This window comes from Streptomyces hokutonensis (assembly GCF_000376565.1).
Classification (GTDB): Bacteria; Actinomycetota; Actinomycetes; order Streptomycetales; family Streptomycetaceae; genus Streptomyces; species Streptomyces hokutonensis.
Genome location: NZ_BARG01000038.1, coordinates 1 through 55525, shown reverse-complemented (window position 1 = coordinate 55525; position 55525 = coordinate 1). Strand labels below are relative to the sequence as shown.

Genomic DNA, 55525 nt, shown 5'->3' with positions numbered 1-55525 from the left:
CAGTTGCTCCAGCGACTGCTCTCCGGGCATGACGGCCCGCAGCACATCGGCCGCGCCGACGAAGGACCGTGAGCCGGTGCTGATCAGTGTCTACGTCCCCCTTCTGATCACCATCGTGATCGCGCTGTTCGCGCCGCGCGCCGCCCCTCTGCTGGCCCCGCGCACGGCCGCCTGGTCGCTGGCCTCCGCCGCACTCGTGGCGTCGCTCGGCTGGCTCGGCTCCCTGGGACTGCTCGCGTTCGCGGGCCTTGTGCAGATCCCCGAGGTCGCCCAGGAAGGGCAGTGGTCGGTCGCCGCCGTACGCGCCTCCGATCCCGTCTACCTCACGGTCGCCGGAGTTGCCGCGCTCGCCCTCCTCTCGTCGGTCGCGGGTCTCGCCGTCGCCGCCACACGTCAGGTGCGGCATCTGCGCTGGGCCCGCCGTGAGTGCCAACAGCTGCCCGGCGAAACGGAGTTGGCCGTCCTCGACATGGCGACACCGGAGGCCTTCGCGCTGCCGGGGAAGCCGGGGCGGATCGTGGTGTCGCGCGGCATGCTGCGCTGCCTGGGCGACCGCGAGCGCGAGGCACTGCTCGCGCACGAGCGGGCCCACCTGCGCGGCCGGCACCATCTCTTCCAGACCCTCTGGCGCCTGTCCGCCGCCGTGAATCCGCTGCTACGTCCGCTGTCCGCGGCCGGTGGCTTCGTGCTGGAGCGCTGGGCCGACGAGGAGGCCGCGGTGCGGGTCGGCGATCGTGCGGTCGTCGCCCGTGCCGTGGGCCGGGCGGCGCTGGCCACCTCGGCGAACCGCTCCCGCCCGGCGCTCGCCGCGACCGGCGGGGCGGTGCCGCAGCGGGTACGGGCGCTGCTGGCGCCTCCTCCCCCGCGCCGGGCTCTGCCGTTCGTCGCGGGCGCGGCGCTGCTCGTGGTGTGCTGCGGGAGCCTGGCCGATGCGGCGACCGACAGCGAGCAGATGATCGAGACCGCACAGCACGCGGCATGCGTGACGGCACAAGCCGCGACCGCTCCGGCGGTCCCGCTACACCACGGCCCCTGCTGCGAGCACGAGCACCTTGACGGGCCGGTGCGACACCACTGACCGGCGGGCACCCCCACCCACCGGCCGGCCCAACCCGGCCGACCTCCAGGCCCAGTTCGCGCCCCACCTCTTCGGCTCCGGCTCCGGCTCCGGCTCCGGCTCCGGCTCCGGCTCCGACACCAGCGGTACGGCCTGGCTGCCCGAGCACGCGGCCACCCTGATCGAGACCCGGCGCGGCGCCGTCCGCCAGTGAAACCGACGCCCACCGCCGGCCGCAGCGGCGGCGGCCGCGCCGCCGTACCGCCGCCGCCCTCCCACGACCCCGTCGTGCCCGTCCCGGTCGGCGCCCCCGACACCGGTTTCACACACCCACCCCACCCCCGGCCGCCCCTCAACAGCGCCGATCACAGCATCCGTCCGGAATGCACCCGTGTTATCGTCGCCCTAACCATCGCCAGGAATCCTGTCGATCGATCCCGGGCGATCGGACCGCACTCCCCCGTCGCGCGCACTCCATGAATGGAGCGGTATGTCTGTTCTGGCCCGGCCGACGGTGGCCGCCTTCGCCGCCAAGTCCCTGCAGTGTCTCTCCCTGATGGCCGACCGCCGCCCGAGCGGGCGCGGTTCCGCCGCCGCCTCGCATCAGCGGTTCCCGCAATTCCCGCGCAACACACGGGAGTTGACGATCCCGGCCTCGGTCGCCCCGGCGCGCGCCACGGTGTATCTGCCGGCCGGCGAGGGCCCTCCTCCGCCGGTGCACGTGAACTTCCACGGCGGTGGCTACGTCGTGCCGCTCACCGAACTCGACGACCCGCTGTGCCGTTTCCTCGCGGCGGAGGCAGGTGTCGTGGTGGTCAACGTCGACTACGTCGTCGCGCCGCAGCACCCGTTCCCCGCGCCGCCCCGGCAGGCCTTCGAGGTGGTCCGGTGGATCGCGGAGCACGGCGCCGAACAGGGCTGGGACGGCGACCGGCTCACCGTCGGCGGGCAGAGCGCCGGGGGCGGACTCGCGGCGGCGGTGGCCCGGCAGTCGCTGGAGGAGGGCGGTCCCTCGATCGCGCTCCAGGTGCTGCACTATCCCCCGCTGGACCTCGCGACCAGCGCCAAGGACAAGCGGGCCGCCGTCGCCAAGCCGGTGCTGCGCCCCTGGATGGCCGAGGTCTTCGACACGTCGTACGTCCCGGATCCCAAGGTGCGCGCCGACCGGCTGGTGTCGCCCGCCCACCCCTCGGACACCGCGGACCTCAAGGGCATCGCCCCGGCACTGGTCGTCACGGCGGAGTACGACCTGCTCAGGGCCGAAGGCGTGCGCTACGCCGACCGGTTGCGCACGGCGGGCGCCCTGGTGGAGCACGTCGACGTCGCCGGAGCCGACCACGGCTACGACGGCACGGACGACGAACGGGCGCTGGAGACCTACGCGCTGATCGCCCGTCAGGTACGGCAGGCAGTGGGAACCAGCTGAGCCACCCTCAAAAGCAACGCACTTCGCCGACCGTCCCTCTCCAGGACGGTCGGCGAAGTACCGCCGGGTCACGCCGAAGGCACCGGCTCCGGCGGCGTGAGGCCGAACTTCCCTGCGGCCTCGGTCAGTTCACGCCACACCTTGGGCGCGACGGGAATGCCCTTCGCACCGCGTCCCTCGGCGACCGCCGCACTGCGCTCACCGGGGTAGAAGACGCCCTCGGCGCCGTCCGCGGGCGGCAGTTGCTTGAGGGTGGCCAGCGTCGCGTCGACCGCCTCGGTGAAGGCGGCCGGGTCTCCGAAGGCCGCCGGGTCCAGGGCGATGAGCAGCGCGTTCTGGCGGTGCTTGCGCCCTTGCGGGTCGTCCGAGTGGAAGGCGGCGAAGATCGGCGCGCCGACCAGCACGCTGGTCAGCAGCTCGAAGGCGAGGGACATCCCGGAGCCCTTGGCGCCGCCCAACGGCAGTGGCATGACGGCCAGTTCGGGGTCGGTGGTCGGGGTCCCGTCGGCCGTGGCCGCCGCGCCCTCGGGCAGCGGGGTGCCGCTCGCCTTCGCCTGGCGGATCTTGCCCAGGGCGATGGTGGCGGTCGCCATGTCGAGCAGCAGCGGGGCATGCGCCTTTGCCGGTACGGCGATGGCAAGCGGGCTGGTCGCCACGGCCGCGCCCTTGACACCGGTGTAGCCCATGTTGGGCATGCCCGAGACGTAGCCGATGCCGACGAGACCCTGCTCGGCGATCTTCGACACGTAGTAGCCGATGGCGCCGGTGTGCACGGTCCGGCGGACTCCGACGGCGGCAACTCCACTGATCCGGGCCCGAGTTACGGCCTCGTCGGCGGCCGCACTGAGGGCGACCGGACCGGGGGCGCGGTCGGCGTCCAGTACGGCTGCGGCCGGGGCGGTGGACTCGACCTTGATGTCGGCGTCGGCGTTGGCCACGCCCTTGGCCAGCAGCTCCAGGTAGGCGGGGACGCGGGCGATGCCGTGCGAGTCGACGCCACGGAGCGCGGCCCACACGAACACGTCGGCGGTGGTGCGCGCCTGCTCGGCGCTCAGGCCGCCCTTCTCAAGGAGCGCGGCGGAGAAGGTGCGCAGGTCGTCTGCGGCGACAAGTACCTTGCCCGGCTTGGGCGTTGCGGTGTCGGACATGGTGGCGGGTGCCTTCCTGGTTCAGCGGGTGACGAGTACGTCGACGACGGCGGTGGTGCCCTCCGCCACGGCCTTGAGCGCACGCTCCAGCGCGGGCGCGAGCGCCTCGGGCGCGTCGACCGTCTCGGTGTGCATCCCGAAGGGCTCGGCGAACGCGGCGAGCCGGGGCAGCCGGTGCAGGTCGGTGCCGAGCCACTCGCCGGTGTCGGCGGCGGCGCCCTCGGGGTAGAACCTGCGGTGGTTCAGGTTCATCGACTTGTAGACGCGGTTGTTGAACACCACGATCAGCAGCGGGAGTTCGTAGGCGTTCGAGGCGTCGTACGACTGGATGACCGGGTTGTAGGTGAAGGCGCCGTCGCCGATGGTGAGGACCACCGGGCGTTCCTTCGCGGCGAGTTTGACGCCGAGCGCGACCGCGATGCCCTGGCCGAGGCCGCCCTGGACGTAGAAGTACGAGTCGGGGTCGGCGGTCTGGACATGGCGCTTGACGACGCGGCTGTGGGTGATGGTCTCGTCGACGACGATCCCGTCCCGGCCCTCCAGCAGCTTGCGCAGCGTGGCGGCGACGAGCACCGGGTCGATGCCCTCGGCGCCCTCGGCCTTCGTCTCGGCCTGGGTGATCGCCGCCTGCTCGGCCGCGAAGCGGGCCTCCTGCGCGGCCCTGCGTTCCGCCACTGCCGTCTCGTCCAGGTCCTTCGCCCGCTTGGCCAGCTGGCGCAGGGTGTTGGCGACGTTGCCTTCCAAGTACTTGTCGGCGAAGAGGACTTGGTAGACGACGTGCGGGCGCTGCGGTACTTCGTCGATGACGACGACGGTCGCCTTGGAGGGGCGGCGCGACGGCGGGTAGAAGGGGGCGCGGCAGTTGACCAGGAGGATCAGGTCCGCCGTGTCCATCCACGGGCCGATGTCGCTGCCGGCGTGCAGCGGGTGGGTGCGCGGGAAGTTGCCGCAGACCGCCGAGTCGGGCTCGACGACGGGGATGTTCCACGCCTCGGCGAAGGCGACGAGCGCCTCGAAGCCGCCCGCCTCGCGCCCCGCCGTCTCCGTGACGATGACCGGATTCGAGGCCTCACGGATCAACTGGGCGACCGGGTCGACCTCTTCGGGCGAGCTGTGCGTGGAACCCGGCACCACGATCGGCTTGGCCTCACGCCCGTCCCACTCCTCCAGGAGGATCTCCAGCGGGACGTTGAGGTACGCCGGTCCCGCCGGAGCGCGCCAGGCCAGTTCCGCCGCCCGCGTCACCATCGTAGGAAGGGTGTGGACGCTCGCGGCCTCGTTGGACCACTTGGTGAAGGGCTGGGCGATCTGGTGCGGGCCGCCGACGATGGACAGGTTGCGGTACCACTGGCCGCCCGGGTCCTGGCCGGGGCCGTCGCCGTACGTGGTGGACTCCGAGGAGCTGACCACCATCGGGACGCCCGCGAGCAGCGCCCCGTGCACGGCCATCGAGCCCTGGAGCAGACCGGGGGCCGCGTGCAGGAGTACGCCCTGCGGCCGGCGCCTGATGAGTCCGTAGCCGGTGGCCATGCCGACGGCGACGGTCTCGTGGGTCAGGTCCAGGTACTGCGGGCAGGGCAGTCCGTCGCGGTGACGGCGGGCCAGGGACTCCCAGACGGGAGCCCACTCGGAACCCGACGAACAGAAGATGTAGTCGGCGCCGACGGCGTTGAAGGCGGTAACGAGAGCATCGCCGCCGTCGGCGCCCGGGGAGTTGGTGGTGTCGGTCATCTCTCGCGCTTCCTCAGCCCTCGATCGGCCAGTTCAGGACCTCGGAGATACCGCGGCCCATGATCCATTCAAGCTCCTCGGGCGTGAAGTCCCAGTGCTTGGTGAACTGCTCGATCGTGTCGGTGTAGGTGATGCCGTGCCCGAGCAGCCGGGTGATGTCGGTGCCGTAGAAGCAGCGCTGCGGGCCCATCTTGTCGACCATCTCGCGCACGTACTTCTGGATGTTGTTGTTCGGGAAGGGCTGCGTGGAGTAGCCGGGGAGCGCCGAGACCTTCACATAGATGTTCGGGTGGGCGGCCAGGTCGGCGGTCTCCGAGACCCAGTAGCCGATCGCGTCGTCGACACAGCGGGCCATGATGCCCATGTGGTCGATGATGATCTTCAGCTCGGGGTGCTTGGCGGCGATCTCGCCCAACTCCCGCTTCCAGATGGGCGCGTGGACCATCGTCGGGATGCGCAGCTCCTCGGCGATCGGCCAGTACCAGTCGTTGGTGCCGTCGATCATCCAGTTGCGGTCCTGCGGCCGGTGGAAGGTGAGGCGGGTGCCCTTCACATGCGGGTTCTGCGCGAAGTCCTTCAGCATCGCCTTGCCCTCTTCGGGCTTGTTCTGCGGGATGCGCGCCATGATCCCGAAGCGGTCGGGGTGCGCCTCGCAGGCCTCCAGGGCGTAGTCGATACGGTCGCCCTCCCAGGACGGCGGCAGGATCAGGGCCCGGTTGACGCCGGCCTCGTCCATCAGCTCCAGGGCCTCCTCGTAGGAGAAGGGGTCCTCACGGTGTCCGTTGAGACGGATGCGCTCCCGCGCTCCCGGGACCCAGGGGCGGTCCGGGCTCTCTTCCTTCCAGATGTGGATCTGCGTGTCGACAACGAACATGTCCGGAACTCTTTCTCTCGAAGGTCTTTACGGAAGGAACGCTAGGCGGGCGAGGGGGCCTTGCCGAGCGCTGGGAGTGCAAGCAGTAGTTGCGCGAAACACCGCTGTACGCAGGGCATTCTCAGTTTGCGGACGAGGCGCCGAACACGGCCTCGACGATGTGTTCGGCGATCGCCATGGAGGCGGTGGCGGCCGGCGAGGGCGCGTTGCGCACGGCGGTGATCCGGCCCACCTGATGGATGCGGAAGTCGTCCACGAGCGTGCCGTCGGGATCCAGTGCCTGGGCCCGGACACCTGCCCCGCCCCGTACGACGTCGGCGACGCCGACACCGGGGACGTAGAGCTTCGCGTCCTTCATGAAGGCCGACGCGGACAGCGAACCGCGGTACTCCTTGATGCCGGTCCGCCAGTGCTGGGCGGCCATCCGCCAGGAGCCGGGATAGGCGGCGAGTCCGGCGAGGTCCTTGAGGGAGATCCGGCCGAGCTTGTAGCCCTCCCTGGCCAGGGCGAGGACGGCGTTCGGACCGACCTCGACGCTGCCGTCGACACGCGGGGTGAAGTGCACGCCGAGGAAGGGGTAACGGGGATCCGGCACCGGGTAGATAAGCCCGCGCACCAGATGGGTCCGGTCCGGCCTGAGGAGCATGTACTCGCCCCGGAACGGGATGATCTTCGGTGCCTTCTTGTCCTGCGCCAGCTTGGCCACCGCGTCGGAGTGCAGCCCCGCGCAGAGGATCAGCCGGTCGACCCGGACCCGCTCCTGCCCGGACGCGACCTCGATTCCGCCCGGCACATTGGTGATCGAGGTGACCGGGAAGCCGAGCTTCACCTCGCCGCCGGAGGCCTCGATGTCCTTGGCGAACTCGCGGGCGATCGCCGGGTAGTCGGTGATGGCGGTGCGCGGGGAGTGCAGGGCGGCGATACCGCCGACATGCGGCTCCAGCTCCTTGATCTCCTCCCGGGAGATCTTGCGGAGTTCGGGCACGTGGTTGTTCCTGGCCCGCTCGTACAGGTTCTCCATCCGGCCCAGCTCGTCCGGCCGTACGGCCACGACGAGCTTGCCGATCTCCTCGTACGGCAGCCCGCGGTCCTGGCAGTACTCGCGCAGGATCGATACGCCCCGGACGCACAGGTCGGCCTTGAGACTGCCCGGCGCGTAGTAGATGCCGGCGTGCACGACACCGGAGTTGTGGCCGGTCTGGTGGACGGCGACCTCGGGTTCCTTCTCCATCACCACGACCCGGGTGCCGGGGCGGCGCAGGGCGATCTCACGGGCGGTGGCCAGGCCCACGATGCCCGCGCCGACGATGCCGATCGTCTCGTCAGCCATCGGCATCCTCCTCTCTCTGTGCTGCTCGCCCGCTCATGCGCCGATGTGGACGGCGACGGTCTTGACCCGGGTGGAGAAGCGCAGGACCTCGTCGCCCTGCTCCTTGTAGCCCGTGCCTGATTCGTGAAAGCCGCCGAAGGGCAGGTGCACGTCCCAGCCGGGGGTGGTCGCGTTGACGGCGATCTGCCCGCATTCGGCGTCGTCGGCGAAGCGGTACGCGGAGGCGAGGTCGCGGGTGAACACCGCTGCGGCCAGGCCGAATTGGGAGTCGTTGACCGCATCGACGGCCTGTGCGAAGTCGTCCACGGCGCGGACGGCGAGGACCGGTCCGAAGACCTCCTCGCGCCAGATCGCCGTCTCGGCGGTGACATCGGCGAGCACGGTCGGCTGGACGAAGCAGCCGTGCGCGTGGTCGCCCTCGGTGTCGGCGTCGCCGCCGGTGAGGACGGTGGCGCCCTGCTCGACGGCGCCCTTGAGGTGGGCGAGGACACTGTCGCGCTGCTTGGGGCTGGAGAGCGGGCACAGGGTGGTCGCCGGGTCGCTGCCCGGGCCGACCTTGAGCGCCTCGACCTCGGCGACCAGCAGCCGGGTGAACTCGTGGTACACCGGACGCTCGACGATGACACGGCTCGTGGCGGTGCAGCGCTGTCCGGCCTGGCCGAAGGAGGCCGCTACGACAGTCTTCGCGGCGAACGGCAGGTCGGCGTCCGCCAGGACCACCGAGGCGTTCTTGCCGCCGAGTTCGCCCTGGAAGCGGACGTTGCGGTCGGCGAGGCGGCGGCGGATGCGGTTGCCGACCTCGTTCGAGCCGGTGAAGGTGATGCCGACGATGCGCGGGTCGTCGAGGAGCGCCTCCTCGATCTCGGCCGTACGGCCCGTGACCACGTTCAGCACGCCTGCGGGCAACCCGGCGTCGTGCAGGGCGCGGGCGAAGTGCAGGCCCGACAACGGTGTCTCGGTGGCCGGCTTGAACACGGCCGCGTTGCCGGCGGCGAGCAGCGGGGCGAGCTTGCGGGCCGGGGTGATCAGCGGGTCGTTCCAGGGGCTGATCACGAGGATCACGCCGATCGGCTCGCGCTGGGTGTGCACGCGGGTGTTGGGCCGGGCGTCGTGCAGGAGGGTGCCGTAGCCCTGGCGGGCCAGGCCGGCGTAGTAGTCGAGGAAGTCGGCCGCCTTGAGGGTCTCGCCGCGGGCCTCGGCGCCGGTCTTGCCGTTCTCGGCGGTGACGTCGGCGGCGATCTCGTCGACCCGCTCGCGGATCAGCCTGGCCGCGTCCGTGAAGATCCTGGCCCGCTCGAAGGGGCTGGTGCGCTTCCAGACGGCGAAACCGCGCTCGGCGTGGTCGTAGGCGCGGGTGACGTCCTTGGCGGCGAGGGCGGGGATGCGCGCGAGGGGGGTGCGGACATCGGCGGGGTTGTGCACCTCGATCCACTCGCCGGTCGCCACCCACTCTCCACCGGAGAGGGTTTCCAGGCTTCGCATGAAGATCACTTCCTTCGTCCGCCGCGGTGCGGGTCCGCGGTCTGCACAGTCAGCGGCCACAGTGGGCCGAATGCGACAACACACCATGTGAGGGCGGTGCCACCAGCCCCGCACAGGCAGGCATTGCTTGCGCCGCGCGCAGGTCGGCGGAGGGTTGATCCGTGCTGGAATCGGCAGGCCGGACGGCATGTGCCACGCCGCCGGGAGCCGAGAATCCGCTGAGGATTCGATCGAGGATTCGTTGAGGAGACACACGACATGGCCTACGCAGTCATCGCCCGCTACTTCTGCGAACCCGCCGACGAGGACGCTGTGCGGGCCGCGTTGCTGAAGGTGCGCGAGCAGACCCGTGCCGAGCCGGGGAACCTGGCGTACGAGGTGCACGCCGAGGCGGAGGTGCCGGGGAGTTTCGTGCTGTACGAGCAGTACGCCGACCGGGCCGGTTTCGACGCGCACAAGGCGGCCGAGCACTTCGACGAGCTGATCGTGCGGACGATCTGGCCGCTGCTGACCGATCGCAGGGTGACGTTCGCCGAGGTGCTCTGACCGGGCCCTGCCGGGAAGCGCGGTGTCGCGCTTCCCGGCTCACGCGTCAGAACTCGTTGCCCCAGACGTATCGGGCGATCGTCTCCACCAGCTCGATCTTCCGGCGCTGCTCCTCGGCGGTCAGCAGCGGCCGGCCCGCCACGTCGGCGAAGCCACGGGACGGCGCTACGGCCCCGTCCTCCAGGTCCTTGAACTCGCCCACCGCGTCGAGCCTCGCCATCACCATGTCGATGTCCTCCAGCGCGGGCACGGTCGCGTCGACGACACCCAGGCAGAAGTCACAGTCCTCGGGCAGGGCCTTGACCAGGGCGAGTTCGGCCGGGGTGCCCTGGTCGAAGGGCAGGATCCAGCGATCGGCGCCGATCCCGCCGTAGAGCCGCTCGGTGCGGGACGGGTCGAGCGTGGCGGGGGCTACCGGGCCGGGGGCCACCGCGATGCGTACGCCCTCGGGGCGCTCGTCCAGGCGTACCGCCAAGGCGTCCACCGCGAGAGCGTCCTCGAAGGAGAGCGCGCCGGGGGCGGCCGGGTCGGTGGCCAACTGGCCGAGCAGCAGCGGGTTGTTGAGCTGGATCAGGCGTACGCCCTTGGCGACCAGTGCCTCGATCTCGGCGAGGACGATCTCGGCCAGGGCCTCCCCCAACTCCCTTGCGGAGGACGGGCCGTGACCGGGTTCGAAGGTGGTGGCTGCGAGATACGCGGGCGAGGGCAACGAGGCCTTCGGGGCTATCACCGTCAGTTCGGTGAGGTGGGCCGCCCAGTCCGCGAGCAGGGGGCCGTTGGCCTTCGGCAGGGATTCCGCGACCCAGCGGACCAGGCCGTCGGCGTCGGTCTCGTCCGTGCGCCGGAAACCTGATACTCCGTCAAGGACCGCGCTGCGGAAGTCCTCTCGCGGGAAGTCGCCGTCGGTGACGACGGTGGAGCGCAGCTTGCGCTGGAGGACGACTGCCTCCTTGACCGCCTGGAGTTCCGCCTCCTTCAGCGCCTCGGGGTCACCGGCCGCGCGGGCCGCGGTCAGTTCGGCCGGGCGGACCAGGCTGCCGTGGTGATCGATGCGGTAGTTGAACGTATCCGCCATGGGTCATGCGTCCTTTCCGGACGAGGGCGAGGACGGGGCGGGCGTGCCCGCGACCCCCCAGGCGGCGAACTCCAGTTCGTAGCCGAGCGAGGCGAGGACCTCCTCGGCGATCTGCTGGTCCTCGTCCGCGGTGCCGCCCGCGATGCCGAGACCGCCGATGATCTCGCCGTCCTTCTTGATGGTGAGGCTGCCTTCGGTGGCCATGATCGGCATGGCGGCGCCGGGGAGTTGGGAGAGCTGGGAGAAGAAGACCGGCTGGCTCTCCTGCCACTTCTTCAGCATCTTGCCGGGCCGCTGCATGATGGCCGCCGTGTACGCCTTGGCGCGGGCGATGTCCGGGGTGAGCGGGCGGGCGCCGTCCGGGCGGCGGATGGCGATGGGGAAGCCGCCGGCGTCCACGACGGCGACGCTCACCGCCTTCCCGAGGGCCTGGGCGCGTTTGTGGGCGGCGTCGATGATCTCCTCGGCGGCGTCCAGGGTGAGGCTGCTCATGCTGCTTCCTTCGGTGCGGTGAGAGTGCGGCGCAGGTGGGCGACGGCGGCGTTGTACTCGGCGGGCGTCTCCCAGTACATGGAGTGCGGGGCGTCCGGGACGATCTCCAGGTGCGAGCCGGCCAGCAGTTCGTGGGCGCGGGTCACGGTCTTCACGCTGAGCACCGCGTCCTTCTCGCCCGCGAGGAAGGCGACCTTCACGCCCGAGGCCTGAATGTCGTCCAGGGACGGGCCGTTGGTGTCGAGGTTGCGCAGGTCCTGCATCCTGGCCACGTTGAACGTGCCCATCTGCTGGAACAGGAAGGTGAGGTCGGCCCGCTCCTCCTGGAAGCGCTTGGTCAACAGGCGGTCGATGACCGGGAGTTTGACGGCCTCGGCGCGGTCGGCGGCGGCGAGTTCCTTGAGCTCGGGGTGGCTGATGCCGCCCAACGAGTGGCCGAGCACGACGGAGCCGACCCGCTCGGGCCGCAGCAGTCCGGCGCGCAGCGCGGCGACGGAGCCGATGGACTGGCCGACCAGCATGGCGCCGGTCAGGTCCTCCTGGTCGAGGACGGCGACGACGTCACCGGGGAAGTCCTGGCCGTCGAACTCGGGCCTGGACGAGTTCGGAGGGGTGGGTGCGTCGGACTTGCCGAAGCCGCGCAGATCCACGGTGACGACCGTGAACTCCTCGCGCAGCGCGGCCACTTGCTGCCACCAGGCGGCGTGGTGGCCGCCGCTGCCGTGCACGAACAGGATCGCCGGACCGCTGCCGTGGCGCTCGTAGTAGATGGAGGTGCCGTCGGAGTCGGCGATGGGCATGGGGGTGAACTCCTGTACGCGCGGGGTCAGTTGGGGCGGCGGCCGTGGAAGACGAGCTCGATCATGGTGTGGTCGGGGTCGTGGATGTAGCAGAACTTCGACTGGTTCTCGGGCCGTTCGATCGGCCGGGTGTGCCTAATGCCCAGGTCCTTGAGGTGGGCGAGGAAGTCGTCCCAGTCGTCGACCTCGACGGCGAAGTGATAGGGCGCCATGCGCTCCATCTCCTCGACCGGGGTGAAGTGCAGGTCGAAGTTGCCCCGGGTCATCAGCACCACGCGGGTGTTGGACTTGGGCATGATCCGCTTCATCCCGAAGACCTTCGTGTACCACTCGGCGGTCCGGTCGGGGTCGGTGGTGGGGAAGTTGACGTGGTGGATGTAGCGGGGTGCGCTGCTCATGACGGATTCCCTTCACTGTGTACGGGGTTGGACAGGACGCCGATACCGCTGATCTCGATGTCCACGGTGTCCCCTGGTTCGAGTTGGCAGGTGGCTTCGGCGCCCATCCACAGCACGTCCCCCGGGTGCATGGTGATGTGCTTGGTGAGCTCGACGATGTGGTCGAACGGGTCGAAGACCATGTCGCCGGTGGCGAACGAGGCCCGAACCTCCCCGTTCACACGGAGAGTCGTGGTCTGCGCGAGCGCGTCGACGTCGGTCTCGATCCAGGGCCCCATCGGCTTGAACGTGTCGCTGTTCTTGCTGCGCCAGAACGAGCGGTCCTGGTGCTGCCAGGTGCGGGCGCTGACGTCGTTGCCGATGGTCCAGCCGAACACCGACTTGCGGGCCTCGTCGTAGGTCGCGTGGCGCAGGGTGCGGCCGATGACGGCGACGAGTTCGGGCTCGGCCTCGAAGCGGCCCTCGACCCCGGCCGGCTTGACGATGGGTGAACGGTGGCCGGTGAGCGCGTTGTTGGCGCGGTAGCCGACCTCGGGTCGGTCCGGGGTCTCGGCGCCGGCGTGCGCGATGTGGCGCGGGTAGTTCATGCCGACCGCGTAGAACACGGGCGGGACGACGACCGGCAGCCACTGGGCGCCGGCGACCGGCACCGTGCCGATGACGGACGGATCGCCTTCCAGAGGGGACTCGGACAGCAGCTCGATGTCCCTCTCCCCCACACGGCCCCAGACCGCCCGGCCGCCGACCGCAACTCGGGTGTACCTCATGGCGGTTCAGCCCGCCAGCAGGTGGGAGACGCGCTTGGTGATCAGGTAGGCGTCGAGGGCCTCGGGGCCGCCCTCCCTGCCGTAGCCGCTCTCCTTGACGCCGCCGGAGGGTGCCTCGGCGACGGAGCCGCCGCAGTGGTTGATGGAGAGGATGCCGGCCTCCAGCGCGTCCGAGAGCTTCTCGGCGGTGGCGGCGGACTCGGTGAAGCCGTAGGCGGCGAGGCCGTAGGGAAGGGAGTTGGCGAGCGCCAGGGTCTCGTCCAGGTCCGTGAACGGGACGATCGGCGCGAGCGGGCCGAAGGGCTCCTCGTGCATCAGCTTCGCGTCCGCCGGTACGTCGGTGAGGACGGTCGGGGCGTAGAAGTAGCCGTCGCGCGCTAGACGTTGACCACCGGTGAGTACCTTTGCGCCTCGCTCCACGGCGTCGGCGACCAGGTTCTCCATGGCTTGCAACCGGCGCTCATTGGCGAGCGGCCCCATGGTGGTGTCGGCGTCGAGACCGTCGCCTACGGTGACCGATTGGGCCGCCTTCACGAACTCGGCGGTGAACGCGTCGACGATGCTCTCGTGGACGAAGAAGCGGCTCGGCGAGGTGCACACCTGGCCGGCGTTGAAGAACTTCGCCTGGGCCGCCTTGCGGGCGGACTTCACCGGGTCGGCGTCGGCGCAGACGATGACCGGGGCGTGGCCGCCGAGTTCCATCAGGGTGGGCTTCATGACTTCGCCCGCCTGGGCCGCGAGGAGCTTGCCGACCGGGACCGAGCCGGTGAAGGCGACCAGGCGGACCTGCGGCGAGGGGATCAAGTGGGCGGAGACCTCGGCCGGTTCACCGAAGACGAGGTTGAGGACACCGGCCGGGAGTCCGGCGTCGGCGTAGCAGGCGACGAGGGCGGCAGCCGTGCCAGGGGTCTCCTCGGACGCCTTGATGATCATCGAACAGCCGGCGGAGAGGGCGGAGGACAGCTTGCGGTTGGGGCCGCCGACGGGGAAGTTCCACGGCACGAACGCGGCCACGGGTCCGACGGGTTCGCGGCGGACGGTAAGGACGGTGCCGGGTGCGGACGGGATGATCCGGCCGTAGGCGCGGCGGGCGTCCTCGATGTGCCAGCGCAGGGTGTCGGCGGTGCGCAGGGCCTCGGTGGTGCCCTCGCGGAGCGGCTTGCCCTGTTCCTGGGCCATGATCCGGCCGATCTCGGGGGCGCGTTCGGTGATCAGGTCGGCGGCGGCGTGCAGGATCGCGGAGCGCTTGGCTATCGGGGTGTTGCGCCAGGTGCGGAAGCCCTCGGTGGCCGCGTCGAGGGCGCGGTCGAGGTCGGCGGTGGTGGCGAGGGGTACGTCGCCGATCACCTTCTCGGTGGCCGGGTTCACGATCGGGGCGGTCCGTCCGGTGCCGCCCTGGCACCACTCGCCCGCGATGTACATGCGGACGGCGGGGTAGCCGTGGTCGGAGGTCATGAGTGGGTGCCCTCTCAGGCTGGGGGGAGAGTCAGTTGGCGGGGGCGTCCTGGTCGCGGTTGGAGCGCAGTGCCCAGATGTGGTGCGGCGGGGTGGTCTCGTGGACGCGGGTCTCGTAGGTGTCGTCGACGCGGTCCATGTCGGCCGCGTACTCGACGCGGCCTCCGCAGGGGGCGTGGACGAACCGGAAGACGTTCGAGCCGACCGTGTGGCGGCCGAGCTTGCGGGCCTCCCGCCAGCCGCGCTCGATCATGTAGTTGCCGCCCTCGATGACGTCGTCGAAGCCGGGGACCTCGTAGGCGATGTGGTTGACGCCCGCGCGGTCGGGGCGGTGGCACAGCAGCATGGTGTGCTGGTCGTCGTCGCCCGGTGCCTGCATGAAGACGCCCATCGGTTCGACGATGTCGGTGGGCCGGAAGCCGAGCCGCTCGGTGTAGAACGCGACGGCCTCCTCGCGGCCTTCCTTGACGATGTTCAGCGCGACATGGCACATGCGCAGCGGGAAGGCCCGGGTGAGCGGTTCCAGCGCGGTGTTCCAGCGGTCGACGCTGCCCGTCGCGTTGGCGGGGCGCGGGGTGACGTCCACGTTCTTGGGGCGGGCCAGCGTGAGTCCGGCGCCGAAGCCGCTCTCGTCCACGGTGTGGAAGACCCCGTCGGCGCTCTCGTGGATCTTGCGGTCCCGGCCGACGGCGGCGACCAGCCGGGCCAGTTCCTCCGGGGTGTCGACGCCCCAGACGACCTCGCGGATCGTCGGCCCGGCCTCCACCGGCGGCGGGAGCAGGGGGCCGGGCACGGTGTCCAGGTGGAGGGTCTGCCCGGCGAGCGTCTCGAAGACCGCGTGCTCCTCGGTGCGCTCCAGCAGGAACAGCCCGAAGTCGCCGAAGAAACGGACACATTCGTCTACGTCGTCGATGCCGTAGGTGACCGATTCGATTCTCTGGATTCCCATGGATGCCTCGTTTCGCGGGTCGCCCGGTGAGCCTAGATTTCAGGGCGTGAAGGCCTCAATGGTCCGAGCTCGACTCAATTCGCAATCGTTTCTTGCAGTTACGCGCGGATGGCCGGAATCGGATTCTGTGAGAACCATTCGGCGAGGAAGTCCAGGAAGACGCTGACCTTGCGCGGGGTGGCCTGGCCGGGGCCGTAGATCGCGAAGAGCGGGCGGTCGGGTACGGCGAGCTCGGGCAGCAGGACCTTGAGGGCGCCGGAGAGGAGGTCGTCGTAGGCGGGGCGCTGCGGGAGCAGGGCGATGCCGCGGCCGTGGACGGCGGCCTTCTGGAGCGCGAGGTAGGAGTTGGAGGAGAACGCCACGTTGCGGATCTTGTGCAGGGTGCTGGTGTGTCCGTGGCCGATGCGCCAGACCGGGTCGTTGACGTGGACGAGGCACTCGTGGTGGGCGAGGCCGTTGGGCTCGGTGAGCGGGCCGCCGCGCTCCAGGTACTTCTCGGAGGCGCAGAGCACGAAGGGCAGGGAGGCGATCTTCTTCAGCCGGACGCTGGAGTCGCGTAGGTCCCGGGTGTGGAAGGCGACGTCGAAGCCGCTGTCCAGGAAGTCGTACGTGCGGTCCGACATGCCGCCCAGTTCGAAGCGGACGTGGATCTTGGGGTGGGCGGCGGAGAACGCGGCGATCGCGTCTCCGAGGTCCAGGCTGCCTATCCACTTGGGGCAGATGATGCTCAGGGTGCCTTCGGCGCGGTCGTGGAGGTGCGAGATGACGGCGTCCTCGGCCTCGATCTCGTCGAGGATGCGGGAGGCGAACTCGGCGTACCGGAGCCCTGGTTCCGTGAGGCTCACCGAACGGGCGGTGCGGTTGACGAGGCGTACACCCACCTGGCGCTCCAGCTCGGCGACGTGGCGCGAGACGAGGGAGCCCGACGAGCCGAGTTTCTTGGCGGCGCCGCTGAAGCTGCCGGTCTGGGCGACGGTGACGAAGCTGTGCATGAGGAGCAGTCGGTCCATGATTCCTCCGGAGGCCCACGTGTGCCAGGGGTGGGCCCCGGCGGCGGTGCCGGTCGTGCGTAGGGGTCCGGCAGGATCCGGAATGCCCTTATAGCGGCTCTATCAGGACATTCCAGCGATGTGTCGGACGGGCGGCTCGGGACAGGCAGGGACAGGCGTCGCTGCCCGCGCGGCTGTGTTACTCGGGGCAGTACTGGGGTGCCTTGTTCAGGTTGTCCTTGGTGACCAACAAAAGAGGAATGTTGGCAATCTTGTCAACCTTCTTCTTGGCCAGGAGTCCGACGGCGTTCTTGACCGCGGTCTGCCCGATCGACATGGCCGAGTTCGCGACGGTGGCGGAGAGCCGTCCGTCCTTGACGGCGGCCAGGCCCTCGTCGGTGCCATTGGCGGTCACGATCTTCACGTCCTTCTTGCCGGCCGCGTCGAACGCCTTGCGGGCGGCCAAGGCCATGTCCTCCGAGGCGACGAACGCGTACTGCAGGTCGGGATGTGCCTGGATCATGTTCTCGGCCACGTCCTGCGCCTTCACCGGATTGAACATGCCCGGCTGGTTCGCGACCACCTTGGCGGTGCTCGGCAGCGCCTTCGTGAAGCCGCCCACCATCAGGTCGGAGGCCGCGCCGGGCGCCCCCGCGATCACGCCGACCTGGACGTTCTTGCCGCCCGCGTCCTGCGCGATCCAGCCGGCGTCCAGGGCGCCGAGCTTCCCCAGGTCGACGACGGCCGCGCCGAGGATGTCGTTCACGTCGCTGGTGGCCACGGACGTCAGGTAGATCGGTATGTTCGCGGCCTTCGCCTTGGCGATGTCGCCCTTGAGCGCGTCGACGTTGACCGTCTGCACGATCAGCGCGCTCACGTTGCGCGAGGTCATGTCCTCGATGTTGGAAAGCTCGGTGGTGGAATTCTGGTGCGAGTTGGCGGTGAAGATCCTGGCGTTCTCCGTCTTCGCCGTCTGCTCGACCGCTTTCTGGAGACAGCTGTGGAACTCGGTGTCGCCGCCGTTGACGAATCCGAGGGTGACATCGCCGGAACTCCCGCTGTCGTCACTGCTGCCGCAGCCGCTCAGTACGAGGGTGCCGCCGGCGAACGCGGCGAGCACGGTTCTGCGGGAACGGACCGAAATTCTCATGGTGAACCGCCTTGTGTCTATGGATGCGGTGAGTGGGGCCGGTCAATGACGTGCGGAACGTGCCTTGTGCATCTCGTTGGCGATGGCCGCGACGAGCAGCACTCCGCCGACGGAGACCGACTGGTAGTTGCTGGAGACCTGGAGCAGGTTCAGCGCGTTGGCGACCACACCGAGGAGCACCACCCCGAGCGCGGTGCCCACGACGGTGCCGTAGCCGCCGGCCAGGGCGGTGCCGCCGATGACGACCGCGGCGACGGCCTGGAGCTGGAGGGAGAGTCCACCCGTGCCCGGGCTGCTGCCGCTGAGCCGGGAGAGCAGCATCAGGCCGGCCAGTCCGGACAGGGCGCCGGTGAGGGCGTAGAGGGAGAGTTTGCGGGCGGTGACGTTGATGCCGCTCAGGCGGGCGACGTGCTCGTTGCCGCCGATGGCGAAGGCGTCGCGGCCGAACACGGTGAACCGCATGACCAGGGCGGTCGCCAGCAACACGAGGATCGCGACAACCAGCAGGTACGGCACCCCGAGGATCTTGTTGTTGCCGAGGGCGAACATCTTGGTGCCGATGGAGACGCTGACGCTGTCGAGCACGAGCAGCGCGACACCGTCCAGGAGGGTCGCCGTCGCCAGGGTCGCGACGAACGGGGCGACGTTCGTGAACGTCACCACCGCCCCGTTGACCAGACCGATCAGCGTGGCCAGCACCAGGCAGGCGACGACGGCGAACGCCGTGGAATGGCCGTGCGCCAGCAGCTGCGCCCCGACCGCGGTCGTCACGGCGACGTTGCTGCCCATGGAGAAGTCCATGCCGCCCGCCGTCATCAGCAGCGTGAGTCCGGCCGCGATCACGGCGACGACGCTTACCTGGCGCAGGATGTTGATGACGTTCGTGTCGGTGGCGAACGAGTCGGTGCGCAGCGAGGTGGCCACGATCACGACGATCAGGACGGCGATCAGACCGGTGTGCGGGGCGCCGCGCAGCGCGGACAACGAGAGCTTGGGGCGCGCCTTCCTGGACGGGTCGTCGACGCCCGGGGCGTCGGCAAGTGTCTTGACGCTCACTGCGGTTGACCTCCGAGGGCGGTGGCGACGAGTTCGTCGTGGGTGATGGCGTCGATGTCGTGCTCGGCGACGGTCCGGCCTGCACTGACGACGACGACCCGGTCGGCGAGGCGCATGACCTCCTCGGCGGAGGAGGAGGCGAGCAGTACGGCGACTCCGCGCGAGGCGAGGTCGTCGAGGAGGGCGTGGATGTCGGCCATGGCCGCGATGTCGACCCCGTTGGTGGGGTCCTCCAGGAAGCAGGCGACCGGCTCTGTCTGGAGCCACTTGGCGAGGAGCACCTTCTGCTGGTTGCCCCCGGACAGCGCGCCCACCGGCGGGTTGCCGGCGAGGGCGACCACGCCGTAGTTGCGGCGCAACGGGGCGGCGCGGCGGGCGAGTTGGGCACGGCGGTGGGTGCGGCGGCGGGCGAAGCGGTCGCCGGCCAGCATCAGGTTCTCGTCCAGGGAGAGTTCGGGGACGAGGCCCAGGGCCCGGCGGTCACCGGTGACGCAGCGCAGGCCGCTGGCGAGCGAGGCGTGAACTCGGCCGAACGGCACCGGAGTTCCGTCCACGGCGAGGTCGCCCGTGTCGGGGCGGCGGCGCCCGGAGAGCAGGTCGAAGAGGCGTGACTGCGCGTCCCCGGCCGGGCCGAGCACGGCGACGATCTCGCCCTTGCGGACGTCGACGGTGAAGTCCCGCACGGCCCGGCCGTCGGTGAGGCCGTGCACGGTGAGCCCGTACTCGTCCTTGGGCGCGGGCCGTTGGGATCGCCGGGACACGACGTCCCTGCCGACCATGCTCCGTACGAGTGCGGCGGCGTCGAACTCGGCGGCGGGCGCGCTGCGTACGACCGCCCCGTCCCGCAGCACCGTCACACGGTCAGCGACGGCCAGCACCTCGTCGATGTAGTGCGAGATGTAGACGACGGCCACGCCCTCGTCGCGCAGGGTGCGTACCAACTCCCTTATCTGGTGGGCCGCTTCGGCGCTCAGGCAGGCGGTCGGTTCGTCGAGGACGAGGATGCGGCCACCGCGACGGACCTCGCGGGCCACCTCGACCATGGTCTGTTCGGCGACGGTGAGCGAGCCCGCGGTGCGGGTCACGTCGATGTCGATGCCGAGGGCCTCAAGTGCAGTGCGGGCCTCGGAGTTGACGGCCTTCCAGCGCACGGCACCGGCCCGGGTCGGCAAGTCGCCCAGCATGACGTTCTCGGCGACGGTGAGCCCCATCGCCAGTTCGCGGCGCTGGGGCACCGAGGCGATGCCGAGTCGGCGCGCCTTGCGGACCGTAAGCCCGTGCTGCGCCTGCCCGTTGACCTCGACGGTGCCGCCGTCGGGCTGGTGGATCCCCGAAAGGACCTGTACCAGCGTCGACTTGCCGGCTCCGTTCATACCCATCAGCGCGTGGACCTCGCCGGGGTACAGGTCGAGGTCCACGCCCTTCAGCGCGGCCGCCCCGCCGAAGCTCTTGGTGACGCCCCGGACGCGAAGTACCGCGCCTCCCCCCGGGGTTGTCACGGGCGTGGCTCGGTGCCGTCGGAGCCGTCCGGGGCGACACGGCCGTAGCCGCGGATGTCCGGGAACGGGGGTTCCTTGTCGGCCTGGAGGTCCACCTGGAAGGTGTTGAGGCACATGCCGAGCATGGTGAAGTTGCCGAGCGCGCCGATGGTGTCGACCAGGCCCTTGGAGCCGAAGTGCTCCAGCGCGGCGGCGAAGGTCGCGTCGGTGACGAAGTGGTCGTCGAGGATCTCGCGGCAGAACTGGTAGAAGACCTGGTCCGCCTCGTTGTCGAAGACGGCCTCGCGCTTCTCGGCGATCGCCTTGACGGCGGCCTCCGGGATACCGGCCTCGATCGCCTGGTGCACATGGGCGTTCCAGGAGTACTGCGCGTCCCAGTTGCGGGCGGCCATCAGCAGGGTGAGTTCGCTGAGGTGCTTGGGGAGGCTGCTGTCGAAGCGGGCGAACGCACCGAGGGATTCGGCCCGTTCGCACATCTCCGGGCTGTGCAGCCAGACCCGGAAGGGGCCGCGGACGGAACCGCGCCGGCCGGCGATGCGGGCGGCCAGTTCCTGCTGGCGCGGGTCCATTTCCTCTTCGGTGAGAACGGGGAGCCTCATGGGCCGATACCTGCCTTTTCTTTCCGGCGCGTTACGTGCACGGTTCGTGAAGCCGTGCGATGCGTGCCGACGCTACAGCCGGGTCCGGAAAGCTCACCCCTCTGGAAATGCAAGGTAAAGCTGCACGCCAGAGGGCACCCATTCCCCCACGCGAGGCCTAACGTCGTTCGACGCAGAAGTGTGTAAGTGGAAAGGAACTCCGGATGACCACGATCATCAAGGTCGCGTCCGTGCCCGTGCTCGACCGGGGCGGAGCCGTCGCCTCGACACCCCTCATCACGACGCCGTCGGCGGGCGGGGAGAACCTGATCACCAGTGGGATGAGCGTCTATCCGGTCGGCTCCGGAGCACCGTTGCACTCGCACAACTGCGACGAGCACGTGACGATTCTGGAGGGCGAGGCGGAGGTGGTGGTCGACGGCGAGGTGACGCGCCTGGAGCAGTACGACACCACGTACGTCCCCTCACCGATCCCGCACCTGTTCCGGAACGTGGGCGACACCCCGCTGCGCATCCTGTGGGTGTACTCGTCGGGCTATGTCACGCGGACGTTCACCGAGACGGGCAAGACGGTGGAGCACCTGTCCGCGGAGGACCAGATGGGCAAGGACTGACCCGCCGCACACGGAGGCGCCCGCGTCTTCCGACGCGGGCGCCTCCGTGTGTCACGTCAGTGGGCGGAGACCAACTCCTGCTCCGCGCCGGTCCGTTCGGCCTGCTTCGAGCTGCGCAGGGCGGCGATGCCGATGAACACCATCGACGACAGACCGGCGATGGCGAAGGACGTGAAGCCCCAGTCGCCGTTGCCGGAGGCGAGCAGCCGGCCGCCGAGCCACGGGCCGAAGACGGCGCCGAAGCGGCCCATGCCGGAGGTCCAGCCGACAGCGGTGGCGCGGTTGTCGGGGGTGGAGCGGATGGAGACCGTCGCGTAGATCATCGTCTGGGCGCTGTTGAGGAAGACGCCGGTGAGGAAGACGACCAGCATCGTGACGGCCTGGTTCATGTGGACGCCGAGCAGGAAGACGCCCACGGCGGTGAGCGCGAACCAGATCGACGAGATGCGCGGGGCGCCGAAGCGGTCGGCGGCGCGGCCCGCCGCGAGCATGCCCACGATGCCGCCGAGGTTGAAGACGACGACGAAGGTGAGGGCGTCGGCGAGCGCGTAGCCCTCGGCGCGCATCAGGGTGGGCAGCCAGGTGGCGACGCCGTAGACGAGGAGCAGGCCGCCGAAGGAGGCGAACCAGTACAGCAGGGTCTGGATCCACTGGCCGCCGCTGAAGAGGTTGCGCAGGGCGTCCCAGCGGTCGGCCGCGGTCTTCTTGCCGGTGGCGGCGGGGAGTTCGACCTCGAAGCGCTCCGCGAGGGCGGTGGCCTCGTCGGTGCGGCCCTTGGCGACCAGGAAGCTCAGCGACTCGGGCAGGAACTTCAGCAGCACCGGGACGAAGAGCAGCGGGAGGACGCAGACCCAGAAGGCGGCGCGCCAGCCGACCGGGTCCACCAGCCACTTGGCCACGTAGGCGGAGAGGATGCCGCCGGCGTGGTGGGCGGTCATCAGCATGCCGATGGTGAGGGCGGTCCGGCCGCGCGGAGCGTAGTCGGAGACCATGCTGATCGCGGTGGGCAGCAGCCCGCCGAGGCCGACGCCGGCGAGGGTGCGGCCGAGGCCGAAGACCTCGACGCTGCCGGAGACCGCGCAGATCCCGGAGGCCAGCGAGAACAGCGTCACGCAGGCGATCATCAGCTGCTTGCGGCCGATCCGGTCCGCGACCGTGCCCGCGGTCAGGGCGCCCACCAGCATGCCGAAGGTGGCGTAGCTGCCGAGGTCGCCGGCCTGGTCCGCGGTGAGACCGAAGGTCTTCGTCTCCAGCAGGTGCGGGAGCACCGAGCCGTAGATGAACATGTCGAGGCCGTCGAAGAGGACGGCCAGCCAGCACAGGCCGATGACCAGGAGGGCCAGTCGGCTGCCGCGGGCGGACAGAGCGGGGGACGGGGAGGGGGAGGAAGACATCGTTGGTTACCTCTCGTGCTTGGTGCGCCAGACGCTAAGGAGTCACCTCCCGGATAGTCAACGTTTTTGTCAACAATCTCATCGACAATCGCGTGGGGGTGACTCCGACGGCTCCTGCGCGCTGCTCAGCCGACCGGCGGAGTCCCGTGCGTGTGGAAGGACTCGATGGTCTTCAGGCCCCAGGCCTGCCCCTTCTTCCGCTCCTCCTCGGTCCAGGTGATCAGCGGCCAGTCGGGCGCCAGGACGAGCCGGGTGAGCGGGTTGCACAACTCGATGCGGTTGCCGCCGGGTTCGTAGACGTAGAGGAAAAACGTCTGCTGGATGGCGTGCTTGTGCGGCCCCGTCTCGATGAACACGCCTGTGTCGATGGCGAGATCGGCCGCGCGCAGGATGTCCTCACGGGTGTCGGTCGCGAAGGCGATGTGGTGCAGCCGCCCGGTCGAACCGGTCCAGTCCTCGGTGTAGACGACGTCGTACGACTTGTTCGTGTACGTCAGCCAACGTGCCGCGATCCGCCCGCTGTTGAGCCGGATCTGCTCCGTCGGCCTTGCGCCCAGCACGTGTTGCTGGAACTCGGCACTGGAAAGCACGTCTGCCGCAAGGAAGTTGATGTGGTCCAGTCGCCGAACTCCCACGCCCCGGTTGGGCTTGGCCTGCGGCTGGTTCTTCAGGGCCGGTTTCAGTTCGTCGGGGGCCTGGTAGTGCTCGCTCTCCCAGTAGAGGGCGTGCTCGTGACCGTCCGGGTCGGTGGTGACGTAGAGCTTGCCGAGGCCCGGTTCGTCCTCGACCCACTTACCGGTGCCGCCCGCGTCCTCGATCGCCTTGATACGGCGCTGGAGGGCCTCCTCGCTGGAGGTGCGCAGGGCGAGGCGGCCGAGGCCGGGCTGTTCTCGGGCGGTGAGGACCAGGCTGTGGTGCTCGTAGTCGTCGTAGGTCCGGAGGTAGACGGTGTCGCCGTCCTGCCCGTTGACGGTGAGGCCCAGGTAGTCGGTGAAGAAGGCGACACTGGCGTCCAGGTCCGGGGTGAAGAGCCGGGCGTGGCCGATATGGGCGATGTCACCGAGCGGCGGAGCCATCGTTGCCTCCAAGGGGTCGTACGGGTGCGGGTGTGGGGGCTGTTTCGGCGGGCCGGGGGAACACGGTGCCGTCGAAGATCTTGCGGGCGGTGCGCACCACGGCGGTTCTGCGGACGACGGGAGCCGAGTCGCCGGATGCGGGGGCCACGCTAGTTTCGATGTCTAGGAATCCGCTGGGATGTTCGATGCGAATTCGGTCACTTTGCACGGGGACGTCCGCGATCCCCTCCCCCACCCCGCCGGGCAGGAGCAGTCCCGCCGCCACGCTCGCGGCGCCCAGGACGCCGATCGAGGTGTGGCAGCGCACGGGGATGAAGGTGCGGGTCATCACGGCTCCGCCGTCCCGGGGCGGTGCCAGCAGGCTGAGCTTGGGGACGGTGGTCCCCTCGACATCGCCGAGACCCATCAGCTTGCCGGCCTCCAGGCGGATCTCCCGCAGGCGGTCGGCGAGCGTGAGGTTCTCCTCCAAATCCTTGGGGCTTTCGTAGCCGGTGACGTCCAGTGCGGCGGCCGGGATCAGGACGACCGGCATGCCGTTGTCGACACACGTCACCTCGGTGCCGGCGATGACGTCGCGGATACGGCCGGTCGGCAGCAACGGGCTTGCGCCCTGGGGGAATTCGATCACCACGGGAGCCGCGGTGCCGGGCACGCCGGAGATCTCGGCCGTGCCGGTGTAGTCGACCCGGCCGCCCGGGGTGGGAAAGCTGGCGATCGCGAGTTCCCCGGTGTTGAGCATGCGGATGCGGACGGAGGTCTCGCCGTCACCGGGGGCCACGAGCCCCCGCTCCACGGCGAACGGCCCTATTCCGGCGAGGATGTTGCCGCAGTTCTGACGATCTGTCACCTCGGGGCGGTCGACGGCGACCTGGAGGAACAGGTAGTCGACGTCGGCCTCGGGGTCGGCCGAGACGGAGACCACGCCGACCTTGCTGGTGAGCGGGTGGGCGCCGCCCAGGCCGTCGATCTGGCGCGGGTCGGGGCTGCCCATGACGTGCAGCAGGAGGTCGTCGCGTACGGCGGGGTCGGCGGGGAGGTCCTCGGCCAGGAAGTAGGCGCCCTTGGAGGTGCCGCCGCGCATCAGCATGCAGCGCACCTCCTCGGGCCCGGTCACGACCCGGCTCCGGTGTACTCCTCGTACGACCGGTACTCGACGCCGAGTCGCTGGAGGGTGTCGCGCAACCCGTAGCGGTCCAGGCCGAGTTGGCCCTCCAGGAAGGCGGCGCGGGTGGCCGCTTCCTTCGCTTCGCGGGCCTCGGACTTCTCGGCGGTCCCGCGGGCCTTCTCGCGCGGTACGACCACCACGCCGTCGTCGTCGGCGACGATCACGTCACCGGGGCGGACGACCTGACCGTCGATGGCGATGGGCACGTTGACCGAGCCGCCGGTGGCCTTGACGGTGCCCTGGGAGGAGACGGCGCGGGACCAGGCGGCGAAGCCCATGTCGCGCAGTTCCTGGGTGTCGCGGATGCCGGTGTTGAGGACGACTCCGCGCACCCCGCGCTTCTGCAGCGCGGTGGCGAAGAGCTCGCCGAACAGGCCGTCCGTGCACGGGGAGGTGGTGGTGACGACCAGGATGTCGCCCTCGCCGCACTGCTCCACGGCCGCGTGGATCATGAGGTTGTCGCCGGGCCAGCCGAGCACGGTGACGGCGGTGCCGGCGACCCGAACTCCCTGCTGAACGGGGCGAATCGACGGACCGAGCAGGCCCGTACGCCCCATGGCCTCGCTGACGGTGGCCACGCCGAAGGCGGCCAGCGCCTCGACATCCTTGGCCTCGGCCTTCGGGGGGTTGGTGACGATCACACCGCCCATGGCTATGCCAGCTCCTTCGCGATCTGCGGGTACGGGCGCATGTACGCCTCGGCCATCGTCTTGTGGGCCAGGCCCAGGTTCGGGCCGGCGTTGCGCTTGAGCTGGACGCCCCGGCGGACGGCCAGGTCGGTGTAGTAGTCCCACAGGTGCTGCTGGGCGCCGAGGCACTCCATCGCCTTGCGCTTGGTGTCCCAGACGTCGGTGATGTCGAGGAGGACCTCGGGCTTGAAGCCGCTCATCTCGGGCTGGTGCGGTTCGAAGTAGAAGACCGGCGGGGCGCCGATGATCTCGCCCTCGCCGGGGTAGCCGATGGCCTGCGCCAGGACACGGGCCTCCAGCGCCATCCGGTTGGCGGCCGGGTGGTCGCCGTTGTACGGGTCCTCGGTGGGGTGGGTGAGCACGACGTCCGGCTGCGTCTCGCGGTAGACGGCGACGAGTTGGTCGGTCAACTCGGCGGTGGCGACCAGGGGGTAGTCGCCGGCGTCGTAGAAACGGACCTCGGCGCCGAGGGTGGCCGCGGCACGCTCGGCCTCGTCCCTCCGTATCGCCTTGATCTCGTCCAGCTTCTTGCCCTCGCGCCAGGCCTTGGCGGACTCGCCGCGCTCGCCGAAGGTCAGACAGGCGATGGTGACCTTCTCGCCACGGGCGGCGGCCAGGGCGATGGCCCCGCCCGCCCGCCACACGAAGTCCCCGGCGTGCGCCGTGACGACGAGTGTCGATCGTGGGGATGCGGGCGCGTTGCCGTGCGTCATTGCGTCAATCTCCTTGGTGGACAGGTGTGCGCCCGCCCCGGATGTGCCGATCCGCCGCGCCTCAGTCGCGCAACGCCTCGATCACACTGGTGAGATGGGCGCGGACGGCCGCCTCGGCCGCCTGCGGGTCCCTGGCCGTGATCGCCTCGATCATGGCCAGATGCTCGTTCAGGGACTGCTGCGGACGCCCCGGCCGCAGCGCCAACTGGAAGCGGTGACGCACCAGTTGGGCGTTGAGCCGCTCCAGCAGGGCCAAGGCCGTCTGCTGGCCGGAGAACTCCCGGACCTTGTCGTGCAGTTCGTGGTTGAGCTCGGAGTACGTCACCGGCTCACCGTCGGCCACGGCCTTCGTCATGGCCCGGCCCAGGTCCGCCAGTTCGGCCAGTTGGTCGTCGCTCGCCGCGACGGCCGCCTTGGCCGCGCACAGTCCCTCCAGGACCATGCGGCACTCCGTGATGGCGACCGCTTCGTCCACGGTCACCACCCGCACCCGGGAGCCCCGGTTGCGGATCCGCTCGACCAGTCCTTCGGCCGCCAGATCGATCAACGCCGCGCGGATGCTGGCCCGCGTCACATCGAGTTGCTCGGCGAGCTCGTTCTCCACCAGCCGCTGTGCCGGCGCCATGTCGCCGTGCAGGATCGCCTGCCGCAGCTGCGTGAGCGCATGCTGCTTGGCCTGCTCCCCGGTGCTCGGACGGGCTTCTTTCGGCATCGTTGCCCTCCCTGAGTGAGTGCCTGTCGAACCTAAATCTAGCCAAACAAGATTGTCAACAATTTTGTCCGCCGTATTGCACGCATGCTTCCGCCCATACTTACCCCAGACATGCCGCCGCCCGCCCATGGACCGGCCGTGGACGGGCGGTGAACCGTCTCCCGCTACGGCTCGCGGTAGAGCGCGGTGAGCAGTTCCAGCACGGCCTGGGTGGCGGGATGCGGGTCGTCCTTCCACCAGGCGAGCCGGACGGCGATGGGCTCGCCGTCGCGCACCGGGCGGTAGACGACTCCGGGCCTCGGGTACTGGTTGGCGGTCGACTCGGCGGTCATGCCGACACTGCGGCCGGTGGCGATCACCGTGAGCCAGTCGTCGACGTCGTGGACGTCCTCGGTGACCGGGCGGCAGTCGGGCGGCCACAGGTCGGCGGTGGTGGTGCCGGTACGGCGGTCGACGAGGAGGGTGCGCCCGGCGAGGTCGGCCAGCCGGACCGAGCGGCGACGCGCGAGGGGGTCGTCGGAGGCCATGGCGCACAGCCGTCGCTCCAGCCCGACGATGGCCGACTCGAACCGCCGGTCGCCGAGGGGCCGGCGGACGACGGCCAGGTCGCAGGCGCCCTCCCCGAGCCCGGAGGTGGCGGAGTTGACGCGGACCAGGTGCAGGTCGGTCTCCGGGTGCGCCCGGCTCCAGCGGCGCTGGAAGGGGAGCGTGTGCCGGCCGAGCGCCGACCACGCGTAGCCGATGCGCAGATGGGCGTGGCCCAAGGTGGCGTCCAGGACCAGGTCGTCGACCTCCCCGAGGACCCGCCGGGCGTGCGCGACCACCCGCAGCCCGGTGCTCGTCGGGGTCACCGACCGGGAGGTGCGCCTCAACAGCCTTACACCCAGGGCCTGTTCGAGGGAGGCGAGGGTGCGGGAGACGGCGGCCTGGGAGACGCCGAGCGCGAGGGCGGCGTCCGTGAAGGTGCCTTCGTCGACGATCGCGACGAGACACCGCAACTGCCTCAGCTCCAGATCCATGACTCCAGCGTATAGATCGCCCGGCTGATGCATTTTGCGCAAGTGCGGGTGAGGCGCACGATCGGAACATGCCTGGAGCCTCCGCAGCGACAACTCCCTTGACCGCCACGTCACATGGCACCCCGCGGCCGTCTTCCCGGGTGGGCCTCGCCGGGGTGGCCACCATGGCCGGCAGCGGGCTGTCCAACCAGACGGGTGCCGCGCTCGGCTCCCTCGCCTTCCCCGTCATCGGGCCGGTGGGGGTCGTCGCGGTGCGCCAGTACGTCGCCGCGGCCGTGCTGTTCGCCGTGGGCAGGCCCCGGCTGCGGGAGTTCACCCGGCGGCAGTGGTGGCCGGTCCTGCTGCTGGCGATGGTGTTCGGAACGATGAACCTGTCCCTGTACACCGCGATCGACCGGGTCGGCCTCGGCCTGGCGGTGACCCTGGAGTTCCTGGGTCCGCTGTCCATAGCGCTGGCCGCGACCCGGCGGCGCGTGGACGTCCGCTACGCGCTGATCGCGACGGCGGGCGTGGTGACGCTGATGCGCCCTCGCCCTTCGGCGGACTATCTGGGCATGGGCCTCGGGCTGCTCGCCGCCGCGTGCTGGGCGTCGTACATCCTGCTCAACCGGACTGTGGGCAGCCGCATCCCCGGGGCGCAGGGTTCGGCGGCCGCGGCCGGGGTGTCCGCGCTGATGTTCCTGCCGGTCGGGATCGTCGTCGCGGTCCGGCATCCGCCGACGCTCGCGGCGGCCGGGTGTGCGGTGGCGGCCGGGGTGCTGTCGTCGGCGGTGCCGTATCTGGCCGACATGTTCACGCTGCGCCGGGTGCCCGCCCCCGCCTTCGGGCTGTTCATGAGCGTCAACCCTGTGCTCGCCGCCGTGGTCGGCTGGATCGGCCTCGGTCAGCGGCTGGGCTGGGCGGAGTGGGCGGGCATCGGAGCCGTCGTGGCGGCGAACGCGCTGAGCATTCTCACGTCACGGGACTGAACCGGCCGAGGCCCGCCCTTCCGCCGTCACCGCCGCATGTGGCGACGCACCCACGCGGCCTGCCCGCCGTCGACGAGCAGATCGGTGCCGGTGATGAACTGCGCCTGCGGGCCGGTGAGAAAGGCCACGGCCTCGGCGATCTCGCCGGGGGTGCCGGTACGTCCGGCACCGCAGTCGCCGAGCATCTTCAGCATGTGCCCGCCGTGCGGCGACTCGGCCTCCGCCTTCGACATCGCGGTGGAGATCACGCCGGGGCTGACGGTGTTGATGCGGGCGCCGCGCAGGTTCCAGGCGAGTGCGGCGGCCTCCACGCGCACATGGTTGGCGCGTTTGGCGACCATGTAGGCGCGCAGCGAGTCGTCGCCGACGGCCGCGACGACCGGCAGGGAGAGCAGTTCCTCCGCCGGGGCCGTCGCCAGGGCGGCCTCTTCCTCGGGACTGAGCGAGGCGTAGTGCCCTGCCATGCTGGACACCGCGACCAGGGCGGTGCCACGCCTCGCCACCGCCTCGAAGGCGTCGATCACATGGACCGTGCCCAGCAGGTCGACCTCCAGGATCGTCCGCGCCGACGCGATCGAGGCGGAGACCCCGGCCGTGTGCGCCACGGCGACGACCCTGCCTTCGCCGGCCGCCGTCTGCGCGAGCTTCGCTACGGCCGTACGGTCGGAGATGTCGGTGAGGACGCCGTGCGCCGCGTAGCCCTCGGCGCGCAACGCGGCGACGGTGCGGTCGAGTTGGCCGCGCGAGGCGTCGGCGAGGAAGAGGGTGCGTCCGCTGCCGAGGCGGCGGGCGATCGCCGTTCCCATGCCTCCGGCGCCGGTGACCACGACGACGTCGCGGGGTTCCTCAGACGGTCGTCGCGCCATGGACGGCCTCCTGCCAGTTCACTCCGGCGGCGATGGCGAGCCGCCAGCCGCGGATCGCTTTCGGGGGCATGCCGACCGCGAGGGCGCCGGTGAGCCGGTCGCCGGTGCGGTAGGCGGCGACGAACCGCCGCTCCCCCACGTCCCCCTCCACGACAGCGACTTCGTCGTGGCCGCGCAGATAACCGTGGGCCTGGATCTTCATGTCGTACTGGTCGGACCAGAAGTACGGCACGGGCGCGAACGCCTTGCGTGCCTGGGAGTCGAGGAGGTTGCGGGCGGCGGCCATGCCCTGCTCGGCCGCGTTGGTGCGGTGCTCGATCCGCATCGATGTCCCGAACAGCGGGTTGTACCAGCGGGCGACGTCACCGGCCGCGTAGACGTTCCGGGCGGCCTCGCAGTACTCGTCGCACACCACGCCGTCGCCCACCGAGAGGCCGCTGTCGGCGAGCCACCCGGTGTTCGGCAACGAGCCGATGGCGACCAGCACTTCGTCGGCCTCGACCTCTTCGCCGTCCCCGAGCCGTACGCCCTCGTCGGTCACCTCGGTGACGGAGACCCCGGTGCGCAGGTTCACGCCGTGGTCCACGTGGGCCTGGGCCAGCACCTGGCCGACCTGCTCGCCGATCGCGTGCGCCAGGGGCACGGGCGCCGGTTCCAGCAAGGTCACTCGAGCACCCAGCCGCCAGGCCACGGCGGCGGCCTCGGCGCCGAGGAAACCGGCGCCGACCACGACCAACCGCCGCCCCGGAGCGAGCCGTTCGCGCAGTGTGAGGGCGTCGTCGAGCGTGCGCAGGACATGCGCGCCCTCGCCGGGCAGCCGCCGGGGGCGCACCCCGGTGGCGATGATCAGCCCGTCGTACGGGACCTGCGCGCCGTCCGAGAGCGTCACCTCCTGTGCGGTGAGGTCGAGTCCGGTCGCGGCGACGCCGAGGCGCAGGTCGAGGTCGTGCCCGGCGAGGTCGGCCGGGGTGCGCAGGGCGATCCGGTCCGGTTCCCACTCGGCGGCGAGGACCTGCTTGGACAACGGCGGTCTGTCGTACGGCAGATGGGACTCCTCGCCGACGAGGGTGACGGTGCCGTCGTAGCCCTCGCGGCGGAGCGTCTCGGCCGCCGCGAGTCCGGCGGCCGAGGCTCCGACGACGACGATTCGCTTCACCGCTCCACCAGTCGGATGGCCGCGGCCGGGCAGACCGCCACGGCTTCCCGTACGTCGTCGACGAGTTCGGCTCCGGGGTGCTCCTCCAGGAGGATGGCCACCCCGTCCTCGTCCCGCTGGTCGAAGACGTCGGGGGCGGCCACTACGCACTGCCCGGAGGCGACGCATTTCGGTTCGTCGAGTTCGACCTTCATGGCTGTGTCCTTTGCTCTGTTGTTCGTTGACGAGGGGGTGGTCACCAGGCGACGGGCAGACAGGCCACGCCGTACGTCGTGCCGGTGCGGTCGAAGGCCAACTGCTCGACGGGGGCGGCCAGTCGGAGGGTCGGGACGCGGCGGTAGAGAGTGCCGTAGACGACCTGGAGTTCGAGGCGGGCGAGGTTCTGGCCGAGGCACTGGTGGGGGCCGTAGCCGAAGGCCTGGTGCTGGCGGGCGTTGCGGGTGACGTCGAGGCGGTCGGCCTCGGGGAAGGCCTCGGGGTCCCAGTTCGCCGCGTGCAGGTCGAAGATCATGCCCTCGCCGGCCCTGATGGTGACGCCGCCGATCTCGATGTCGGCCTTGGCGACGCGGCGGACTCCGGTCTGCACGATGGTGAGGTAGCGCAGGAGTTCGTCCACGGCTCCGGCGATGACCTTCGGGTCGTCCGTGTCGCGCACCAGGGTGAGTTGGGCGGGGTTCTGGAGCAGGGCGAGGGTGCCGAGGCTGATCATCGTGGCGGTGGTCTCGTGCCCGGCGATGAGCATGGCGACGCCCATGTGGACGGCCTCGGCGCGGGTCATCTCACCCTTCTTCACCCGCTCCGCCATCTCGGAGAGCAGACCCTCGCCCGGGTTCTCCAGCTTCAGCCCGACGAGCGTGTCCAGATAGGCGGCCAGCGCCCCGCTCGCCTCGCGCGCCTCCTGGGGCGAGGCGGCGCTGTCGAGCGCGATGCTGCTGCTGCGCTGGAAGAAGTCGTGGTCCTCGTACGGCACTCCGAGCAGTTCGGCGATGACCAGTGACGGGACGGGCAGGGCGAGCGCGGTGAGCAGGTCGGCCGGGTTGGGGCCGGCGAGCATGTCGTCGATCAGCTCGTCGACGATCTTCTGGACGGGCGCCCGCATGGCCTCGATGCGCTTGACGAGGAAGGGCGCGTTGACCGTCCGGCGCAGCCGGGTGTGTTCGGGGGCGTCGGTGTTGGTGATCAGGCGCGGGGTGTGCGGGGCGATCTCGGCGCGGTGCGCGTTGACGTAGGGGAAGCCGGGTTCCAGGTCGTCGTCGCTGACGCGCGGGTCGGTGAGCAGGGCGCGCTGGTCGGCGTGGCGGGTGATCAGCCAGGGCGTGGCGCCGTTCCAGATACGGACCCTGCTGATCGGTTTCCCGTCCCGCAGTCCGTGCACGGCCGGCGGCGGGGCGAGCGGGCAGCGCGCGTCCCGCTGCATCGGATATCCGGGGACCGCGGCTGCCGTGTCGGGCGCGGTGCCGGTCAGGGTGTCGGCCATGTCTCTCCTCGGTGGTGGGGGGCTCCGCCTGGGGCGGGCGCCGGGGTGGTGCCGACGAGGCCTCGATGAGCACATGCAAACAGAGCGGACTGACGGCTTCCGGTCAGTTGACTGACATCTATCTGACGTGACCCAGATCACCCGTCAACGGCGTTGCCGTGCACCGGACAGCGATGCCAGGGAGGGTGAACTCAGTTGAATTAACTGCGAGTTGACGGATGGAGGCGTGACGACGGCGACTCGCGGCAGGAATGCGAAAAGGGTGGGGTCACGTCACCGTGACCCCACCCCGCAGTCCACTGCACAGACTGTCCATATTTGCTGTGCAGAATCTCCTACCGGCGACTCCGCAGCAGCGACCCGAGCGCCAGGCCCGCGCCCAGACCGGCCAGAGCGCCGACCGATGCCCGCCACGCGGGCGACGACCCCACGACGGGTACGGCAGGCGGACGGGAGACGATCGGCGAGCGGGTCGGTGGTCCGGAAGCCGCCGCCCGAGCGTGTTCCTCGCCCACGATGGCCAGAAAGCGGCGACCGACCCGGCTTCCGGAGGAACTGGCGATCCACGAAGGGTGAGCCCGGCTCCAGTAGTGCCGCCCGGCCTCTCCGGTGAACATCCCGGCGAGCATGTCCCGCAGCAGACTCTCGCGGATGGTCCCGATCTCGAAGCCCATCCAGGCGTAATTCATCATGAGGTCGGCATAGACGTGCCGCTTCCGCTCATGCGGATCGACGATGTCCGAATCGCCCCAGACGTGCTGATACAGCGCCATGTCGTCGAGTTCCAGGCGGACCAGTTCGAGGTAGTAACTGCGGATCCCCTGGACCTGGTCCGCCCTGGCCTGCCGGTTCTGCACACCCAGGGAAACGGCGACTCCGGCCAGCGCCAGCGCCGAGACGACGGCCGACGTGAAGCCGTACGCCGCGCCGACCTGGCCCAGCCTGTTCCAGTCCACGCCCTTGGAGTCCGAGAACTCCTCCAGCGCGAAGGGCGACAACAGCACCACCGCCAGCGCGAGTGCCGCGGCGGCGATCAGCCCCAGGATTCTTCCCACTCGACGCGCCGACCCCGCAGCCGCGGACCCATGACGGACTATCAGATCGATCACCCCCAGGCGGGCCTGCCCCAGTGACCAGGCCGAGCCCGGTGCAGCCTACTTCCAGCCGACACGCACAACCTGACAACCCCTACCCCGCCGCCCGCCCGAGCCAGTACCCGAAGCCCCGCCGCGTATGGATGAGCGCCGCACCCTCCTGGTCCACCTTGCGCCGGAGGCGGGAGATCAGCTGCTCCATCGCGTTGTCTCCGCGGAAGTCGCCCCAGACGTACCGGCTGATCTGTTCCTTGGACAGCACCTTGTGCGCGTTGATCAGGAGGTGGCGCAGCAGCCGGTACTCCGCCGGTGTGAGATCGAGGGTGCGCCGGCCGCGTCGCGCCTGGCAGGTGGTGTCGTCCAGGACCAGGTCGGCGTAGTGGAGGGCGCCGTCGCGGCCGCCGCCCGTGGCGCGCAGTAACACCTGGATACGGGCGAGCACTTCGGCGATCCGGAACGGCTTGGTGACGTAGTCCCGCTCCCCCGCGCCCAGTTCGGGCAGCAGTCTGTCGAGGGCGTCCCAGGCGGTGAGCAGCAGGACGGGCGGGCGGTGCGTGACGAGCCGGCCACCCTGTTCGAGGGCGTCCATCCCGGGCAACTCGGCGTCGATGACAACCAGTTCGAACCGCTGCTCCGCCAGCCGCGACACCACTTCGGTGCCGCTGCCGGCCGTCCTGATCCGGTAGCCGGCCAACTCCAGTGTCGTGGACAGGAGTTCGGCGTTGTCCGGCTCGTCCACGGCGACGAGCAGGTGTTGCCCGCCACCGCGGGCCGGTGATCGTGTCTCACTGATGCTGCCGTACGTGGACATGCGCTCAGCCTACCGTCCTGCTTGCCTGACTCAAGCAATGTCCATTCGATTGCTTGACTCAAGTAAGTCACATATGCTTGCCTAACTCAAGGAAGCCCGGCCTTGAGGACGGGCAGCGGAAAGCAGGAGCACAACTGAGCCTTCGCTCACCAGAGCCGGGGCCGCCTTGAGCGGAAGGCGGCTCCCGCGCCGAACCCGTGGGGACGGGGGTCGGCGCTGTCCCGGACCCGGTCGCCGGCCACTCCCCCAGATCGGCGCCGGGTCCGTGGACACATTGCCTCGCGTGGTGCGTCAGACCGTTTTCCGGCGGGTGCGGAACAGGCTGACGCCCGCCCCGAGCGAGACCGCCCCCATGCCGACGCCGGTCAGTACGGCCTGCGGGCCGTCGGTCACGAAAGGCGCGGCGATGGCGACGACCAGGTTGAACAGGAACAGGAACCACAGCACGGGTCTCGACGCAAGCAGCGGCTTCATGAATGGTTTCCTCCGGATCGAGCAGACTTGGATCTTGGTTGACGTGGTGCTTCAACGATTCCGTCGTCCGCCCGACGACACGAGGGAGCGATCTCCCGAACCCCCGGTGGAACGGTCTCCCGAGCCCGTGGTGGAGTGGGCTCCACCACTGCCGCGCGGTCCGCGCCCGCACCGAGCACCCCCTGCGCCTAACCTGATCTCCATGCGGGCAACCCTGCGCCAGGCGGGCCGGGCGACACTTCATCTGGTCATCTCCGCCGCGATGGCCTTCGGGTCGTACATCTTCATCACCGTGCTCCTGATCACCGCGATCCTCACGGTCTCGGTGGTCGGCGCGTTCATGCTGCCCGAGACCGTGCTGCTGATACGGCGGATCGCCGGGGCCAAGCGGCAGCAGGCGGGCGCCTGGACCGGGCGGAAGATCCCCGAGGCGTACCAGCCGCTGGACGGCACCGTCCGGGAGCGGCTGCGCACGGCGGTCCGCGATCCGAGCACGCTGACCGACTTCCGCTGGATGGTGGCCTACTACGCCTACGGCGCGCTGCCCGTGCTGATGCTGCCGTTGTGGCCGCTGGGTCTGGTCGTCGACGGGGTGTGGTGCGGGCTGCTGCGCCGCGAGGCCGTCGTGCTGCCACTGATCAGCCGGCTCGCGGACCTGGACGCCGAGTGGTCGACCGTCCTGCTCAAGCCGTCACCGAAGGCTCAACTTGCCGTACGGGTCGAGGAGTTGGTGCAGACCCGGGCGGGCGCGATCGCCGCGCACGGGGCCGAACTGCGCCGGATCGAGCGGGATCTGCACGACGGGACGCAGGCCCGGCTGGTGTCGCTGTCGATGCGCATCGGTCTCGCCAAGCGGGCCTACGACCAGGACCCGGCGGCGGCCCGTCGGATGCTCGACGAGGCGCAGACACTGGCCGAGGAGGCGCTGACGGATCTGCGGCACGTCGTCCGCGCGATCCATCCGCCGATCCTCACCGACCGCGGCCTGGTCGGCGCGGTGCGCGCGCTGGCCGCCAGCAGCGCGCTCGGTGTGAGTGTGACCGTGGACGGGCTGACCGACGGACACGACGGGCCGCGCGCCCCGGCGGCGGTGGAGGCGGCGGCGTACTTCGTGATCGCCGAGTCGCTGACCAACGCGGCCAAGTACAGCGGCGCCGACCGCGCCGAGGTCCATCTCGCCCGGGCCCGCACCGGACTGCGCGTCCAGGTGCGCGACGAGGGCAGAGGTGGCGCCGACGAGGCGGGCGGATCGGGGCTGCTCGGTATGCAGCGCCGGGTCGCCGCGCTCGACGGCAGTGTGACTGTGACCAGCCCCGCGGGGGGACCTACCGTGATCGAAGTGGAGCTGCCGTGCGTCTGGTGAGCGTAGTTGAGGCGGGACTGTCATGAGAGTCGTGATCGCCGAGGACAACGCCCTGCTCAGAGAGGGCCTGGTCCTCCTGCTGACGTCGGCCGGGCACGAGGTGGTGGCCGTCGCGGGCAGCGGGCCCGAGGTGCTGCCCGCGCTGCTCCAACACCGGCCGGACGTGGCCGTGTTGGACGTGCGGATGCCGCCCGGCTTCCGCGACGAGGGGCTGCGGGCCGCGCTGGAGGCTCGGGAGAAGATCCCGGGGCTGCCGGTGCTGGTGCTCTCGCAGTACGTCGAGGAGTCGTACGCCGCCGAGCTGTTGGGCGTCGGCGCGAGCGGGGTCGGCTATCTGCTCAAGGACCGGATCGGCCGCGTGGACGAGTTCCTCGACGCGCTGGACCGGGTGGCGGCCGGCGGTACCGCGCTCGACCCCGAGGTGGTGACGGAGCTGCTCACCCGGCGCCGCAATTCACCGCTGGACTCGCTGACCCCGCGCGAGCGCGAGGTGCTGAAGCTGATGGCGGAGGGCCACGACAACACGACGATCGCGAAGACCCTGGTCGTCACGGAACGCGCGGTCAGCAAGCACATCGGCAATGTGTTCCTGAAGCTGAGCCTGCCGCCGAGCGACAGCGGGCACCGCCGGGTGCTGGCCGTGCTGGCCTATCTGCAGAACGTGTGACACGCGCGCCGCCGGTCGTGCCAGGGGATGACACGGCCGGCGGCGCGTACTGCGTTCTCAGTAGCCGCGATTGTCGGCAGCCGCACGACGACGGGACAGGGGTCCGCCCGCGAGTCTGGGCCGGTCCCCGAGAGCAGATGTGGAGCACTCCGTCCCGTGGCTACTTTTCTCCATCGACTGGGCCGACTCGCCTTCCGACGGCGCTGGTTGGTCACCCTGTTCTGGGTGACCGTGCTGGCCGCCGTCGGCTTCGCCGCCGTCAAGGCTCCCGAGGCCCCCGACGAGGGGTCGTCCATGCCGGGGATCGAGTCCCAGAAGGCGTTCGACCTGCTGGGGAAGCGCTTCCCGGGTTCGGCCGCGGACGGCGCGAACGCGCGGATCGTGTTCGTGGCCCCGCACGGCGGGAAGATCACCGCGACCGCGAACAGAGCGGTCGTCGAGAAGCTCGTCACCGAGGCGGCTGACGGCTCCCAAGTCGCCTCCGCCGTCGACCCGTTCACGGCGAAGGCGGTGAGCGGGGACGCGACGACCGCGTACGCGACCGTCACCTTCAAGGTGAAGGCGCACGACCTGACCGAGGCCTCGAAGTCCCATCTCCAGAAGGCGATCGACCGGGCCCGTACGTCGGACCTCACCGTCGAGGTCGGCGGTACGGCGCTCGCGACCCAGCCGTCGGCGGGCGGCAGCGCCGAGGCGATCGGCATCGCGATCGCCGCCCTGGTGCTTCTGATCACCTTCGGTTCGCTCGCGGCGGCCGGACTGCCGCTGCTGACCGCGGTCGTCGGCGTGGGGATCGCCATGTCCTCGATCCTGGCCCTGTCCAAGGCCCTCAACCTGTCTTCCACGACAGGCACGTTGGCCACCATGCTGGGCCTCGCGGTCGGCATCGACTACGCCATGTTCGTGGTCTCCCGCTACCGCGAGGAGCGCTCCAAGGGCCACGCGCCCCAAGAGGCGGCGGGCCTCGCGGCCGGCACGGCGGGTTCGGCAGTCGTGTTCGCCGGTCTGACCGTTGTCATCGCTCTGGCCGGTCTGTCGGTGGTCGGCATCCCGACGCTCACCAAGATGGGGCTGGCCGCCGCCGGTGCGGTCGTCGTCTCCGTCCTCATCGCGCTGACGCTGGTCCCGGCGCTGCTCGGGTTCTGGCCGAACGCCGTGCTGTCCCGCTCCGCCCGCAAGAAGGGGCGTATCGAGGAGAACGGCGAGAACAACGGCGGCAGCCGCTGGGCGCGGCTCGTGCTGCGCCGTCCGGTCACCGTGCTGCTGCTCGGCGTGGTGGGCCTCGGGGCGCTCGCGCTTCCGGTGGCGGATCTCCAACTGGGCATGCCCGGCGACGAGGTGAAGTCCACGGCCACCACCGAACGCCGTGCCTACGACGACCTCGCCAAGGGCTTCGGGCCCGGTTTCAACGGGCCGTTGACCGTCGTGGTCGACGCGAAGTCGGCCGACGGCACGAAGGCCGCCGTATCGACGATCTCGAAGCGGATCGCGACCACCGAGGGCGTGGTCTCCGTCTCCTCGCCCCGCTTCAACCCGGCGGGCGACACCGCCGTCTTCTCGGCCGTCCCGTCGACCGGCCCCAGCGACGAGCGGACGAAGGACCTCGTCCACACCATCCGCGCCGAACGCCCGGCGATCGAGTCCGCGACCGGGACGACGTTCCTGGTCACGGGCACGACCGCGGTCAACATCGACGTGGCGCAGAAGGTACAGAACGCGCTGATCCCCTACCTCGCGGTGGTGGTCGGCCTGGCCGTCGTCCTCCTGCTGCTGGTCTTCCGCTCGGTCCTCGTCCCCCTGAAGGCCGCCCTCGGCTTCCTCCTGTCGGTGCTGGCCTCGCTCGGTTCGGTCGTCGCGGTCTTCCAATGGGGCCACGGCGCAAGCCTGTTGGGCGTGGAGCAGACCGGCCCGATCATGAGCATGATGCCGATCTTCCTGGTGGGCATCGTCTTCGGACTCGCCATGGACTACGAGGTGTTCCTCGTCGCCCGCATGCGGGAGGCCTACGTCCACGGGGACCGGCCGGCGCAGGCGATCGCGACCGGGTTCCGCTACAGCGCCCGGGTGGTCGTGGCCGCCGCGCTGATCATGATGGCGGTGTTCTCGGGCTTCATCGGGGCCGGCGAGTCGATGATCAAGATGATCGGCTTCGGGCTCGCGGCGGCCGTGCTGCTCGACGCCTTCGTCGTCCGGATGGCGATCGTGCCCGCCGTACTGGCGCTGCTGGGCCGGGCCGCCTGGTGGCTGCCGCGCCCGCTGGACCGGCTGCTGCCGAACATCGACGTCGAGGGCGAGGCGCTCACCCGCCGGGAACCCGCGGCCCCCGCCGTGCCCGAACCCGTACCGGTCACCCGTGCCTGACTCCGCTCCTCCCCCGCCGGGCCGCCCGCAGAGCGTGACGCGGGCGGCCCCGCCGCCTGTCCGCGGACCCCACCGGCGGTGCCCGGCCGCAGGTCAGGACCGGGCATCGCCGACCATGGAAGCAGGAGACCCACCGGAGACACCGATGCACCACAGCTGGCAGCGCTACGCGGACGAGCACATCCGCACCGTCGACACCATGTCGGCGGTGCTGCTGTTCGCCATGTTCCTCTTCGGCAGCGAGCTGAACGTGCCGCGCGGTCCCGGGCCCGACGCGGTGGCCCCCACCATCGCGCTCGCCACGGTCTCCTGCGCGGCGCTGTTCTGGCAGCGGACCCACCCCCGCGCGGTCGTCGCCGTGACGGCGGTCGCCGCCGCCGGGGCCGCCGCGCTGGGCTGCCTCCTCACCCCGCTGATGCTGGGGCCGCTGATGCTGGCCCTGTACCGGCTGGCCGTTCTCACCCGCCGCAGGACGGCCCGCCGCTACTTCCTCGCGTCGGTCGTGCTGCTGGTGACCACGGCGACGCTGGTGGACCCGGTGCATCACCCCTGGCCGTTCAAGACGGTCGGCCCGGCCGCCTGGCTGCTGCTGCCGGTCGTCGCCGGGAACGCGCTCCGGCTCCGGGACGCCTACCTGGAGGCGGTGCAGGCGCGTGCCGAGTACGCCGAGCGCAGCCGGGAGGAGGAGGCCCGGCACCGGGTGGCCGAGGAACGGATGCGCATCGCGAGGGAGTTGCACGACGTCGTCGCCCACCATCTGGCCCTGGCCCACGCCCAGGCCGGCACCGCCGCCCACCTCGCGCGCACCCATCCCGACCATGTGCAGAAGATCCTGACCGAGCTCGCCGGTACGACGTCCTCCGCGCTGCGCGAGATGAAGGGAACAGTGGGGCTGCTGCGCCGGCCCGACGATCCCGGCGCGCCGTTGGCCCCGAGCCCGGGGCTGGCCCAACTCCCCGAGCTGACAGGCGCGTTCGCCACCGCCGGACTCGCGGTCACCGTCACCACGGAGGGCGAACGGCGCCCGCTGTCGGCCGGGGTGGACCTGACGGCGTACCGGATCGTGCAGGAGGCGCTCACCAACGTCAGCAAGCACGCCACGACCGGGGCGGCCCAGGTGCGCCTGCGCTACTCCCACGACCGCCTGACCGTCACCGTCTCCGACGACGGAGCGGGTACGACCGTCCCGGCGCCGTCCACGGGCCAGGGCTTCGGGCTGATCGGGATGCGGGAGCGCGCCCGGTCGGTCGGCGGTGCCCTGCGGGCCGGGCACCGAGTCGGGGGCGGCTTCGAAGTCACCACCGAACTGCCGCTGTACCCAAGCGTCTTGGAACCGGAAGAAAGAACCCCATGACCATCCGCGTACTGCTCGCCGACGACCAGGCCCTGCTGCGGGCCACCTTCCGGATCCTGATCGACACCTGCGAGGGCATGGAGGTGGTCGGCGAGGCGGCCGACGGCGCCGAGGCGATCGCACTGGCCGGTGAACACCGCCCCGACCTCGTCCTGATGGACATCCGCATGCCCGGCACCGACGGCCTGACCGCCACCACCGCGATCTGCGCCGACCCGGCACTGTCCGGCACCCGCGTCCTCATCCTCACCACCTTCGAGGTCGACGAGTACGTGGCCCAGGCGCTGCGGGCGGGCGCAAGCGGTTTCCTCGGCAAGGACGTCACCGCCGAGGCGCTGCTCGCCGGCATCCGCACGGTCGCGTCCGGCGAGTCCCTCCTCTCTCCGCTAGCCACCCGCACCCTGATCGCCCGTTTCCTGGCCACCCCCACGCCGAGCGCCCGACTGGCGACCCCCGACCGGCTCGACGTCCTCACCGCCCGGGAACGCGAGATCATGGCCATGGCCGCCGAGGGCCACTCGAACGACGAGATCGCCGAGAAGCTGTACGTCAGCCCGCTGACCGTCCGCACCCATGTGCACCGCGCCATGACCAAGCTGGACGCCCGCGACCGGGCCCAACTCGTCGTCATGGCCTACCAGTCGGGGCTGGTACAGGCACCGCCGCCGTCCGGTCCCGCGCTCTGACCCGGACCGCGTTCGCAGAGTCCCTCCCCCAGAGGGGGTACCCCCAGCCTGGCGACGCCCGGCACGCTCCCCCACTGCCCTGAGGGCGTGAGAGCTGCCCCTAGAGCCCAGAACACGCACCGGACGCGGCAAAGCCCGCCCTCGGGCGGACGACGGGACTTCGCGGACACGACCTGGCGCCCGTTCAGGCGAACCCCCCGCCGAAAAGGCGTGCCGCCCCCGCTCGCCGTCGACACCTGTGGCGTGCCCCTCCCCCGCATCGCACCCATGCTCGCCACCCCCGGCACCCTCCCGTCCGCCGGACAGGACGCCCGCTGGGCCTACGAGACCAAGCAGGACGGCCAGCGCGTACTGGTGTATCTCCCCGGCGACGGCAGTGTCGTCCTGCGCGCCCGCTCCGGTGCGGACATCACCGGCGCCTACCCCGAACTGCTGCCCCTGGGCCGCGAGTTGGGCAGCACTCGGGCGATCCTGGACGGCGAGGTGCTGGCCCTCGACGAACACGGCCGAGCCGACTTCCAGTTGCTGCAGAACCGGATGGGGCTGGCCGACTCGCCCGCTCTGGCGGCGCACCGAGCCGCGAACTCCCCTGTACATCTGGTGCTGTTCGACGTCCCGCACCTCGACCGGCCGCTCCTCGGCCTCCCTTACACCGACCGTCGCGCCGAGCTGGAGCGACTGGGACTGAACGGCCCGAACTGGTCAACTCCCGGCGCGCTCACGGGACATGGTGCCGAGGCTCTGCGGGCCACGCGCGAGCACGGGCTGGAGGGGCTGGTCTGCAAGCGGCTGGACTCGGTGTACGAGCCCGGGGTGCGGTCCCGGGCCTGGATCAAGATCCGCAATCTGCGCAGCGAGGACGTGCTGGTCGGCGGGTGGGTGCCGGGCAGGGGGCGGCTGTCGGGGTTGCCGGGCGCGGTGCTGGTGGGGCAGCGCGCGGGCGGCCGGCTGCGGTACGTCGGCAATGTGGGCACGGGCTGGAGCGCGGCCGAACGCGCCGAACTGGCCGCGCTGTTGCGGGCCGCCGGGACCGACGCCTGCCCCTTCGATCCGGTGCCGGCGGTGACCGGGGCGCGCTGGGTGGTGCCCCGGCTGGTCGGCGAGGTCCGCTACAGCACCCGCACCCGGGCCGGGATGCTGCGGCAGCCGTCCTGGCTGCGGCTGCGCCCCGACCTGGCACCGGAGGAGTCGGCCGCCGACCTGCCGGAGAACTGAGGAACTTGCGTAGCTCAAGTATTGGGCGGCGTGTCACCATCGTGACACCTCACCCCCTTGGCGCGTACATGAAAAGAAGGGACTCTGAAAGCCCTTTCCATCCACAGCCGTTGGGCTGCGCCCGAAGAGGAGAACGCAGTGTCGTCCCAGAAGTCCCGGACCCGCCGCGGAAGGTGGCTCGCCGGTCTCGGCGGTGCCGCCGTGCTCGTCATCGCCTTCCCCTCCGCCGCCTTCGCCGCCCCGCCCGCGGCGCTGCCCGCGAACGCCGAGACGGTGGAGAAGACGTATCTGCCCGCCTTCGACTACGACACGGACGGCTGCTACCCGACGCCCGCGATCGGCCCCGACGGCACCATCAATGGCGGCCTCAACCCCACGGGTTCACTCAGCGGCGAGTGCCACGACGCCTCGGACCTCGACAACACCAACAGCTACTCGCGCTACAAGTGCAACAACGGCTGGTGCGCCTACATGTACGGCCTGTACTTCGAGAAGGACCAGGCCGTCGCCAACTCCAGCATCGGCGGGCACCGCAACGACTGGGAACACGTCGTGGTGTGGGTCCAGAACGGCACGATCCAGTACGTGTCGACGTCCAACCACGGCTCGTTCACCGTGCACGCGGCCTCCGACGTCCGCTTCGACGGCACGCATGCCAAGATCGTCTACCACAAGGACGGCATCGGCACGCACGACTTCCGGCTCGCGAACGCCAACGACGAGCCGCCGGAGAACGACAAGCACACCTGGCAGTACCCGCCACTCGTCGGCTGGAACGGCTACCCGGCGGGCCTGCGCGACAAGTTGAGCGCCTACGATTTCGGCAGCGCGAACTTCGGGCTCAAGGACGCCAACTTCGTGGCCCACCTCACGTCGGCAAAGCCTTCCGGAATCACGTTCGACCCCACCGCCTGACGGTACCGTCCGCAGGGCACCATCGTTCTCAGGGCTCCCGGGACCATCTCGACCCCGGGAGCCCGAGAGGACGGAACGTGGCAGCTGAACGCAGGGTCTCGCGGCGGGCTCTCCTGATCGCGCTGGGCATCGCCGGAGCGACGGCCATCCCCGCGGGTGCGCAGGGCCCGGCCCCCGGGAACGGATACACCATGCCCACCCTCGCCTTCGACGACCCGGCCACCCAGCGCAGGCTCGGTGACCTGTACTCGTCCGCGCTCAGGTCCGTGTCCGGCGCCAACGCCATCGGCGCGGACCGCTCCGTGTACGACAAGGCCGACCTGCTCAGCTATCCGCCCGGCACGATCGTCCGGGCGGGCGGCGGCTATCCCGCACCCCAGCGCTGGACGCGGGACGCGGCCGTCAACGCGTGGAGCGGGGTCAGCCTGCTCGCGCCGGAGGTCGCCCGCAACACCCTGTGGTCCGTGGTCGACCGCACGCGGGACGGGCTCGTCGTCCAGCAGGACAACCAGTGGTGGGACCAGATCGTGTGGATCCTGGCCGCCCACCACCACTATCTGGTCACCGGCGACCGCGACTTCCTCACCCGGGCCCACGACACGTCCGCACGCACCCTCGCGGCCCGCCGGACCCAGCACCTCAACCCGACGTTCGGCCTCTTCGAGGGCCCGGGCTTCATGAACGACGGCATCTCCGGCTACCCCAGCCCACCCGCCTCGAAGTCCGTCCACTCGTCCTTCGTCCTGGACCACCCGCACGCCAACAAGCTGATGTGCCTGTCGACCAACTGCCTCTACTACGGCGCCCATCTCGCCCTCGCCGCCATGTCCGAGGCCCTCGGCCGCCCCGTACAGGCCGCCTCGCTGCGCTCGGACGCGGAGCGGCTGCGCACGGCGATCGACCGGCACCTGTGGCGCCCGGACGCCGGCACCTACGGCTACCTCGTCCACAGCGAGGGCCCCCTCGCCGGACATCTCGACACCTCGCAGGAGGGCGCGGGACTGGCCCTCGCCGTCCTCCTCGGCGTCGCCGACACCGAACGCGCCGGCCGGATCCTCGACTCCACGCACTGGCAGCCGTACGGCATCGTCAACGTCTGGCCGCACTTCCCGCGCTTCGACGACCGGCGTCCGGGGCGGCACAACGTGATGGTGTGGCCGATGGTCCACGGGCTGTACGGCCACGCCGCGGCCGACGCGGGCCGCACCGGACCGTTCGCCCTCGCCGTCGACACCCTCGCCGGTCTGGTCACCACGAGCGGCGGCTTCTACGAGCTGTACAACTCGGTGACCGGTGCCGTGGACGGCGGCTGGCAGGGCGGCGCAAGCGGGCACGCGCACCACTTCGTGTCCCAACCCGACCAGACCTGGTCGGCGACCGCGTATCTGCGGCTGATCCACGACGGTCTGTTCGGCCTGACGTTCACGGACGGCTCGCTACGGCTGCGCCCGTGTCTGCCCCCGGCCTGGGGCGCCGTGAGTCTGCGCGGGCTGCGGTACCGGGGCACGACCCTCGACATCACGCTGAGCGGCGGCGGGAGCCGGGTGGAGTCGTGCACGGTCGACGGGCGGCCGGGGGAACCGGTCGTAGCCGCGGACGGGACCGGCCACCGCACCCTGCGTGTGGTCCTCACCGACACGGTGTGACGCGTATGTCACTCCCGCCGGGTGCGGGGTCCGGTCCACGGCGGGGTGCCGGAAGGTCTATCGTGTCGGCATGTCCGTGCCCGAACTGATCCGAATCGTCTCCCGCGACTCGCCCATGGCGCTGGCCCAAGTGGAGCGTGTCCGCGCCGAGTTGGCCATCCTTCATCCGCAGGTGCGCACCGAGGTCGTGCCGGTGAAGACGACCGGCGACAAGTGGATGGGGAACCTGTCCGCCGTCGAGGGCAAGGGGGCGTTCACCAAGGAGGTGGACGCCGCGCTGCTCGCGGGTGAGGCGGATCTCGCGGTGCACTGCATGAAGGACGTGCCCGCCGACCGCCCGCTGCCCGCCGGCACGACGTTCGCCGCGTTCCTGAAGCGGGACGACATCCGCGACGCCCTGATCCACCCGGGCGGGCTGACCCTCGACGAGTTGCCCGCCGGTACCCGCGTCGGCACCTCCTCGGTCCGCCGGGTCGCACAACTCGCCGCCACGCACCCGGAGTTGCAGTGCGTGCCGTTCCGCGGCAACGTCAACCGGCGGCTGGAGAAGCTCGCGGCGGGCGAGGCGGACGCGCTGCTGGTCGCGATGTCGGGCCTGGAGCGCATCGACCGGCTGGACGCGGCCACCGAGGTGCTGTCCGCCGAGGCGATGATGCCGCCGATCGGCGCGGGCATCCTCGCCCTGCAGTGCCGTGAGGGCGACACCAACGTCATCGACACGATCAGCGGGCTCGGTCACCCCGAGACGCATCGTGAGGCGACGGCGGAGCGCATGTTCCTGCACGTCCTCCAGGGGCACTGCAACAGTCCGATCGCCGGGTACGCCCAGGTCGACCGGAGCGGTGAACTGTCGCTGCGCGCCTGTGTGTTCACCCCGGACGGCAAGACCCGGCTCAACGCGCACGAGTGGGCGGGCCGGCTGGACCCGGCGACGCTCGGCACGTCGGTGGCGGTGGCGCTGCTGCGGCAGGGCGCCCGCGAGATCATCGACGGCATCCCGCACTGACGCCCGAAAGGTTCAGGGGGTGCCGGGTTCCGCCTGGTCGCGGAGGAACTTGCTCACCTGGTGCGCCAGGCCGTCCCGCCCGGCACCGGCCGCGACGGCCTCCTCGCACAGCCCGATGCCGCCCGCCCACAGGCGCCGCTCGGTCCACTCCTCCTCGACCCGCAGCTGCACCTGTACGTCGACCTGGGTCAGGGAGGCCTCCGGGCCGGCGGCGTACAGGACGGCGGTGGCGCGGCGCAGCGGATAGACGTCGAAGCCCTCGATGAACTGCGAGCTGCGCCAGTCGATGAAGGCGCTCTCGCCGTCCGGGCCGACCCTGATGTCGATCTGCCCGTCCTCCAGGTGGATGCCGAGATGCCGGGCGCCGCGGTTCTCGACGGTGACACGGAGAGTGAAGTACGTCAGCCCTTCGGCGGCGTCGTCGCGTCCGCGCGGCGGCTCGGCTGCCGCCAGGCTGTGGACGCGGACACGCAGACCGGCATGTTCGTCGTACTCGTGCCAGTCCCCGACCACGTTCGGCTCGTACACAATGCACCCTCTCGACCTCAGAGAGCTGCTTCCTATCTGTGTGCTCAGCGCACTGTCAAATGAGCAGAATGCGCTGTGGCCAGCGTTTTCGCCCGCTTGATCACTGATCAAGCCGTGCGCAGCAGGAATCCGGTTTCCGGCCACCGAACCGTGGCCGGGGGCGTGCCGCACATCACGTCCCCGGCAAGATCAGCGGGCCAGCCGTCCGAGCAGGGAGGAGGCGGCCGCGATGCCCAGTGCGGCGGCCACCAGCAGGACGGCGAAGTCGGTGCCGACATGGGACGGGGTGCCGAGCAGCAGCCCGCGCAGCGCGTCCACTTCGTAGCTGAGCGGGTTCGCCTTGCTCACCGCCTGCAGCCAACCGGGCATGATCGCCACCGGGTAGAGGGCGTTGGAGCCGAAGAACAGCGGCATGGTGATCGCCTGTCCGAAACCCATCAGCCGGTCCCTGCTGAGCACGATGCCGGCGATGGTCATCGAGAGACAGGAGAAGAAGGCGGAGCCGAGGATCACGATCGCCCCGACGCCGATCAGCTTCAGCGGGTTCCAGGTCAGCGCGACTCCGAGGATCGCGGCGATGACGACCACGACGACGGCCTGGATCAGTGACTTCACTCCGGCCGCGAAGGCCTTGCCGGTGATCAGCGCCGAGCGCGGGGTGGGGGTGACGAGGAGCTTGTTGAGGATGCCGGCGTCGCGTTCCCAGATGATCTGGATGCCGTAGAAGATGGCGATGAACATCGCGGACTGGGCGATGATGCCCGGGGCGAGGTAGTCGATGTAGGCAATGCCCCCGGTGGGGATCGCCTTGATGCGGGTGAAGGTCTGGCCGAAGATCAGCAGCCAGAGGGCCGGTTGGACGGCCCGGGTGTACAACTCGGTGCGGTCGTGCCGGAGTTTCTGGAGTTCGACCGCGCACATCGCGATGACGCGGGCGGGCAACAGGCGCCAGCCGGACCGGGGTTGGGGCGGGGTGAGCAGCAGGTTCAGGTCGTACTCGGGGGCGGGGTCAGCCGACGCGGTTCGCGGTGCGGCGGGTGCTTCGGACATCGCGGAAACCTCCTGACTGGTCTTCGAGACCGCTGCCGGCGATGTCCCGGAAGACGTCCTCGAGGGTGGGCAGCGGATCGGTGGCGGGCGCTCCGTCGGCGCGGCGGCGTTCGCCGAGGCCCTCACGGAGCTGGACCGGGGTGCCCAGGGCGCGGATGCGGCCGCGGTGCATCAGGCCGACGCGGTCGCAGTACTGGTCGGCCTCGTCCATGTAGTGGGTGGTGACCAGGACGGTCATGCCGGTGGCCTCGCGCACGGCGTTGATGTGCTCCCACACACTCGTGCGGGCGATCGGGTCGAGGCCGATGGTGGGCTCGTCGAGGATGAGCAGCCGGGGTGCACTGACCAGCGCCTGCGCGAGTTCGAGGCGGCGGACCATACCGCCGGAGTAGGTGTTGGCGAGCCGGTCGGCGGCATCGGTGAGGTCGACGGCCCGCAGCGCCTGGGCGACGCGGGCGGCGCGTTCTCTGCGCGGGACGTCGAAGACGCGGGCGAAGAGAGCGACGTTCTCACGGCCGGTGAGCCCGCTGTCGGCGGACAGCTGCTGCGGGACGTAGCCGAGCATACGGCGCACCGACATCTGTTCCTTGGCCGTGTCGTGGCCGAAGACGTGCACCATGCCCGCCGGGACCGGGAGCAGGGTGGTGATACAGCGGATGGCCGTGGTCTTTCCGGCGCCGTTGGGGCCGAGCAGTCCGAAGACCTCACCCTCCCCCACGGACAGGTCGAGCCCGTCCACCGCGGTGGTCTCGCCGAAGGAATAGGCGAGCCGGGTGCAGCTGACGGCTGCGGACCGCTCGGCGGCGGTGTCCTGCGTCATGAGTCCTCGGCCTCCTCGTGCAGATTGACGGCCAACTGGTGCAGGGCCGGGATCGCCGCACGCAGCGCGTCCCGGTCCGCCTGGTCGAGACGGTCGACCTGCGCCCGTACGAGGGCCGCGCGCCGTGCGTGCCAGTCGCCGAGGCGGGTCTTGGCCGTCTCGGTGAGCTGGAGGCGGGCGGCGCGCCGGTCGGCGGGGTCCGTCTCGCGGATCATGAAGCCGTCCCGGACGAGCTGGTTGACGAGCGTCGACACCGAGTTGCTCGCGAGGAACAGCTCCTTGGCCGCCTCCGAGATGCCGATGCCGGGCCGGACCTCGACCAGGCGCAGCAGCTCCACCTCGGCGCCGCGCAGTCGCGGCATGGTCATCTCGCTCCGCAGTCGCCTGCGGATCAGCCGCTGGACCCCGACGAGCGCGTCGGCCAGCTCTTCCGGGAATTTCTCCGTCTCCACTCCCGGAGATTACCTCTTTAGCAGAGGTAACTAACCCAAAAGGATGGTCAAGACACCCGCTCGGGAGGCAGCGGGACCGATTCCGGTTGGACACTGAGAGGGAGACCGGTGGCCGCCGGTCCAGGAGATCGGAACGCGACTGCCATGAACCACGACAGGAATCCGTCCCCCGGTGAGCCGGACGCCGTCTCCACCCGTTCGATGTTCGGCGCCCCCTGCTGGGTGAGTCTCACGAGCCGCGACGTGGAGACCACCGAGGCGTTCTACGAGGCCGTGTTCGGCTGGAAGTGGCGCTCGGCGCGGCTCGGCGACCAGTTCCGGATCGCCACGGCGAACGACATTCCGGTGGCCGGCCTGGGCGCGGTGGCCTCGATGTGGCAGATCCCGGTGGCCTGGACGCCGTATTTCGCTGTGCCCGACGCGGATGTGGCCGCGGCCCGGGTCCGCGAGCGCGGCGCCACGGTCGCCGTGGGCCCGCTCTCCTTCCCGCCCGGCCGCGCAGCGCTGCTCGGTGACCGGGACGGCGCGACCTTCGGCATCTGGGAGGGCGACCTCATGGGCGGCTGGGAGACCTGGCGCCGCTCGGCCCCGGCCTTCGTCCGCCTGCACACCCGGGACGCCTTCGACGCGGCGATCTTCTACGGCGAGGTCCTCGACTGGGCGTCGGCGGACCCGGCGAGCTGCGAGGTCCGTTACGAGGGCGGCGAGGTCGTCCTGCGCAGCGGCGGCAACGTCGTGGCGCGGATCGAGTCGGGCGCGCTGGAGGCGGCTCCGGACCCGACCGTCCGCCCGCACTGGCAGGTCCACTTCGCGGTCTCGGACATCCGGTCCTGCGCCCGGGTCGCGGCGTCGCACGGCGGGAGCATCCTGCGGGAGAACGCCCACGAGGCCGTACTGCGCGACCCGGACGGCGCCCAGTTCACGGTGACCTCGCGCGGCGCCCCCTGAGACTCAGCGCCGGGTGGGCCCCGCGGCGTCCGGTCAGTGCTCCGGGGGTCTCCCGGCCGAAGGCTGGAGGAGTGCCGGGCGTCGCGGGGCTGGGGGCAACTTCGCGGACACGGCCCGGCCGCCTGACCCTCAGCGCCGGGCGGGTCTCGACAGCAGTACGAGACTCCGGGCCTCGACCACCATCTCCGTGTCGGCCTTGTGTTCCGTCTCGTCCGGGGTCCCCTGGGGCTCGGCGGTGTCGATCAGGGTCGTCCAGCGCTCGCCGTAGGTGACGTTGGGGAGACGGAAGTCGACGGGCTCCCAGTAGCTGTTCAGCAGGAGCAGGAAGGAGTCGTCGACGACGGGTCCGCCGTGCGGATCGCGTTCGGCGATGGCGTCGCCGTTGAGGAAGACACCCACCGAGTGCGCGTCGGAGCGCTGCCAGTCCCGGTCGGTCATCTCGCGGGCGTCGGGCAGCAGCCACACCAGGTCGGGCAGCGGCTGTCCGGGGTGCACGGCGGTCTCGCCGCGGAAGAACCGGCGCCGGCGCAGCACCGGATGGGCGGCGCGCAATCCGATGACATATCGCGTGAACGCGGCGAGTTCACGCTGCTCGTCGGTCAACTCCCAGTCGATCCAGGAGACTTCGTTGTCCTGGCAGTAGGCGTTGTTGTTGCCGCGCTGGCTGCGACCGAGTTCGTCGCCATGGCTCAGCATGGGGATGCCCTGCGAAAGGATCAGCGTGGCAAGGAAGTTGCGCTGCTGGCGGGCGCGCAGCTCCAGCACGCCGGGGGCGTCCGTCTCCCCCTCCACCCCGCAGTTCCAGGACCGGTTGCTGCTCTCGCCGTCCCGATTCCCTTCCCCGTTGGCCTCGTTGTGCTTGTCGTTGTACGAGACCAGGTCGCGCAGGGTGAACCCGTCGTGCGCGGTGACGAAGTTGACGCTGGCTCGCGGTCGGCGCCGGCTGTGCTGGTACAGGTCGGAGGAGCCGGTGAGCCGGGAAGCGAACTCGCCGAGCGTGTGCTCGCCACCCCGCCAGAAGTCCCGTACGGCGTCCCGGTACTTGCCGTTCCACTCCGACCACAGCGGCGGGAAGTTGCCCACCTGGTAGCCGCCCTCCCCCACGTCCCACGGCTCGGCGATGAGCTTGACGCGGCTGATCACCGGGTCCTGCTGGATCAGGTCGAAGAAGGCCGACAGCCGGTCGACCTCGTGGAACTGCCGGGCCAGCGTGGCCGCGAGGTCGAAGCGGAAGCCGTCGACGTGCATCTCGGTGACCCAGTGGCGGAGCGAGTCCATGATGAGCTGGAGGACGTACGGGTGCCGCATCAGCAGGCTGTTCCCGGTGCCCGTCGTGTCGTAGTAGTGGCCCCAATCACCGTCCACCAGGCGGTAGTAGGAGGCGTTGTCGATGCCCCGGAAGGAGAGGGTGGGGCCCTTCTCGTTGCCCTCGGCGGTGTGGTTGTAGACGACGTCGAGGATCACCTCGAGCCCGGCGGCGTGCAGCGCCTTGACCATGGACTTGAACTCGGTGACCTGCTGCCCGCGTTCGCGGTGCGCGGCATACGCGTTGTGGGGCGCGAAGTAGCCGATCGTGTTGTAGCCCCAGTAGTTGGACAGTCCGCGGTCCTGGAGCACTCCGTCCTGCACGAACTGGTGCACCGGCATCAGCTCGACGGCGGTCACCCCGAGCGAGACGAGATGGTCGACGACGGCCGGGTGCGCGAGCCCCGCGTAGGTGCCCCGGAGTTCTTCCGGGACCTCCGGGTGGGTGCGGGTCAGCCCCTTCACGTGGGCCTCGTAGATCACGGTGTCGGCGTACGAGCGCCGGGGCGGGCGGTCGTCGCCCCAGTCGAAGGACGGGTCGGTGACCACCCCGAGCATGCCGTGCCCGGCGCTGTCGCCGGGGGCGGGGCCCGCCGAACGCTCGTACAGCGAGGGGTCGTTGTCGATCTGGCCGTCCACCGCTCGGGCGTACGGGTCGAGGAGCAGCTTCGCGGGATTGCAGCGGTGTCCGGCGGCCGGAGCCCACGGGCCGTGCACCCGGTAGCCGTAGCGCTGCCCGGGACCGATGTCCGGCAGGTAGCAGTGCCACACGAAGCCGTCGGCCTCGGTCAGCCGGATGTTCCGGTGGCTGCCGTCGTCCTCGACGAGGACGAGGTCGACGCGTTCGGCGACCTCGCTGAACAGTGCGAAGTTGGTGCCCTTCCCGTCGTAGGAGGCACCCAATGGATAGGGGTGCCCGCTCCACACGGACACCCCTTTCCGGCGCGGGCTCGCGGTCACCGGGCGTCCTCCAGGACGCCGTGCGTCGGACGGGCCGGCAGCGCGGCCGGTACCTCGCGGGGAAGGTCCAGCATCTCCCGCAGGCGCGGCGCGGGTGTCCTCGGGACGCGCGGGACGCGTTCGCCGCTGGGGGCGCGCTGCGAGAACCAGATGACCTTGCTTCCGGTGTCGGTGGCGCAGCAGCCCCAGCCGTCGCTCATCGCGGCGATCCGGGCGAGGCAGGCGCGCAGATCCTGGTCCGGGCGCAGATCGCGGTCGTTGTCGCCGATCGCGGTGATCAGGTGCTGACCGTTCCACCAGAGCTCGATCGACGTGTCCTTGTCCGTGGCGTGCTCGTCGATGGCCCGCAGCAGCAGCTCGGCGCCGCGGCAGACGGGTTTCACGAGAATCTCCAGGTCCCAGAGGCGGAGATGGGCGGCCAGGATGCGTCCGACCTGCCCGACCCGTTCCGGACTGACTTCCACGTCGAGGTGGTAGTAGCAGGGCACTGCGGTCTTCATCTTCGTTGGCTCCCTACCGGCGAAGCTCGCGCTTCCCCTCGCCCTGCGGGGCCGGGGCCCCGAACACGAAGCGTGAGCACTGATCGCTTCTGAGTCATCTCCAGAGTGCGAGCGCTAGGCCATTCGTGCAACACGAGCGGCCCATGAGGTAGTTGAAGATCCAACAAGACGCTTGGTCATCACCTGTGCACCATGAGTGAAAGCCTCGACTGCCGTGCCGGAGCCATGCCGCTCCGCGCACGGCCGCCACCCGACGGTCGGGAAACGCGGTCCGCCGAGGCGGAAGGTGAACAGCGCCATGCTGCTACCCGCCAAGGCCGAGGTGGCCCGCCAACTGCGGCGCTACCGGGCGTGGGAACGCGTGATGCTCGCGTCGCCGGGCGACCGGACGGTACGGGCCACCTTCGAGGACTCGGGCTACACCCTGTGCGTGCTGATGGGGAAGCGCTGCGCGCGCGAGGCCGCGGAAGCCGCCGAACGCTATCTGCGCAGCAGCGTGGGCTCGTACCTCCAGGAGCAGAACGGACGCCCCCAGGCGACGGCCGTCGTACACCGCGGGCCGCCCGTCACCGCCGCCGTCACCGTCGACCGGCGTTCCCCGGCCGGAAGGTAGTCCCCTTTCCGGCGCAGCTTGGCCCCCCCACCGGGTGAACAGCCCGGCCACGAGCACGGCGGAGGTGAGACCCATGAACGCGACCCCGGCACCGATCGGCCGCATTCCGGTACGCGACGTACGCCCGGCCGTGGACAGCGGCGCGCGCCCGGCGAAGGCGGTCGTCGGTGAGACGTTCGAGGTCACCGCCACCGTGTTCCGCGAGGGCCACGACACGATCGGCGCGAACGTCGTCCTCTACGACCCCGACGGCCACCCCGGACCTTGGACCCCGATGCGCGAACTCGCCCCCGGCAGCGACCGCTGGGGTACCGAGGTCACTCCGGACGCGACGGGCCGCTGGTCCTACGTCGTCGAGGCCTGGGGCGATCCCATCGCCACCTGGCGTCGGGCGGCCCGCATCAAGATCCATGCCGGCATCGACGTCGGCCTGATGCTGGAGGAGGGCGCGGAACTGCACGCGCGTGCGGCCACGGGAGTGCCCGAGGGACCGGCGCGCGCTGCGGTGCTGGCCGCCGCGGAGACTCTCCGCGACGACTCACTCCCGGTGGGGACGCGATTCGTCGCGGCGCTGACGCCGGAGGTCGAGGGGGCGCTGGAACGGTATCCGCTGCGGGAGTTGGTGACGGCTTCGGAGCCGCGCGCGTTGCTGGTGGAGCGGGAGCGGGCGCTCTACGGCTCCTGGTACGAGTTCTTCCCGCGCTCCGAGGGCACGGCTGCCGAGCCGCACGGCACGTTCCGTACGGCGGCGAAACGGCTCGCGGGGATCGCTGCGATGGGCTTCGACGTCGTCTATCTGCCGCCGATCCATCCCATCGGGACGACCTTCCGCAAGGGGCCGAACAATTCGTTGTCCGCCGGGCCCGAGGACGTCGGCGTGCCCTGGGCGATCGGCTCCCCGGAGGGCGGGCACGACGCGATCCACCCCCGGCTGGGGACGCTGGAGGACTTCGACGCGTTCGTCGCGCGGGCGACCGAGCTGGGCCTGGAGATCGCGCTCGACTTCGCGCTCCAGTGCTCGCCGGACCACCCGTGGGTGGACAAGCACCCGGAGTGGTTCCACCACCGCCCCGACGGCACCATCGCCTACGCGGAGAACCCGCCGAAGAAGTACCAGGACATCTACCCGATCGCCTTCGACCGGGACATGGACGGCCTGATCGCGGAGACGCTGCGGGTGCTGCGGCACTGGATGGACCACGGGGTACGGATCTTCCGCGTCGACAACCCGCACACCAAGCCGGTGGTGTTCTGGGAGCGGGTCATCGCCGACATCAACGCCACCGACCCGGACGTGATCTTCCTGGCCGAGGCGTTCACCCGCCCCGCGATGATGGCCACCCTCGCCCAGGTCGGCTTCCAACAGTCGTACACCTACTTCACCTGGCGCAACACCAAACAGGAACTCACCGAATATCTGAGTGAGTTGTCGGGCGAGGCGGCCGCCTACATGCGGCCCAACTTCTTCGTGAACACCCCCGACATCCTCCACGAGTTCCTCCAGCACGGCGGCCGGCCCGCCTTCGAACTCCGGGCCGTACTCGCCGCGACGCTCTCCCCCACCTGGGGTGTCTACAGCGGCTACGAACTGTGCGAGAACGCCGCTCTCCGGCCGGGCAGCGAGGAGTATCTCGACTCGGAGAAGTACCAACTCCGCGCCCGCGACTGGGAGTCCGCGGAACGGGAAGGCCGTAGCATCGCTCCCCTCATCGCGTCGCTCAACGCGATCCGGCGTCGCCACCCGTCGCTGCGCCGGCTCAGGAATCTCCGCTTCCACCGGACGGACAACGACGCTCTGATCGCGTACAGCAAGACCACCGGCGTGGACACGGTTCTGGTGGTCGTCAACCTCGATCCGCACCACACCCAGGAGGCCACGGTCTCGTTGGACATGCCGCAACTCGGCCTGGAATCGCACGAATCCATGTCGGTGCACGACGAACTGACGGGTGAGTCCTATCAGTGGGGCAGGACCAACTATGTGCGTCTGGAACCCGGCCGGGCTCCCGCGCACGTGTTCCACGTCCGGCGGTCCACACAGAGCGGAGGGTCAAGAGCTTCATGACTGTCAACGAACCGGTCCAC

The 55525-nt window shown here is 70.5% G+C and carries 55 protein-coding genes and 1 pseudogene (1 of these 56 cut by a window edge); 19 read left to right on the top strand and 37 right to left on the bottom strand.

What is annotated here, in order from left to right; all coding sequences use genetic code 11:
- The 4 genes and pseudogenes from SSP08S_RS22795 to SSP08S_RS22780 all read left to right on the top strand — a co-directional run.
- Positions 1-72, top strand: partial view of a BlaI/MecI/CopY family transcriptional regulator gene (locus tag SSP08S_RS22795; protein ID WP_019069949.1) — the 3' portion only. It extends 354 nt beyond the left edge of the window; only the last 72 of its 426 coding nucleotides appear in the window; the start codon falls outside the window, past its left edge; the stop codon is at positions 70-72.
- The gene (locus SSP08S_RS22790; RefSeq protein WP_019069948.1) at positions 29-1078 is read left to right on the top strand and encodes a M56 family metallopeptidase; all 1050 of its coding nucleotides are present in this window, start codon (positions 29-31) and stop codon (positions 1076-1078) included. Before SSP08S_RS22795 ends, SSP08S_RS22790 begins: the two co-directional genes overlap by 44 nt.
- Before the next feature lie 19 nt (positions 1079-1097).
- A pseudogene (locus tag SSP08S_RS63005) lies at positions 1098-1378 on the top strand (hypothetical protein); the annotation flags it as partial.
- A gap of 169 nt (positions 1379-1547) precedes the next feature.
- The gene (locus tag SSP08S_RS22780; RefSeq protein WP_019069946.1) at positions 1548-2483 is read left to right on the top strand and encodes an alpha/beta hydrolase fold domain-containing protein; all 936 of its coding nucleotides are present in this window, start codon (positions 1548-1550) and stop codon (positions 2481-2483) included.
- A gap of 68 nt (positions 2484-2551) precedes the next feature.
- On the opposite strand, the gene SSP08S_RS22775 is transcribed toward SSP08S_RS22780, so the two are convergent.
- The 5 genes from SSP08S_RS22775 to SSP08S_RS22755 all read right to left on the bottom strand — a co-directional run bounded on the left by SSP08S_RS22775 (position 2552) and on the right by SSP08S_RS22755 (position 9048).
- Positions 2552-3631: an Ldh family oxidoreductase gene (locus tag SSP08S_RS22775; RefSeq protein WP_019069945.1), complete on the bottom strand. Its 1080-nt coding sequence runs from the start codon at positions 3629-3631 to the stop codon at positions 2552-2554.
- A 21-nt stretch (positions 3632-3652) separates the two neighbouring features.
- Positions 3653-5362 carry a thiamine pyrophosphate-dependent enzyme gene (locus SSP08S_RS22770; protein ID WP_019069944.1) on the bottom strand — a complete coding sequence of 570 codons (1710 nt, stop codon included), beginning with the start codon at positions 5360-5362 and terminating at the stop codon, positions 3653-3655.
- Between the two features lie 13 nt (positions 5363-5375).
- Positions 5376-6236 carry an amidohydrolase family protein gene (locus SSP08S_RS22765; RefSeq protein ID WP_019069943.1) on the bottom strand — a complete coding sequence of 287 codons (861 nt, stop codon included), beginning with the start codon at positions 6234-6236 and terminating at the stop codon, positions 5376-5378.
- 121 nt (positions 6237-6357) lie between these two features.
- The gene (gene lhgD / locus SSP08S_RS22760; RefSeq protein WP_019069942.1) at positions 6358-7566 is read right to left on the bottom strand and encodes an L-2-hydroxyglutarate dehydrogenase; all 1209 of its coding nucleotides are present in this window, start codon (positions 7564-7566) and stop codon (positions 6358-6360) included.
- A 33-nt stretch (positions 7567-7599) separates the two neighbouring features.
- Positions 7600-9048, bottom strand: coding sequence for an aldehyde dehydrogenase family protein (locus SSP08S_RS22755; protein ID WP_174479407.1), 1449 nt, complete (start codon positions 9046-9048; stop codon positions 7600-7602).
- Positions 9049-9306: 258 nt separating this feature from the next.
- Here SSP08S_RS22755 and SSP08S_RS22750 point away from each other — a divergent pair, with 258 nt between their 5' ends.
- Positions 9307-9594 carry a putative quinol monooxygenase gene (locus SSP08S_RS22750; RefSeq protein WP_019069940.1) on the top strand — a complete coding sequence of 96 codons (288 nt, stop codon included), beginning with the start codon at positions 9307-9309 and terminating at the stop codon, positions 9592-9594.
- A 46-nt stretch (positions 9595-9640) separates the two neighbouring features.
- Here SSP08S_RS22750 and SSP08S_RS22745 read toward each other — a convergent pair whose 3' ends face one another.
- From SSP08S_RS22745 to SSP08S_RS22690, 12 genes are all read right to left on the bottom strand, one after another.
- Positions 9641-10669: a uroporphyrinogen decarboxylase/cobalamine-independent methonine synthase family protein gene (locus SSP08S_RS22745; RefSeq protein ID WP_019069939.1), complete on the bottom strand. Its 1029-nt coding sequence runs from the start codon at positions 10667-10669 to the stop codon at positions 9641-9643.
- A 3-nt stretch (positions 10670-10672) separates the two neighbouring features.
- Positions 10673-11161, bottom strand: a complete 489-nt coding sequence (locus SSP08S_RS22740) for a GlcG/HbpS family heme-binding protein (protein ID WP_019069938.1) — start codon at positions 11159-11161, stop codon at positions 10673-10675.
- Positions 11158-11961: an alpha/beta fold hydrolase gene (locus SSP08S_RS22735; protein WP_019069937.1), complete on the bottom strand. Its 804-nt coding sequence runs from the start codon at positions 11959-11961 to the stop codon at positions 11158-11160. The genes SSP08S_RS22740 and SSP08S_RS22735 overlap by 4 nt, the downstream gene beginning before the upstream one ends.
- Positions 11962-11987: 26 nt before the next feature.
- Positions 11988-12359: a VOC family protein gene (locus tag SSP08S_RS22730; RefSeq protein ID WP_019069936.1), complete on the bottom strand. Its 372-nt coding sequence runs from the start codon at positions 12357-12359 to the stop codon at positions 11988-11990.
- On the bottom strand, positions 12356-13126 hold the full coding sequence (locus SSP08S_RS22725) for a fumarylacetoacetate hydrolase family protein (protein ID WP_019069935.1): 771 nt from the start codon (positions 13124-13126) through the stop codon (positions 12356-12358). Before SSP08S_RS22725 ends, SSP08S_RS22730 begins: the two co-directional genes overlap by 4 nt.
- 6 nt (positions 13127-13132) lie before the next feature.
- Positions 13133-14581, bottom strand: a complete 1449-nt coding sequence (locus SSP08S_RS22720; RefSeq protein WP_019069934.1) for an NAD-dependent succinate-semialdehyde dehydrogenase — start codon at positions 14579-14581, stop codon at positions 13133-13135.
- A gap of 31 nt (positions 14582-14612) precedes the next feature.
- Positions 14613-15530, bottom strand: coding sequence for a VOC family protein (locus tag SSP08S_RS22715; RefSeq protein ID WP_019069933.1), 918 nt, complete (start codon positions 15528-15530; stop codon positions 14613-14615).
- Positions 15531-15628: 98 nt separating this feature from the next.
- Positions 15629-16540, bottom strand: a complete 912-nt coding sequence (locus SSP08S_RS22710) for a LysR family transcriptional regulator (protein ID WP_019069932.1) — start codon at positions 16538-16540, stop codon at positions 15629-15631.
- 178 nt (positions 16541-16718) lie between these two features.
- Complete coding sequence (locus SSP08S_RS22705) at positions 16719-17669, bottom strand: sugar ABC transporter substrate-binding protein (protein WP_026178740.1); 951 nt, start codon at positions 17667-17669, stop codon at positions 16719-16721.
- 42 nt (positions 17670-17711) lie between these two features.
- Positions 17712-18725: an ABC transporter permease gene (locus tag SSP08S_RS22700; protein WP_019069930.1), complete on the bottom strand. Its 1014-nt coding sequence runs from the start codon at positions 18723-18725 to the stop codon at positions 17712-17714.
- The gene (locus SSP08S_RS22695) at positions 18722-20224 is read right to left on the bottom strand and encodes a sugar ABC transporter ATP-binding protein (RefSeq protein ID WP_019069929.1); all 1503 of its coding nucleotides are present in this window, start codon (positions 20222-20224) and stop codon (positions 18722-18724) included. Before SSP08S_RS22695 ends, SSP08S_RS22700 begins: the two co-directional genes overlap by 4 nt.
- Positions 20221-20793, bottom strand: a complete 573-nt coding sequence (locus SSP08S_RS22690; protein ID WP_019069928.1) for a carboxymuconolactone decarboxylase family protein — start codon at positions 20791-20793, stop codon at positions 20221-20223. Before SSP08S_RS22690 ends, SSP08S_RS22695 begins: the two co-directional genes overlap by 4 nt.
- Positions 20794-21026: 233 nt before the next feature.
- Between SSP08S_RS22690 and SSP08S_RS22685 the strand changes: the two genes are divergently transcribed.
- Positions 21027-21437 carry a cupin domain-containing protein gene (locus SSP08S_RS22685; protein WP_019069927.1) on the top strand — a complete coding sequence of 137 codons (411 nt, stop codon included), beginning with the start codon at positions 21027-21029 and terminating at the stop codon, positions 21435-21437.
- 56 nt (positions 21438-21493) lie between these two features.
- On the opposite strand, the gene SSP08S_RS22680 is transcribed toward SSP08S_RS22685, so the two are convergent.
- The 7 genes from SSP08S_RS22680 to SSP08S_RS22650 all read right to left on the bottom strand — a co-directional run bounded on the left by SSP08S_RS22680 (position 21494) and on the right by SSP08S_RS22650 (position 28205).
- The gene (locus SSP08S_RS22680) at positions 21494-22831 is read right to left on the bottom strand and encodes an MFS transporter (RefSeq protein WP_019069926.1); all 1338 of its coding nucleotides are present in this window, start codon (positions 22829-22831) and stop codon (positions 21494-21496) included.
- 125 nt (positions 22832-22956) lie between these two features.
- Positions 22957-23907, bottom strand: a complete 951-nt coding sequence (locus SSP08S_RS22675) for a catechol 2,3-dioxygenase (RefSeq protein WP_019069925.1) — start codon at positions 23905-23907, stop codon at positions 22957-22959.
- Positions 23888-25021, bottom strand: coding sequence for a 4-oxalomesaconate tautomerase (locus SSP08S_RS22670; RefSeq protein WP_019069924.1), 1134 nt, complete (start codon positions 25019-25021; stop codon positions 23888-23890). The genes SSP08S_RS22675 and SSP08S_RS22670 overlap by 20 nt, the downstream gene beginning before the upstream one ends.
- A complete protein-coding gene (locus SSP08S_RS22665; protein ID WP_019069923.1) occupies positions 25018-25722 on the bottom strand; it encodes a 4-carboxy-4-hydroxy-2-oxoadipate aldolase/oxaloacetate decarboxylase in 705 nt (234 codons plus the stop codon). The genes SSP08S_RS22670 and SSP08S_RS22665 overlap by 4 nt, the downstream gene beginning before the upstream one ends.
- Before the next feature lie 2 nt (positions 25723-25724).
- The gene (locus tag SSP08S_RS22660) at positions 25725-26474 is read right to left on the bottom strand and encodes a PIG-L deacetylase family protein (protein ID WP_019069922.1); all 750 of its coding nucleotides are present in this window, start codon (positions 26472-26474) and stop codon (positions 25725-25727) included.
- A gap of 61 nt (positions 26475-26535) precedes the next feature.
- Positions 26536-27186, bottom strand: a complete 651-nt coding sequence (locus SSP08S_RS22655; RefSeq protein ID WP_019069921.1) for a GntR family transcriptional regulator — start codon at positions 27184-27186, stop codon at positions 26536-26538.
- A 164-nt stretch (positions 27187-27350) separates the two neighbouring features.
- Positions 27351-28205: a LysR family transcriptional regulator gene (locus tag SSP08S_RS22650; RefSeq protein WP_019069920.1), complete on the bottom strand. Its 855-nt coding sequence runs from the start codon at positions 28203-28205 to the stop codon at positions 27351-27353.
- 164 nt (positions 28206-28369) lie between these two features.
- Between SSP08S_RS22650 and SSP08S_RS22645 the strand changes: the two genes are divergently transcribed.
- A complete protein-coding gene (locus SSP08S_RS22645; RefSeq protein WP_019069919.1) occupies positions 28370-29173 on the top strand; it encodes an EamA family transporter in 804 nt (267 codons plus the stop codon).
- A 26-nt stretch (positions 29174-29199) separates the two neighbouring features.
- Here the strand turns inward: SSP08S_RS22645 and SSP08S_RS22640 are convergent, their stop codons facing one another.
- The 7 genes from SSP08S_RS22640 to SSP08S_RS22610 all read right to left on the bottom strand — a co-directional run bounded on the left by SSP08S_RS22640 (position 29200) and on the right by SSP08S_RS22610 (position 35051).
- Positions 29200-30039 (bottom strand): SDR family oxidoreductase, encoded by an 840-nt coding sequence (locus tag SSP08S_RS22640; protein ID WP_019069918.1) that lies wholly within the window; start codon positions 30037-30039, stop codon positions 29200-29202.
- Complete coding sequence (locus SSP08S_RS22635) at positions 30020-31195, bottom strand: NAD(P)/FAD-dependent oxidoreductase (RefSeq protein ID WP_019069917.1); 1176 nt, start codon at positions 31193-31195, stop codon at positions 30020-30022. Before SSP08S_RS22635 ends, SSP08S_RS22640 begins: the two co-directional genes overlap by 20 nt.
- Positions 31192-31389 (bottom strand): ferredoxin, encoded by a 198-nt coding sequence (locus SSP08S_RS22630; RefSeq protein ID WP_019069916.1) that lies wholly within the window; start codon positions 31387-31389, stop codon positions 31192-31194. Before SSP08S_RS22630 ends, SSP08S_RS22635 begins: the two co-directional genes overlap by 4 nt.
- Positions 31390-31430: 41 nt before the next feature.
- Positions 31431-32672, bottom strand: a complete 1242-nt coding sequence (locus SSP08S_RS22625; protein ID WP_019069915.1) for a cytochrome P450 — start codon at positions 32670-32672, stop codon at positions 31431-31433.
- 335 nt (positions 32673-33007) lie between these two features.
- Entirely contained in the window at positions 33008-33727 is a 720-nt protein-coding gene (locus SSP08S_RS22620; RefSeq protein ID WP_019069914.1) for a DUF6082 family protein, read from the bottom strand.
- A 133-nt stretch (positions 33728-33860) separates the two neighbouring features.
- The gene (locus SSP08S_RS22615; protein ID WP_019069913.1) at positions 33861-34577 is read right to left on the bottom strand and encodes a response regulator transcription factor; all 717 of its coding nucleotides are present in this window, start codon (positions 34575-34577) and stop codon (positions 33861-33863) included.
- A gap of 291 nt (positions 34578-34868) precedes the next feature.
- Entirely contained in the window at positions 34869-35051 is a 183-nt protein-coding gene (locus tag SSP08S_RS22610) for a hypothetical protein (protein ID WP_019069912.1), read from the bottom strand.
- Between the two features lie 202 nt (positions 35052-35253).
- On the opposite strand from SSP08S_RS22610, the gene SSP08S_RS22605 reads away from it, so the two are divergent.
- The 9 genes from SSP08S_RS22605 (at position 35254) to hemC (ending at position 46264) form a co-directional block, all read left to right on the top strand.
- Positions 35254-36414 (top strand): sensor histidine kinase, encoded by a 1161-nt coding sequence (locus SSP08S_RS22605; protein ID WP_019069911.1) that lies wholly within the window; start codon positions 35254-35256, stop codon positions 36412-36414.
- Between the two features lie 22 nt (positions 36415-36436).
- Positions 36437-37081 carry a response regulator gene (locus SSP08S_RS22600; protein WP_026178736.1) on the top strand — a complete coding sequence of 215 codons (645 nt, stop codon included), beginning with the start codon at positions 36437-36439 and terminating at the stop codon, positions 37079-37081.
- A 156-nt stretch (positions 37082-37237) separates the two neighbouring features.
- Complete coding sequence (locus tag SSP08S_RS22595) at positions 37238-39442, top strand: MMPL family transporter (RefSeq protein WP_158697190.1); 2205 nt, start codon at positions 37238-37240, stop codon at positions 39440-39442.
- Positions 39443-39587: 145 nt separating this feature from the next.
- On the top strand, positions 39588-40796 hold the full coding sequence (locus SSP08S_RS22590) for a sensor histidine kinase (RefSeq protein ID WP_019069908.1): 1209 nt from the start codon (positions 39588-39590) through the stop codon (positions 40794-40796).
- The gene (locus SSP08S_RS22585; protein ID WP_019069907.1) at positions 40793-41482 is read left to right on the top strand and encodes a response regulator; all 690 of its coding nucleotides are present in this window, start codon (positions 40793-40795) and stop codon (positions 41480-41482) included. Before SSP08S_RS22590 ends, SSP08S_RS22585 begins: the two co-directional genes overlap by 4 nt.
- 243 nt (positions 41483-41725) lie before the next feature.
- Positions 41726-42697: an ATP-dependent DNA ligase gene (locus SSP08S_RS22580; RefSeq protein ID WP_026178735.1), complete on the top strand. Its 972-nt coding sequence runs from the start codon at positions 41726-41728 to the stop codon at positions 42695-42697.
- Between the two features lie 138 nt (positions 42698-42835).
- Positions 42836-43612, top strand: coding sequence for an NPP1 family protein (locus tag SSP08S_RS22575; protein WP_019069905.1), 777 nt, complete (start codon positions 42836-42838; stop codon positions 43610-43612).
- A gap of 77 nt (positions 43613-43689) precedes the next feature.
- A complete protein-coding gene (locus tag SSP08S_RS22570; RefSeq protein ID WP_019069904.1) occupies positions 43690-45258 on the top strand; it encodes an MGH1-like glycoside hydrolase domain-containing protein in 1569 nt (522 codons plus the stop codon).
- A 70-nt stretch (positions 45259-45328) separates the two neighbouring features.
- Positions 45329-46264, top strand: coding sequence for a hydroxymethylbilane synthase (hemC, locus tag SSP08S_RS22565; protein ID WP_019069903.1), 936 nt, complete (start codon positions 45329-45331; stop codon positions 46262-46264).
- A 12-nt stretch (positions 46265-46276) separates the two neighbouring features.
- Here hemC and SSP08S_RS22560 read toward each other — a convergent pair whose 3' ends face one another.
- The 4 genes from SSP08S_RS22560 to SSP08S_RS22545 all read right to left on the bottom strand — a co-directional run bounded on the left by SSP08S_RS22560 (position 46277) and on the right by SSP08S_RS22545 (position 49114).
- Positions 46277-46792 carry a hypothetical protein gene (locus tag SSP08S_RS22560; protein ID WP_019069902.1) on the bottom strand — a complete coding sequence of 172 codons (516 nt, stop codon included), beginning with the start codon at positions 46790-46792 and terminating at the stop codon, positions 46277-46279.
- A 189-nt stretch (positions 46793-46981) separates the two neighbouring features.
- Positions 46982-47842, bottom strand: coding sequence for an ABC transporter permease (locus tag SSP08S_RS22555; RefSeq protein ID WP_019069901.1), 861 nt, complete (start codon positions 47840-47842; stop codon positions 46982-46984).
- Positions 47802-48662, bottom strand: coding sequence for an ATP-binding cassette domain-containing protein (locus SSP08S_RS22550; RefSeq protein ID WP_019069900.1), 861 nt, complete (start codon positions 48660-48662; stop codon positions 47802-47804). The genes SSP08S_RS22555 and SSP08S_RS22550 overlap by 41 nt, the downstream gene beginning before the upstream one ends.
- Positions 48659-49114 (bottom strand): MarR family winged helix-turn-helix transcriptional regulator, encoded by a 456-nt coding sequence (locus SSP08S_RS22545; protein WP_019069899.1) that lies wholly within the window; start codon positions 49112-49114, stop codon positions 48659-48661. Before SSP08S_RS22545 ends, SSP08S_RS22550 begins: the two co-directional genes overlap by 4 nt.
- Before the next feature lie 144 nt (positions 49115-49258).
- Between SSP08S_RS22545 and SSP08S_RS22540 the strand changes: the two genes are divergently transcribed.
- On the top strand, positions 49259-50062 hold the full coding sequence (locus tag SSP08S_RS22540; protein ID WP_019069898.1) for a VOC family protein: 804 nt from the start codon (positions 49259-49261) through the stop codon (positions 50060-50062).
- 129 nt (positions 50063-50191) lie between these two features.
- Here the strand turns inward: SSP08S_RS22540 and glgX are convergent, their stop codons facing one another.
- Together glgX and SSP08S_RS22530 are read right to left on the bottom strand one after the other, a co-directional pair.
- Positions 50192-52327: a glycogen debranching protein GlgX gene (gene glgX / locus SSP08S_RS22535; protein ID WP_078532490.1), complete on the bottom strand. Its 2136-nt coding sequence runs from the start codon at positions 52325-52327 to the stop codon at positions 50192-50194.
- Positions 52324-52827: a hypothetical protein gene (locus tag SSP08S_RS22530; RefSeq protein ID WP_019069896.1), complete on the bottom strand. Its 504-nt coding sequence runs from the start codon at positions 52825-52827 to the stop codon at positions 52324-52326. The genes glgX and SSP08S_RS22530 overlap by 4 nt, the downstream gene beginning before the upstream one ends.
- Positions 52828-53125: 298 nt before the next feature.
- Here SSP08S_RS22530 and SSP08S_RS22525 point away from each other — a divergent pair, with 298 nt between their 5' ends.
- Both SSP08S_RS22525 and SSP08S_RS22520 read left to right on the top strand, forming a co-directional pair.
- Complete coding sequence (locus tag SSP08S_RS22525; RefSeq protein ID WP_019069895.1) at positions 53126-53440, top strand: DUF5133 domain-containing protein; 315 nt, start codon at positions 53126-53128, stop codon at positions 53438-53440.
- A gap of 73 nt (positions 53441-53513) precedes the next feature.
- The gene (locus SSP08S_RS22520) at positions 53514-55505 is read left to right on the top strand and encodes an alpha-1,4-glucan--maltose-1-phosphate maltosyltransferase (protein ID WP_019069894.1); all 1992 of its coding nucleotides are present in this window, start codon (positions 53514-53516) and stop codon (positions 55503-55505) included.
- Positions 55506-55525: the final 20 nt, after the last annotated feature.

Coding starts and splice junctions, on each gene's coding strand:
- SSP08S_RS22790 (WP_019069948.1), top strand. CDS start 29: ATGACGGCCCGCAGCACATCGGCCGCGCCGACGAAGGACCGTGAGCCG.
- SSP08S_RS22780 (WP_019069946.1), top strand. CDS start 1,548: ATGTCTGTTCTGGCCCGGCCGACGGTGGCCGCCTTCGCCGCCAAGTCC.
- SSP08S_RS22775 (WP_019069945.1), bottom strand. CDS start 3,631: ATGTCCGACACCGCAACGCCCAAGCCGGGCAAGGTACTTGTCGCCGCA.
- SSP08S_RS22770 (WP_019069944.1), bottom strand. CDS start 5,362: ATGACCGACACCACCAACTCCCCGGGCGCCGACGGCGGCGATGCTCTC.
- SSP08S_RS22765 (WP_019069943.1), bottom strand. CDS start 6,236: ATGTTCGTTGTCGACACGCAGATCCACATCTGGAAGGAAGAGAGCCCG.
- lhgD (WP_019069942.1), bottom strand. CDS start 7,566: ATGGCTGACGAGACGATCGGCATCGTCGGCGCGGGCATCGTGGGCCTG.
- SSP08S_RS22755 (WP_174479407.1), bottom strand. CDS start 9,048: ATGCGAAGCCTGGAAACCCTCTCCGGTGGAGAGTGGGTGGCGACCGGC.
- SSP08S_RS22750 (WP_019069940.1), top strand. CDS start 9,307: ATGGCCTACGCAGTCATCGCCCGCTACTTCTGCGAACCCGCCGACGAG.
- SSP08S_RS22745 (WP_019069939.1), bottom strand. CDS start 10,669: ATGGCGGATACGTTCAACTACCGCATCGATCACCACGGCAGCCTGGTC.
- SSP08S_RS22740 (WP_019069938.1), bottom strand. CDS start 11,161: ATGAGCAGCCTCACCCTGGACGCCGCCGAGGAGATCATCGACGCCGCC.
- SSP08S_RS22735 (WP_019069937.1), bottom strand. CDS start 11,961: ATGCCCATCGCCGACTCCGACGGCACCTCCATCTACTACGAGCGCCAC.
- SSP08S_RS22730 (WP_019069936.1), bottom strand. CDS start 12,359: ATGAGCAGCGCACCCCGCTACATCCACCACGTCAACTTCCCCACCACC.
- SSP08S_RS22725 (WP_019069935.1), bottom strand. CDS start 13,126: ATGAGGTACACCCGAGTTGCGGTCGGCGGCCGGGCGGTCTGGGGCCGT.
- SSP08S_RS22720 (WP_019069934.1), bottom strand. CDS start 14,581: ATGACCTCCGACCACGGCTACCCCGCCGTCCGCATGTACATCGCGGGC.
- SSP08S_RS22715 (WP_019069933.1), bottom strand. CDS start 15,530: ATGGGAATCCAGAGAATCGAATCGGTCACCTACGGCATCGACGACGTA.
- SSP08S_RS22710 (WP_019069932.1), bottom strand. CDS start 16,540: ATGGACCGACTGCTCCTCATGCACAGCTTCGTCACCGTCGCCCAGACC.
- SSP08S_RS22705 (WP_026178740.1), bottom strand. CDS start 17,669: ATGAGAATTTCGGTCCGTTCCCGCAGAACCGTGCTCGCCGCGTTCGCC.
- SSP08S_RS22690 (WP_019069928.1), bottom strand. CDS start 20,793: ATGGACCCGCGCCAGCAGGAACTGGCCGCCCGCATCGCCGGCCGGCGC.
- SSP08S_RS22685 (WP_019069927.1), top strand. CDS start 21,027: ATGACCACGATCATCAAGGTCGCGTCCGTGCCCGTGCTCGACCGGGGC.
- SSP08S_RS22680 (WP_019069926.1), bottom strand. CDS start 22,831: ATGTCTTCCTCCCCCTCCCCGTCCCCCGCTCTGTCCGCCCGCGGCAGC.
- SSP08S_RS22675 (WP_019069925.1), bottom strand. CDS start 23,907: ATGGCTCCGCCGCTCGGTGACATCGCCCATATCGGCCACGCCCGGCTC.
- SSP08S_RS22665 (WP_019069923.1), bottom strand. CDS start 25,722: ATGGGCGGTGTGATCGTCACCAACCCCCCGAAGGCCGAGGCCAAGGAT.
- SSP08S_RS22660 (WP_019069922.1), bottom strand. CDS start 26,474: ATGACGCACGGCAACGCGCCCGCATCCCCACGATCGACACTCGTCGTC.
- SSP08S_RS22655 (WP_019069921.1), bottom strand. CDS start 27,186: ATGCCGAAAGAAGCCCGTCCGAGCACCGGGGAGCAGGCCAAGCAGCAT.
- SSP08S_RS22650 (WP_019069920.1), bottom strand. CDS start 28,205: ATGGATCTGGAGCTGAGGCAGTTGCGGTGTCTCGTCGCGATCGTCGAC.
- SSP08S_RS22645 (WP_019069919.1), top strand. CDS start 28,370: ATGGCCGGCAGCGGGCTGTCCAACCAGACGGGTGCCGCGCTCGGCTCC.
- SSP08S_RS22640 (WP_019069918.1), bottom strand. CDS start 30,039: ATGGCGCGACGACCGTCTGAGGAACCCCGCGACGTCGTCGTGGTCACC.
- SSP08S_RS22630 (WP_019069916.1), bottom strand. CDS start 31,389: ATGAAGGTCGAACTCGACGAACCGAAATGCGTCGCCTCCGGGCAGTGC.
- SSP08S_RS22625 (WP_019069915.1), bottom strand. CDS start 32,672: ATGGCCGACACCCTGACCGGCACCGCGCCCGACACGGCAGCCGCGGTC.
- SSP08S_RS22615 (WP_019069913.1), bottom strand. CDS start 34,577: ATGTCCACGTACGGCAGCATCAGTGAGACACGATCACCGGCCCGCGGT.
- SSP08S_RS22610 (WP_019069912.1), bottom strand. CDS start 35,051: ATGAAGCCGCTGCTTGCGTCGAGACCCGTGCTGTGGTTCCTGTTCCTG.
- SSP08S_RS22605 (WP_019069911.1), top strand. CDS start 35,254: ATGCGGGCAACCCTGCGCCAGGCGGGCCGGGCGACACTTCATCTGGTC.
- SSP08S_RS22600 (WP_026178736.1), top strand. CDS start 36,437: ATGAGAGTCGTGATCGCCGAGGACAACGCCCTGCTCAGAGAGGGCCTG.
- SSP08S_RS22590 (WP_019069908.1), top strand. CDS start 39,588: ATGCACCACAGCTGGCAGCGCTACGCGGACGAGCACATCCGCACCGTC.
- SSP08S_RS22585 (WP_019069907.1), top strand. CDS start 40,793: ATGACCATCCGCGTACTGCTCGCCGACGACCAGGCCCTGCTGCGGGCC.
- hemC (WP_019069903.1), top strand. CDS start 45,329: ATGTCCGTGCCCGAACTGATCCGAATCGTCTCCCGCGACTCGCCCATG.
- SSP08S_RS22555 (WP_019069901.1), bottom strand. CDS start 47,842: ATGTCCGAAGCACCCGCCGCACCGCGAACCGCGTCGGCTGACCCCGCC.
- SSP08S_RS22550 (WP_019069900.1), bottom strand. CDS start 48,662: ATGACGCAGGACACCGCCGCCGAGCGGTCCGCAGCCGTCAGCTGCACC.
- SSP08S_RS22540 (WP_019069898.1), top strand. CDS start 49,259: ATGAACCACGACAGGAATCCGTCCCCCGGTGAGCCGGACGCCGTCTCC.
- SSP08S_RS22530 (WP_019069896.1), bottom strand. CDS start 52,827: ATGAAGACCGCAGTGCCCTGCTACTACCACCTCGACGTGGAAGTCAGT.
- SSP08S_RS22525 (WP_019069895.1), top strand. CDS start 53,126: ATGCTGCTACCCGCCAAGGCCGAGGTGGCCCGCCAACTGCGGCGCTAC.
- SSP08S_RS22520 (WP_019069894.1), top strand. CDS start 53,514: ATGAACGCGACCCCGGCACCGATCGGCCGCATTCCGGTACGCGACGTA.